The following is a 57,671-nucleotide window of genomic DNA, read 5'->3' as shown; positions in this document are numbered from 1 at the left end:
TTCCTTCTGTTCTATTAGCTGCTCTCTGTACTTTTGTATTTCCAACGAATAGCTATCATTACCCTCTATTTCTTTATCTGCAGATGCCATGCTATAGGAATAAGCTAAAATGAACCCTAACACTAAACTAACCAGCGAGATAAGAATACGTCCACGAAAAGGAACATTAAGACGACTCCTCTTCTTCATCCTCAATGGCCTCCTCACCCTCAGTTTCATTTAAAACCTTTTGAAAGGGTTCAAAATATGACCCTACCTCCATATCGATTACTCCTTTTTGATCTGGGTTTATTTGTGAAATAATCGACGGATAATAATTCATTTTACTTGAAAATGACGGGATTAGAGCTTGTACCTCATTACCATCATTCATAAAAACTTGAATAGAGTATATATCATTCTCTGTAGGGACGTAGTTTATTTGAGAGATAGTTAATAACACTTCACTATTCAACTTTTTAAGTTCTTTTATAAGACGTAATCGAATTTTTTCATCTTCAAAATCTGCGATGATTGGCCCTTCGACAGGAACAATCTCATCTTCTGGAATTATGGTCTTACCATTTTCCAAAATTATTTGAAGTGCATTTTCCTTTTCTACATATCCAACTTGTTTAAATTCTTTAACTTCGATATGAACACTGGATAGCCATTTTCTTTTAACTTGAACTGATTCTACCCAATCACTTTTCTCCAATGAATTTTCTATGTCTTTTTCCTTAAAGCTCCACATGGAATCTCCAATTTTTAGACCACTTTGTTCAATGTAATGATTCACGGAGAAAAGCTTAGCCCCATCTAGCTCTATTTTTTGTACCTGACTATAAGACGATTGAAAATAAAGCAAGACCAATAGAGTAAAGACAAAGAGAAAAAGTAGAATGGAAAATTTTTTGTTTGTTCTACGTCTTCTTTTTTCTTTTAAGGTAGGTATTCGATCTTCGATATCGATGACTTTTTCCATTCTACCGCCTCCCTTCTGTACTAGATGTATTAGCCAAGTTTAAAATGATTCCGATAATCCCCCAGGTCATTACTAAGGATGACCCGCCATAGCTGATAAATGGTAAAGTTACCCCTGTGACAGGTAACAAGCCAGTTACTACTCCCATATTTAAAAACGTTTGTACAACAAGTAAGGAGGTTAAGGCTACTATCATTAATTGGGCCTCTCTTGTCTTCGCACGGGAAGCCATCATATAGCTAGTAGTGAAAAAAACAACAAAGGCAGAGATTACAACTATCCCACCGATAAATCCCGTTTCCTCCAATAAAATGGAGAAGATAAAATCATTCTGTGGCTCTGGCAAATATAAAAACTTTTGGCGACTATTTCCGTAGCCGAAACCGAATAGACCAGCTGGACCAATGGCTAATAGTGATTGAATTGCTTGGAATCCAGAACCTAAAGGGTCTTTCCAAGGGTCCAAGAAAGCTTGGATCCTAACTAACCTATACGGAGCAGAAATGATTAGTGCTGCTAAACCTATTACCCCAGATAATCCAATGGCGAAAAAAAACTTTAAAGGAAGTCCTGCAGCAAATAACAGCATAAATACTGCTACAACTAATACAAAAGCAGATCCAAAATCTGGTTGAACCATTATTAAGCCTATTGGCAGCAAGAGTAGAAGTGCGCTACGCATATATAGTTTACCTTTGTTTTTTGGTTCCTTTGCTAAAGCTAAAGCCAACACGCCTAACACAGCAATTTTAGACAGCTCTGCAGGCTGAAAGTTGGTAAAACCAAGAGATATCCAACTCTGTGAACCATTCCGTACGACACCGATACCAGGAATCAATACCCCTATAAGCAATACCACCGATATGATATATAAAACGTGCCAAAATGTGGGAAGGCGGAGAAATGATTTATTTTGTATAAAAAATGCTCCTGCCACCCCAACTATTAAATACAAGCTCTGTTTCAAAGCGAAAGGCGTTTGCCCTTGATAATGAACCTCGCTCCAATACGATCCGGCTGAATGCACAAACAAAATCCCAATAATTGATAAAAATAATACAGACGATAAGAATAGTAACTTACGTTTATCTTTCGATTATTTCATCCTTTCAATTATTCGTTAAAGATTCAACAACCTTGATGAATTCATCCCCTCGAATTTCAAAGCTCTCATATTGATCCCAGCTTGCACAAGCGGGAGAAAGAAGAATAATGTCTCCTTTTTCTGATACCTCCACAGCTAAACGGGTGGCTTCCTCTAAATTAGAGACTCTTTTCACGAAGGGTATATGGTTCTCTTCTCCAAATTTCTGAAGTCTTTCCGCTGTTTCACCATAGTGTACAAGTGCTCTCACATTAGGTAAATAAGGAATAAGCTGATCAAACGAATGTCCTCGATCGACTCCACCCGCTATCCACACGACAGGCTCAGTAAACCCTTCTAACGCACTTTTGGTAGCCAGCGTATTCGTAGCTTTAGAATCATTGTAGAACTTACGTCCATCTGACTCTAACACAAACTGAGTGCGATGCCTTACACCTTGGAAGGTTTGTAATACAAATTTAATACTCTCTAACGAGCAGTCTGACAAAATAGCTACAGCAGTTGCAGCTAATACATTTTCCAAGTTATGCTTACCTCGTAGTGCAATAAGGGAGCGTTCAAAAAGTTGTTCACCATTCCAATATACAAATTGATCGTCGGCACTTATACCATTAGCTGTCTTTTTGCTAACATAAAAAGGAACCTTTTGTGCTTGGCTTTTATCAGCATAATCTTGAACTAACTGTTGCTCTGCATTATAGACAAACCAATCATTTTCATCCTGCATTTTGGTAATATTAAATTTTGCGTCTGTATATTCTTGATAATCTTTATGATAGTCCAAGTGAGCCTCATATAAATTCATTAAAACTGAAATTTTAGGTTTTAATTGTTCAGTTCCCATCAACTGAAAGGAGGACAACTCCATAACAATTGTATTGTCTGCAGTCGCCTTTTCTGCGACCCCAGAGGCAACAGTTCCTATATTACCCGCAATCAATGGTTGCTTAGAAGCATGATTCAACATTTCGTATATAAGAGTCGTTGTAGTAGTTTTACCATTTGACCCCGTAATTCCAATCATGGGAGCATCACTAATACGATACGCAAGCTCTACTTCTGTCCATACAGGAATACCTCTTTTAATAGCTTCTGCAACTACACTATTCGTATAAGGAATTCCAGGATTTTTTACGATTAGATTAAACCCTTCATCCAGCAAGTCTTCTGGATGACTACCGCAAATGACTGTCAATCCTTTGGTCAAAAGATATTGAGCATTTTCATTTTGCTCAAATGGCTTGGAATCATTAACTGTGACAAATGCTCCTAAGTCATGCAAGAGCTCAGCAGCAACTGTACCGCTTTTGGCTAAGCCTAAAACAAGTATTTTTTTATGATATACAAAAGGTAGCTGTTTCAATTTACATAACCTCCATAATCACTACAAACATTGCTGCCGCAAAGTTAATAGCCCAAAATACGGTGACAACTTTACGTTCACTCCAGCCAGAAAGTTCAAAATGATGGTGAATCGGACTCATTTTAAATATTCTCTTACCAGTAGTTTTGAAGCTAATGACCTGTAATATAACCGATAATGTTTCTATTACAAAGATAATCCCAACGATCAATAGAAGCACTTCTTGTTGAACAAGAATTGAAACCATAGCTAGTGCTCCACCTAAAGCTAGTGATCCAGTGTCTCCCATAAAAACTTGAGCGGGATTTTTATTGAACAATAGAAAACCTAACAAGGCTCCAGCAACACTAAAGGCAAAAATTGCAATATCCGTTTGTTCGTATATTAAAGCAAGCACTCCAAAAGTAGCGAAGGATACTGATGCTGTACCAGATACAAGACCATCTAACCCATCTGATAGGTTTACTGCATTGGAGAAGCCAACTAGCCAAAACACTAAAAAGGCAACATAGAACTGACCTAGAGAAAGCGTAATATCAGTCCATGGAATGGAAATTGAAGTATCAAATGGACCTAGCTTTAACAAGAAAAAGGCAATAATCGCAATAATTATTTGTCCGATTAGTTTTTGTAGAGAAGTTAAACCTAAATTTCTCTTTAAAACTACTTTTATAAAATCATCCAAGAACCCAATTAACCCAAAGCCCACTAATACTAACAACAATACGATTGACTGTGTCGTAAGCTTGTCAAATATAAACGAAATAGCAAGTGTTGTCACAATGATTGAGGTTAAAAATATTAAACCACCCATGGTAGGTGTTCCAGCTTTTTTCTGATGGGATTCTGGCCCCTCTTCTCTTATACTTTGCCCAAATTTCATCCTTCTTAAATAGGGGATAATAATCGGGGCAAGTATAACAGATACTAAAAAACTAGCAATAAGTGTAATTAACGTTGTAGACAATGTCATAAAAAAATCTCCTTAAATACGCACAACTAATCATGAATGTACTATAGTTATTTTTATTTTGTGTAAACATGTATAGTCCCATCTAACGGAATAAGACTGTTTTCTTTCGGTAATTGAGTTAAGATTTCATCTCCATCGCCGTGCCAAACAATTTGAAACGGATACATGTACGATGTAATTTCTTTTCTTTTAGTTCCTACAAGATTTGGGACGCGGACAGTTTGAACATCTCCCCATCTATAATCTTTCTCTAATTGTTTACCTCCACCGGTAACCTCAAGTGAATCTTCAATAATTTGACCTACTATTGGTGCGGCAATTACTCCACCAAACTGAGTACTATGCTTTGGATTATCAATTGCTACATATACTATAAGTTCTGGTTTATCCGCAGGAGCAAAGCCGATGAAAGAAACAATGTACTCTCCATCCATATATCGGCCGTTCTGAACCTTTTGTGCAGTCCCAGTTTTTCCACCTATCCGTAATTGGTCTCTATAGGCGTTTCTACCGGAACCATGAGCAACCACGTGTTCAAGTGCCTCACGTACTTTTTGAGAAGTTGCTTCTGATACTACTTGCGTTTTCATTTCTGGTTCTGCTGTAGATAGAATTTTATTTGTTTCTCCATCCACAATGTTCTTAACAATATAAGGCTTATACAAATAGCCGCCGTTAATAGCCGCTGCTACTGCTTGAACTTGTTGAATCGGTGTGACAGAAATACCTTGGCCAAATGAAGTGGTTGCATGTTCAACTGGCCCATAAGCATCTTTACTAAATAGAATGCCCGAAGATTCTCCAGCCATTCCAGAACCTGTGGATTGACCAAATCCAAACTTCTTTATGTACTCTGAAAGCTTGTCAGGTCCAACTCTCCTGCCTAATTCTATAAATCCCGGGTTACAGGAATTTTCTACAACTTCCAGAAACGTTTGGCTACCATGCCCTTGTCGTTTCCAGCATCGCAGTCTTGCTCCTTCTACAATTGTGTAACCAGCATCATGAAAATGGTCATTATCTAAGTTAACAACATTTTCTTCGAGTGCTGCGCTAAGCGTAATAATTTTAAACGTGGATCCAGGTTCGAATGTCATCCAAACTGGTAAGTTACGATTGTAAATAGTAGAATCAACTTCTTGATAAGAAGAAGGGTCAAAATTTGGAGCCGAAGCTAGTGCTAGTATCTCTCCATTATTAGGATTCATTACGATTGCAATGCCTTGCGTTGCCTCATATTTATCCATTGCTTGTGACAATTCTCTCTCTACTACGGATTGAATTTTCATATCGATTGTTAATTGGACATGGTTACCATTTTGTCCATTTTTCCAACTGTCATCCACATGTGGAAGTGGAATGCCTTTAGCATCAGTAAACATTCGAATGGCTGATTCTTTGCCCTTCAAGACAGAATCGTATTGATATTCGATTCCAGCAAGCCCCTGGGCATCATATCCGGTAAAGCCTAACAATCTCGAAAGCATTTTACCATGCGGGTAATCTCTGACATAGTCAATACCAGCATACAGACCCTTTACATTTTTATCTTGAATCTGCATAGCTAAGTCAGACGTAATGTTCTTCCCTGCTGGAGCAATTTTAACAAGATAAGCTCTCTTGTTAATCTGTTCGTATAGCTTACTCTCTTCCACTTCTAACAATGGTGCAATTTCTTTTGCAACCTTCTCTGGTTCTTTATTTTGGGAAGGCATATAGAAAAGGGTAGGAGATAGTCTGTTACCAACTATTACCTCCCCATTTCGATCAAGAATATTGCCCCTTTCAGAAGCATAAGGCAGCTCTCGGTCCCAGCTTTCCTTAGCTTTAGTAGTCAATTCACTGAACTGAAAAAACTGAAGCTGAATAAGCTTTCCCGCTACCGCCAGAAACAACAGCAGCGTAATAACCCATATCATCCGTAGCCGAATAACTTGTTTAAGTTTAGATATTACGTTTTCTCCTTTATGTCCGTTTTAGATAGCTTATGAGAAAACGTCCTTAACTATTCTAGCACTCTTCTAGTCTTGCGGTAGTTCTTCCAATTCTTCTTCCTCTACGCTGTTTTCAGCAATTTCCTTTGGACTCGACAATTGAACTACAATCGGTGAATCACTAGTCACCACTGAGCCAGCTGTTAAACTTTGCTTCGACACAAAGCCATCTCCTATTATTTCTATTGGCAACCCAGAAAGTGACTTATAAATCATAAGATTTCTTTTTGACCATCCTGCAAAGTTCGGAAGTACTATTTCCCCACTCCCTTTTATAAAAGCAGTTCCTTGAGAAATAACAGAGGTGCCTGCCTTAGGATATTGCTCTAACACCTGATCCAACTGTCCAATTATAACAGTTTTTAATCCTTGAGTTTCTAACGCCATTTGGCTGTCTAACACATTTTTACCAATTAAATCAGGCATTTTTATCGGTTTAGATAATTCAAGGTTTTCTGGTTCTATATTTAAATATTTCAAGCTATTTTCAGTGACAGAATTAAATATTTCAGATACTGGCTGAGAACCAACCTCTGTATCTTTTATCTTCGGTTTCTGAACAGCAACATACACGATTAATTGAGGATCCTCTACAGGAGCCATCCCTAAAAAGGAATAGAGGAATAGCTGTCTTCCCCAAAAGTAGCTTCCATCCCCTTTTGGAATTTGAGCAGTACCAGTCTTCCCTGCAGAAGTATATCCATTCAATTTAAAGCGTTGGGCCGTCCCATGCTCCGATGTAACAGTGCTTGCCAGAATTTCCTTTACCTGATTAGCAGTGCTTGCTGAAATAGGAGATTTCTTTTCTACTGGTTCATTGTCATCGACAATCTCTCCTGTATTAGGATTAACAATTTTATCAATAACATAAGGCTGGTACATAGTTCCTTCATTTGCAATAGCAGTCATTCCTTGGACTAATTGAATAGGTGTGACCGTTACCCCTTGCCCATAAGTCGTAGTAACTCTGTTAATAGGATATCTATCATTTACGATACCACTTGCCTCATTTGGAAGGTCTATACCAGTGGGCTGCCCAAAACCAAAACGACGAATATATTCTATAAAGGTTTCGTCACCTATTTTATTTAGTAAAAAGGCCATGGAAACGTTAGAAGATCTTTGGAATCCTTCTAGGTAAGAAATAGTTCCCCAACCAACTACATTATGATCTCTTATGGTACGATCATACACTTTGTAGGAGCCCGATTTAAATTGATCATTTGGATTCCAAACACCCTCTTCAATAGCAGATGCTAAAGTAAAGATTTTCATCGTAGAACCCGGTTCTATCGTTTGCTCAATGGCTTCATTCAACCAATTGGTCGAAAGTCCTTCTCTCGTATTCGGTTCGAATGTCGGTCGTTGAGCCATTGCTAATATCTCACCTGTTTTAGCATTTGCAACAATGGCTGTCATTTTTTCAGGATTATACTTTTCTTCTGCTTTATTCATAGCATCTTCTAAAAAGTTTTCTATTGTTTTGTCGAGCGTCAAGTGAATGTCATAGCCATCTTGTGCTTCTGTGACCATCTTGCTTGCATTAGGAAGTAAAAAGCCTTTTGTATCGCTATGATATTCCACTTTACCTGGCACTCCAGTAAGCTTTTTATCATAAATGTACTCCAGTCCCATTTTCCCCACTGCAATGGCTTCCCCATCCTTGTTCTCTTCCTTGAGAGCAAATCCTATTAAATGAGATGCAAATGTCCCATTAGGATATAACCTTTTTAAATCTTGGCTAAACTGAATTCCAAGAAGTTCTAAACTCTTAATCTCTAACATTTTTTTATGACTAATATCTCTTCCAGCTTTGCCAAACTCGACTTGATACTTGTCCTTTTCAATACCTTTATTTAATATCTCTAGAATCTCTTGCTCTGACATATCAATATATTCTGCAAGTATTCTAGCAGTATCCTCTGGATCCACAACATGTCGAGGGACTTTACTATTACCTGAAACCTCTGCTCTCGTAATTGCAATCATCTTATAGCTTAAGGTATCTTCTGCAATTACCTCGCCATTACGATCTACAATATTGCCTCGATTTGCTGGTATTTCTTGAACACGTCCATACTTATCGTCTGCTTTTGAAGCTAAAACTTCCCCTTCTGCTGTACCTGTAACCTGAATAAATACAAAGCGGCTTAGCAATACAAAAAAGAGCCCTCCATAAAGTAAAAACATTAGAAAGGCTCCCCATTGAAAACGAAATTTTTTATTCATTGTCCTGGTACTACCTTTACGTTTTGCTCATTTAGTTTCAAGCCGAGTTCCTCTGCCTTTTTCCAAATTCGATCATAGGTAGATAATTCACGTACTTGTATGGACAAGTCAGTATTTTCTTTTGAAGTAGTATCTATTTGTTGTTCAAGTAAAGAAATCTCTTTCGTAGTTGCTCTAACGTCTGTTTGAGTTTGAACAATCATTAACGAAAGCACAGTTACAACGATCAATAATCCTACAAATAAAAACTTTTCACCTTTAGATAGTATTTTACTCTTTATTTTTGCCGGCTTCTTTGGCTGTGGTGGTTGCTCTGGAAAAGAAGGCCTAGCTATGTATGTCTCTGACTGATAGTTACGTAAAGCCATTTAAACACTTCCCTTTTCGATTAGTTTTTCCACAATGCGCAGCTTGGCAGATCTTGAACGGTTATTTACTTCTAGCTCTTCTTTCGAAGGTAAGATTGGCTTCCTAGTTATTAACTTCAGCATAGGTTCCATTCCAGCCGGGATAACTGGTAAGTTTGGCGGCAACTCTGGTAATGAGGACGCCTCCTTAAAAATAGTCTTTGTCAGCCTATCTTCTAAAGAATGGAAAGTAATAACGCTAACTCGTCCCCCCACCTTTATAAGCTGTATTGCATCTTCGAGTGAATCCTCAGCTGCTCCCAGCTCATCGTTTACTGCTATTCGGACAGCTTGAAAAATACGCTTGGCTGGATGCCCGCCTGTCCTTCTTGCTGCAGCCGGAATTCCTGCTTTGATTAACTCAACTAACTGGAAAGTAGTTTCGATAGGTGCAGTTTCCCTTGCCTGCTCTATTTTCCTTGCAATCTGCTTGGAAAATTTCTCTTCTCCATAACGGAAAAAGATTTTCACTAACTTTTCATAAGGCCATTCATTGATAACATGGAAAGCTGTTAATTCACTTGTTTGATCCATCCGCATATCAAGAGGAGCATCGTAGTTATAGCTAAAACCACGTTCAGGGGTATCTAGCTGAGGCGAGGAAACGCCTAAGTCATATAAAATCCCATCAACCTTTTCAATCCCTAAATCATTTAAGGATTTTTTTAAATATCGAAAATTGGAGTGAACAAAAGTGACTTGGTCCAAGTAAGGAGCTAACTTTACTTTTGCATTTTCGATAGCTGTCATATCCTGATCGAAGCAGATTAACCTACCATTTTCATTAAGCTGTTTGATTAAGTATTCGCTGTGACCGGCACCACCTAGTGTGCAGTCAACATAAATTCCATCGGGACGAATAGCTAGCCCATCTACCGTCTCGTGGAGTAGTACTGTTGTATGATGAAACAAGCTCTTCCCTCCATTTCTTATATATCAAAGCCGATCATATTCTCCGCAATGTCGTTAAATGAATCCTCAGAGTCTTCAAAGTATGTTTCCCAGGCTTCCTTCGCCCATATTTCCAGACGGTTGGACACCCCAAGAACAATACACTCCTTGTCCATTTTTGCATATGCTCTAAGATTACTTGGTATATTGATTCGGCCTTGCTTATCAATTTCTACTTCTGTAGCACCAGAAAAGAAAAAACGAGTAAATGCTCGTGCATCTTTTTTAGTTACAGGTAGTTCTTTTAATTTTTCTTCGAGCTTTCGCCATTCATTCATAGGATAACCAAATAAGCAATTATCAAGACCACGAGTTAAAACAAAACAATCCTCCAAATGCTCTCTAAATTTAGAAGGTATGATTATTCTCCCTTTAGGATCGACGTTATGCTGGTATTCGCCCATGAACATGCTACTCACCCCACTTTATGTCAATAACATACCACATCCCCCCACTTTCCTCCACAATTTTTTCGTAAATTAGTGGAGAAAATTTGAAAATGCGTAATTAGTACTTGTTAAAACACATTTAGAGCAAATATGACAAGGGTTTAGGAGAAAAAAGAGCTACCCATTATTCTGAAGCTTAAACCTATATTTCATTAAATTTGTATTAAATTTAACTAACAATCGATGTAATAGATAAACAACATTTAATATTTCTAAAGAAGAGAAAATTAACAAAAAAACAAATACATCTTAAAATCTCTTGTTTTTCGATTTTTAATATGATTTTACAAGTCATAATTTACATCCAATAGATTATAAAAAATGACTTAATTATTTCCCTTTCATCAAATTCAATACAAATAATGCTTCTCTTATTAGAAACGAAAAACTCCTCTCACATTAAGGGAGAGGAGCAAGATACATTATATAGACACTACATGATGCTTACCATTAAATTCATATGGAACCTGAAGTAATTCTACAAGGAGGTCCTGTCCTTTTTCATTTAGTAATTGAATAGGAGAGTAAGTTCTTTCCTGTAGACCACCATTAGGCATAAGCTGAATGATTAATTGGTCATAACGATAAATAGAAGAATCTAGCTTGGTTAAAATAGTATCCTCTACTGCATTCTCAATGAAGGTAAGCTGCTTCGTATGAAAATCCAAGTTTTTTTCTACTAAAGATGTAAGCTTAATATCATTTCGTTTTAGTAATTGATCAAGTTCTTCATACTTACTTGCTAAATCATCTTTAATTGACTGGATGAACAAGGAGACATCCTTATTTTGATTTTCCTCAATCATCCTAGCTTTTGAAAGCTCGACCTCTCCACTCCAAACATCAGGAATCGAGAATTCCAGCTTATCTAGTAGCGATTGCACCTTAGGAGTGACTAAAGATATGCTAAGTCGCGGCGTGATAACCGGCATTTTCATATTAAATAATTGGAAGGCATCTTTTAATGTAGCCCAATAAGCTATCTCGCCTGGGCCACCAATAAAACTTAATACCGGAAAAACCATTTCTTGCATTAATGGTCGTGTAACAACGTTATTACTAAGTTTCTCAGGTTGATCTTTAGCAATCGCAATAAGCTCTTCTTTGGTGAAAGATATTCCCTTAGCTTCATGCACAAAAGAATTGCTCTCTCTTTCTAGAAGAAAACGTTCGCCATCCTCTACATAAAACAAATTAGCAGCTGTTTCTTTCGCTTGAATTGGAGACCCATACCCTAGTTGGTCAAGCTGTTGTTCCTTTTGGAATACTAAACTTGCCAAATCCGAGGACTGTTCAATCATTTGAACAAAATAGTCAGATTCCAACTGGCGAAGAGGCTGATAGGCTGCATCAACCATAAGCAGTCCTTCTTCGTAAAATAATTCGTTCATAATTGCCGAAAAAAACGTAGTGAAGTTGGAATGTTCCTCTACAAAATGAGTGAACTTTGAGTATAATTTTTTCGTATGGGATGTTTCAGGCAAGCTTTTGAAAATCTCTTCTAAATAGGCTAGCATCGTTTCTTTCGTAAATGTTGTCTCTGAAGCAATTTTCTTTAACTTCGATCTTTCGGGGAAAACGAGTTTTTGGAGCTTTCTGCTTTTCTCTATGTAAACATGGTTGATTTCATCGATATCATGATCTTCACCTGCTATCCAAAATACAGGAATTACCGGTATACCTTGTATTTCTCTTTGACGTTTCGCAAGAACGATCACTGAAATGGCTTTATGGATGGAATACATAGGACCGGTCAATATGCCTGCCTGCTGTCCACCAATTACAACCACGCCGTTATCTTTTAATTCCTCTATATGTTTTCTACTTTTCTCAGAAATACCAAACTGGTCCATATAGCTAGTAATAACGCCAGCCAGCTCAACTCTTTTATGTTTTGAGTAATCGGTCTCTTGAAGTCTTTTATTTAAATCCTCTTGGTTCCATTCATAATGAAAAAAAGAGGAAAGACTTGCAGAGTCCTCTAAATATGCTTTATAGAATGGGGAAACAAATGGTTGTGTGTATTGCTCTAATCGCACGATTTTCCACCTCTTTAATATAATCCTTTTAGAGTATATCATTTCATCAGAAAGAGATGAAAATTATTAGCTTATATACTTTAAAACATATCGGATTACTCCGATTATCCATAAAAGAGCGTACATGAAGCAGAGTAGGATGAAAAACAATCTCCACACTTTCCGAAGCAGAGGCTTTATTTCTATCTCTTTTTTCATTCTCCATTCTAGAATGGTCATAATAGTTGCAATAAAAATAGCAAAAATAATAATAATAAATCCTATTTCTTTTCCAAAAATAACATTAAACACATGAGAAACTGAAAAGAATAACAAAAACGTAGTAATATCTGCAGCTATACCAATAGATTTTTTTCTTTTGCGAAACGCATATTTGGCAATCACAAAAGAAATGATAAATAGAATTGCTGGAACTAATACAATGATAGAAACAAGGCTGATCATATCAATCACCTACTTTATTCATTTCTTTTAATAATAAATAAAAAGTATTTAGAATGGGCAATGACTTTTTACGACTCTCTGCTTCCGCTAGGATAGCCCCTACTATAGTATCGACTTCCATTACGCGATTGCTCTGAAAATCCTTAAGCATGGATGAGTAGTTATACTCTGTATTTTGGCAAAGCGACACAACTTCTTCCCATGCCAATAAGTCGTTCCAATCTTCAAAGGCTTCTATAATTTCCTCATACAGGCTTCGCAATATTTTTTTATATGATTCATTTTTAATTAGTTCACCATTCTGTACACGAGCAATGGTAGTTAAGGGATTTATCAAGCAATTAAGTAATGCTTTTTTAAACAAGATTTGTCTAATATTTTCAGTAAGTTGAAATGGGAATTGCTCTGACTTAGATCTCAGTAGCTGTTCAAGACGCTGCCACTTTCCTTTATAAAATCCAATTGAAGTCGTTCCAATTCCTAAGTGTTGTACCGTTTCCCGATTTATTTTGGTCGCTCCGTGCAAAACAGAACCTAATAATATATTCGATTGTTTTAAAGTATCGATAAACTGTAAATGTAGTAGACCATTTTGTATAAACAGTAGAGGAGTTTCTTTTGGTAAGGAATCTAAATTATTTTTTAATGAAGAGAGATCGTGATACTTAACTGCCACAATAATTATATCCATTGGATGTAGTGCTTCTATAGAATTGACTATCTGACATTCAATTCGTTCCGTAATGTCATTTGTTTTTATGTATAGTTCTTTTAAGCTCTTATTCCTTACTAAAAAGGATATGTCATGACCTGCTTTAGATAAATAGGCGCCAAATAGCATACCGACTGCTCCAGCTCCTATAATTCCTATTCGCATACTTCTTCACCTCCTACAAAATATTATATGGGGGAATAATCTACCATCCAGGGAGGTCGTCCACCAAACGTTATATTAGGTCGTATTTTCAGGCTATGTTAAAGGTTAGGGCTGATTTATGATGCAAAGAAATCTAGATCAGAGAGTAGAATTGATTTTTCGCCCCAGCCGGACGCTTTCCTCGGGGTGAGCGATAAGCCATCACCCATCGCTTACGCGCGTGGTTGTGATGTCTTATCTGTCTCACTCATCCCGTAGGAGTCGCCGTCTGGCGCTCCAATCAATAAACGGCGACAGCTTATCGATTGCTAAAATATTTACTCGCATAAACAAAGCTGAAAAACTGTCACCAACCCCAATTTCATCATCTATTTATGTTCTTAATAGCCATTTGAAAGTTCCTTTGTTTATGTTTACAGTCACTATAAAAAAGAATTGTTAGTCAAAATCAACCAATAACTTTAACAAAGCTTATTTTTAAAAAGGCCTACCTCTAAGGTAGACCTAAGTTTAAAAATATTATACAGGAAGGACTGGGTGTTTTCGAGGTGCAATTGCAATTTCTTTGTCTTCATAGTATCTCAAACGATTAGCAAGCTCGTTACGCAGATCGCTCGGCTTCACAATTTCATCGATAATCATTTCAGATGCCAGCTTATAAATATCTATTTCTTCCTTATATTCTGCATGCTTTTCTTGAACGAATTTCAATCGTTCTTTTGGATCCTCGATTGCTTCAATCTTATTGGAATATACAGCGTTTACCGCTGCCTCAGGTCCCATAACAGCAATTTGAGCGGTAGGAAGTGCGATACACACATCAGGTTCAAAAGCTGGTCCAGCCATAGCGTAAAGACCTGCGCCATAAGCTTTTCGTACAATAACAGAAAGCTTTGGTACAGTTGCTGAGCTCATAGCAGCGATAAGCTTAGCTCCATGGCGGATAATTCCTGCCCTTTCCACTTTTGTCCCTATCATGAAGCCCGGAACATCTGCTAAGAATAATAATGGAATGGAGAAAGCATCACAAAGAGAAATGAACTTAGCAGCCTTGTCTGCAGAATCTACGAACAGGACTCCACCTTTTGCCTTCGGTTGGTTCGCTATGATTCCTACCGGTTTCCCTTCAATTCGAGCAAATCCTGTTATTAGCTCAGGAGCAAACAGTTTTTTTATATCAAAGAAAGTACCTTCATCGATTAATGCATCAATTGCTTCATACATATCGAAAGGTGCGTTTTGGTTTTCAGGAATAATTTCCTCTAACGTTCTACCTTCTTTGGTTTGTTTCGATTCAACCGTTTTTGGCTTTTCGGTGTAATTGGCAGGGAAGTAGCTTAAATACTTCTTCGCTTCTTCTATAGCTTCTTCTTCCGAGGAAACAAGCACGTCGCCGACTCCACTAACTGTACAGTGCATGCGCGCGCCCCCCATTTCCTCTAAGGTCACCTTTTCTCCAATTACTTTTTCAGCCATACGTGGAGATCCAAGGTACATCGAGGCATTTCCTTCCACCATAAATACAACATCACAAAATGCCGGTATGTACGCCCCTCCTGCAGCTGATGGTCCAAATAACAAACATATTTGAGGAATAAAACCGGATAATCTCACTTGATTGTGAAAAATTCTACCAGCTCCTCGACGATTAGGGAACATTGCTAATTGGTCTGTAATACGTGCCCCAGCAGAGTCTACTAAATACAATAGTGGCACACGATTTTTTTCAGCAATTTCTTGGATTCGAATTATTTTTTCAACTGTTCTAAATCCCCATGATCCAGCTTTTACTGTAGAGTCATTTGCCATTACGCAAACTGTTTGTCCATTTACTTTTCCAGTTGCAGTAACAACACCATCAGCAGGTAAGTCACCTGCTTCTACATTTGCAAATCGACCGTCTTCTACGTATTCCCCATTATCAAATAACAGGTTTAAACGATCACGAACAAACAGCTTCCCCTGCTCCTTCATTTTCTCATGATACTTTGAATGTCCACCTGCATAAATAGATGATAATTTTTCTTCTAACTTATCGTTATACCCCTTTGTTTCTCCCACTTTGTAAAACCCCCGTTTCAAGTAGCAGCAGCCGAGCCCTGTATGTAGGGCACACTCCGACTGATACAATTGCTTGATAGAATAAAATAAACAATTATTTTAATTAATAGATACATTTATTGAACGATTCGTTAAACCTACTTAATGTTCTAATAGAATTTTAAATACGCAACTTACATTTTTGGTATTGGAGGTGTTTTTATTCGAACGTTACTAATACGTCTCCCTCATTTACGAAGTCTCCAACTTGAGCCTTTATTTCTAGAACTTTACCTGCGACATTAGATTCTACAGGAATTTCCATTTTCATCGATTCAAGTACCATAACCACTTGGCCTTCTTGCACTTCGTCCCCCACTGCAACGTTAACCGTAAATACTGTACCTGCCATAGTTGATTCTAAATTTTTCATTTTGAAATTTCCTCCCTTTGTTTGTCCATCCATTCCCCTAAAACGGATGTTGAATATACTCCACTTTCAAAAGTACTGTCATGTAAAAACTGGTCAAATAGTGAAATATTAGTTCTTACACCTTCTATTTTAGCAGAAGAAAATAATTTTTGTGCTTTCTCTATTGCTAATCTTCTGTTTTCTGCATGTATAATTACTTTGGAAATCATTGGATCATAAAAAGGAGTCACCTTATTTCCTTCTTCATACCCTGCATCTATTCGTACATCCGAATCATTTCCCCATGTAAGAGTAGATATTGTTCCTGGAGAAGGGAAAAACGTTTTTGGATCCTCTGCGTAAATTCTAAATTCAAACGCGTGCCCATTAGTTGTAATTTTGTCTTGCTCCTTAACCGGCAACTCCTCACCTTGCGCAACCTTTAGCTGCCATTCTACTAAATCAAAGCCTGTTACCGCTTCTGTTACTGGATGCTCTACCTGTAAACGGGTATTCATCTCTAAAAAGTAAAATTGATGATTTTGGTCTACGATAAATTCCACCGTGCCAGCATTCACATAATCGACCGCCTTTGCCGCATTAACTGCCGCCTCAAACAGCTTCTTCTTGGCTTCTTCTGGGAAGTTAGGAGATGGAGATTCTTCAAGAACCTTTTGATTTCTTCTTTGTACAGAACAATTACGTTCGAACAAATGCACGATGTTTCCTTTTGTATCCCCAAAGATTTGTACTTCAATGTGGCGAGAGTCTTCAATAAATTTTTCTAGAAAGACGATATCACTACCAAAATAGGATTTGGCTCTAGTTTTAATCGATTCAAAGTGCTTGGTAAGGGTTGCTTCATCGTCACATTTAATCATGCCGATGCCACCTCCGCCCGCGCTTGCCTTAAGCATAATTGGGTAGCCAATCTGTTTAGCTGCGTGAAGTGCCTCGTCCAACGAATTAAGCCCATCCTCAGTTCCCGGTACCACAGGCACGTTTGCATGAATCATTGTTATACGGGATTCAATTTTATCTCCCATCTTTTCAATCGTTTCCGCTTTAGGGCCAATAAACGTAATTCCAGCCGCCTCTGCTTTTCTAGCAAACTCTGCATTTTCTGACAAAAAACCATAGCCTGGATGAATTGCATCTACACCTTCTCGTATAGCAAGCTCAATTATGTCATCAGCCTTTAAATAAGACTGTTGCACCTGACTCGGCCCAATAAGAAAAGCATAATCCGCCTCTCTTACATAAGGAAGCTGTTCGTCCGCTTCACTATAAATTGCCACAGTTTCAATATTTAATCGTTTACATGTCTTAATAATCCGTCGTGCTATTTCTCCCCGATTTGCTATTAACAGCTTTTTCATATGTATCTCCCCTTTGTCAAAATATTCTCCCCACTATTAGTCTATACGAAAGTTGAAAGTGAATTCAACTTTCACATAATAATTGATTAAAATCATCTACATAACCTAGGGCCAAATAACCAACAAAAAATTACAAAATCGTTACAGGTGCCAGGCACCTGTAACGATTCTGATATAAAATTATTTTCCATTAAAAAAAGTCTCTATTTTTTAGAGACTTCCTTGCTAATTTCTTTCTATGTGTTGAACACCTTGTTTGGCCCAGTTCACTAGTACCTCGTAATCTCTTTTTAGTAAATTATATGCATTAGCTATTTCATCATAGGAATTTTTCATTTCATCATAACTTTGCATGGCAAGTTGCAAATGGTTTTGAAGGGAAGTGGAATCGTTTACAGTCTCCTTGAAACTTTCTACCTTCGGGGAATCCTCTTTTGGGAAAAGTTGTGGGCGAAGATTTTTATTCCATCTAAATGCACAAGCTTGTTTGGACCGTCCTAACAACACGCTGGCTTCCTGAAACCCTGAGATTTGGGTGTGGCCTTGTTCGATTTTCTTTAGTACTATCTCTTTTAGTAGATTGTCTTCGTCGAGGGTCCAGCTATCTTTTCTCAATTTAACATTCACATTAATCACCCTTTGCTTTTTTATTAATATATGCAAAGTGGGTATAAATAGACTCTATTTTATTTCTTTTTTGATAAAAAAGAATTCACTGCCTCATGGTGTACATCAGCTTCCCAAAGTATAGAGCATTCTTTCACTTCTTCCATTATTCTCTCAAATAATTTAGATTGCTCCCATTTTCGTATGATCTGTTTTTTGTAGGCCTTCAAAACTGTCGAATGGGGAAGAATCATTTTGGAGATGAAGTCTTGTAGAGCAATCACTTTATCACCCTCAAACACTTCGGTAGCCCAACCCATTTCTAATAGCTCCGATGAATGATAAGGTGTGGCTTCTGTTAACATCTTTAGCGCTTTATCATACCTCATACCCTTTTCAAAAAGGTATGTTCCTCCACCCCAGCCACTGGTAATAGCAAGTTTACCTTGGATAAAACCACATTTTGCTTCCTTTTTGACAAGTCGGAAATCGCATAATGTGGCTATTTCACATCCCCCACCAACTGCGGTCCCATTAATTAAAGCTATTGTTGGTACCTCGAGAGTAGCTACCTTGTAAAGTTCTTTAGCTACCTCGCTTAGCATTGCGTAAGATTCCTCCGCCGTTTTTAGCTCATGAAAAACCGATAAATCTCCTCCTGAACAGAAAGACTTATCTCCTGCTCCTGTGATTACTACAAGCTTAATTTCTTTATTTGAATTAACCTCGGTCACAAGCTGCCTAAATCCAGCCAAAACATCAAAGTTAATAGCATTATGTATGTCAGGTCGATCAATCTCAAATATTAGGATGTTATCCTGTTCTTTTATTGTGTAAGCCAACGTATGTACCTCCTAAAATGAATATAGAGAAAAAGGCTACCGAAGAGCCATGGTCTCTTTGGTAGCCTTTTAAGGAACAAATACTGTATTATTTGCTCACTACTTCTTTCCCTTTGTATTGACCGCATGATTTACAAACTCGGTGAGCCAATTTCATTTCACCACAATTTGAACAAGCAACCATACCAGGTACGGATAATTTAAAATGTGTACGACGTTTTCTTTTTACAGTTTTAGAAGTTCTTCTAGCTGGTACTGCCATTGGTGGCACCTCCTTACAGATCTATTATTCGTCTGTTTGATCAAAATACTTAGCTAAATCAGCAAGTCTTGGATCCAATTTTGGTTGGTCATCTTCTTGCAATTCTTTAAGATCTTCATCAGTAGTAAAGCTCCAACCTGTCCCACCCTCGTGTTTAAATTGGTCTGCACCTTCTTTATACACTTGCAATGGTATTTCTAAAAGAATTAATTCTTCCAGAACAGGATCGACATCAATGACATCCCCTTCTACGATATGATAATTATCATACGCTTTAGCAGAAGCGAGTGCAGTGTCGGACCAGGTGAATACTTCATCCGAATGAATCTCAAATGGAAATTCTACATCTTCCCAAGTGCGTGCACATGGTAAGGTTAAAACTCCAGAAAGCTGAAAATGACAAGTCATTTGCGCTGCACCAAATGTGCAGTGCCCTTTTACATGAACGGGTGAAATCTTTCGAACGTCTTGATTTCGCTTCTTCACATTTTCGAGTTCCACGAATTCATCTATATCTAGACCATTCTCACGATATTTAGAAAGCTGACTAATTGCCCATTTCATACGATTATCACCTCAAGACAACAAAGTTGATTATATAATGCTTAGTTTTAGATGTCAAGATAATTTCTTGTCACTACTTTATTTTAACATTATACTTTCAGTAAGGAAAGTATTTAAGATTGGTCCAGATTTAACAGACAAAACAAGGATAGCAAAGACTACCAGCTAGAAGATCAGAAAATTTAAGGGGGATTAATTATAATGAAAGCCACAGGAATTGTTGTAGAATACAATCCATTTCATAATGGTCATCTACACCATTTACAACAGTCCATTAAACAGACGGATAGCGAACTTTCAATCGCTGTCATGTCCGGCAACTTCTTGCAGCGTGGAGAGCCAGCGCTTGTAGATAAATGGACTAGAGCTAAAATGGCAGTAGATGCTGGTGTCGATTTAGTTATAGAGTTACCATATGCATTTGCAACTGCACAGGCAAGTGATTTTGCTAAGGGAGCTATTTTTTTATTGGATGCATTAAAATGCGACAGCTTTTGTTTTGGAAGTGAGGAAGGGTCAATAGAGTCTTTTAATCATACAGTTAAGTTGTTAACCTCTAAAAAGAATGAATATAACGAGGCTATCTCCCAATTTATAAAAAAAGGGATTAGTTATCCAAAAGCACTGAACGAGGCATATCATGTATTGGCAAATGAAGCAACTGAACCTCTAGTGGATTTGTCTAAACCGAATAACATCTTAGGCTACCATTACATGGAGGCTGCACGTCAAATAAATTCATCCATCAAGCCAACTACAATTCAACGCATTGTGGCTAACTATCACGATGATGCTAAAAAAACAGAATCGATTGCGAGCGCTACTGGAATTAGAAAGGTGCTCTTCGAAGAAAAAGAGCTTTCTAAAATTCATCCATATTTACCCGACACAAGTCTTATGGGTCTAACCAAATGGATTGACCAGGCAGAAAGCTTCGGTAGCTGGGAGCGTTTTTATCCTATTTTGCGCCTAATTATTTTGCGCCAGGATAAACATAGCATTGCAAAGTATGCAGAGGTGACGGAAGGCATTGAAAATGCTATTTGGAACGCTGCTGCAAAGCATGACAGTTTCTTCCCATTTATGGAGCAAATAAAATCCAAACGATTTACCTGGACAAGAATACAAAGAATGTTGACCCATATTTATAATGCATTTACATGGGAAGATTTAAGAGCTATTGAGTACCCTACCTATATCCGACCACTTGCAATGAGTCAAAAAGGACAGACCTACCTCCAATTCATAAAAAAAGACTTGCAGCTCCCTCTAGTTAGTAGGGTGGCTGCAAGCAAGGATAATATACTACTGCAGCTTGATATTAAAGCCGCAAATCTATATTATTTAGGACTTCAAACTAAATTTGGTTCATCCATGGTTGGGAGCGAATTTAGAAAGATACCAATTAGAATTTAATCATTTAGGTTCTAGGTTATCTAAATATTCCATTGCATCGTCAATGGTTTTCACTGGCACAATTTTCATCTTTGTGCCAATTTTTTTTGCCGTTTTTAAAGCTTCCTCATAGTTAGAGGTAAGATCTGGGTTTTTAGCAACAATTTCTTCAGATATATCATCGTCGGGTGCAAACATGAAATCTAGACCTTTTTTATCTGCAGCAATTACTTTTAAGTCAATTCCGCCTATCCTTCCAACAGTACCATCTTGTAGCATTTCACCAGTCCCTGCAATATCGTAGCCTTTTGTTATGTCCTCTGGAAGCAATTGGTTTAATAACTCAAGGGTAAACATTAGACCTGCCGATGGACCTCCAATATCGTCGGATTTAATCTCTACAGACGGGGTGGTTTCTACTACCTTGTTTTCAGTATAGGAAATACCAATACCAGCCTTTTCAAGGACCCCTGGGACCGATTTAAGGGTTACCTCTTTAGTAAGCACCTTTTCTTCCCGCTCGACCTTTAAACGAACGGTATCGCCCTCTTTTTTATCTACTAAGTACTTAGCAATCACGTCTCCCGTCAGATCAGACAAATCATCCATTTCTAAAATTTTGTCTCCTGGTTTTAGAATATTGTGAGCGCCCCCTCCATCCACTACATTAAAAATAAATATTCCGTGATTAATAACGGTGTATGGTTTTTTCGCTCGATCAAAAGCCACCGTAATAGCATTAAACTGAGAATCAGACATAAGCTTTAATTGACGTACATTATATTCCTCCTCATCTTCGTCCTCTTGGCGAATTTGATCGGCAGGATAAATCTTTTGACTATCTGTTACTTTCGCGTACGCATACGTGAGAGGAGTCGCCTTTGATAGAGCAATAGTTAGAAGACTTAATGTACCCTCGTCATCCTCATCTCCATTTTCAACATGTACCAATGGAGAAAGCTCATAAGCTCCGCCTGGTCTTGAAATGTAGGATTCCATTGGATAGAAGCCTAATGCCAAAATAATTACAACAATAAAAAGAAGGACTATTGGTTTTATCTTCTTCATAAGTTATCCCTCTCTTTCATAAATAATTAAATATAAATATAAGTTTATCACTTCCAATTTTGACTGACAAAACATATTAAGAAAATATTGCTAACTCTGGAATATTTAAAAGAATGAATAACTCTGTTCAAGAAAGAAATCTTACAAAAACTACGCTTTGAGGAAAAAATATTTTCCTTTAAGAGATAAGGAATGACGCAAAATGCATATTATTGTTACAGTTGGCAGTTGGGCACTTATTATTCTCTTATTTTTACAGCCTGGAGTTTCACATAAAGGTGCATTAGAAGGGATGCGCATCTTCACTACATCTCTCATGCCTTACCTATTACCTTATTTGGTGATCACTCAAATGTTTATTCGCACTCAGAAAAAATTTTTAACTACCAGTAACAAATTTAAACTTTATTTTAATATTTACCTCCTGACAGCTCTTGGGGGCTTCCCTAGTGGAGCAGCCATTATATCCTCCTTAAAGGAGATAGGCACCTTAAACGCCCGGAATGCAAGCTGGCTATTAGCTATTTGCCACGCACCTAGCCCAATGTTTGTGATTGGATTTGTGGGAATTGAAATATTTAATGCAGAAATAGCGGGGCTTAAATTATTAATCATCATTCATGTAGTCAACCTTATTTTCCTACTAGTATTCATTATTTTCTCCAAGCCTATTCAAATGAATACATACAAAAAAGAAGCTAACACCTCTCCCTTCCAAGAGAGCATAAAAGAAACCTATCAAATCCTTTTACTTATTGGGACGACCGTTATCTTCTTTACTACAATTAGCTATATCGTATTTGAATCTTTAAAAGAAATCATCCCAACTATTTCACCAACTGTCCTAGTTTTTGTATCCTCACTTTTTGAAATGACGGGTGGGATTAGCCTTGCCGGACAAATACTATCAGGATCCTACTACCTTCCTTTTATCATTGCTCTTATTATTGCTTTTAGCGGTTTAAGTATTCATATGCAAATAATTGTTCTTGCTCAAAAAGCAGGCATACCCATTCGGAAATACCTCATGTTCCGTTTGCTCAACATGCTCATCATTCCACTATTTTTCATACTTGGCTAAATGACAGAAGTGTTACTGGTGCCAGGCACCAGTAACACTTCTGTCATTTATTGATCGGAGGCAAAAAAATACCTTGCCCGAGGGCAAGGTTATGGTTGATGCTTATATTTTTCTTTAAGCGCTATTTCCACTTGTGGTGGTACTAGCTCTCCAATGTTGCCTCCGTACTTAGCAACTTCTTTTACTATACTAGAGCTTAAAAATGAATATTGATTTTTGGTCATGATAAAAAATGTTTCGATTTCATCATTCAAAACTCGATTCATAGAGGTGATTTGCATCTCATATTCAAAGTCAGAGACTGCTCTAAGACCTCTAATGATTGCACTTGCTCCTACGTTCTGAGCATAGTCCATAAGTAAACCTGAGAAGGTTTCTACCTTTACATTGGGCAAGTGGGCAGTTACTTCCTGAATAAGCTTTACTCGTTCTTCTACAGAAAATAGAGGATTTTTAGAGGAGTTATTTAAAACAACTACATAAACCTCTGAAAAAATAGAAGCTCCTCGAGTAATAATATCAAGATGTCCATAAGTGATTGGATCGAAACTTCCTGGAACAACTGCCATTTTACTCATGTGATTTCCCCTCTTCTTCTTGGTAACGATAAATGGAAATAACCGTCCCACCATAATTTTCTCTGCGCGAAAGCTGGAACTCTCCATAAGCATCCGGTAGATCCACCATCTTTTCATGCTCACAGACGATTGTTCCTGTTTCAGACATTAGACCCTTTTCCACTATCTCCCCAACCAGATTATAAAAAGGAGTTTTACTATAGGGAGGATCAACGAATAATAGCTCTATACTCAGCGCTCTTTTTTCAAATGCCTTTACTGCACGAGATGCATCTATTTTGTATATCTCGCTTGCATCTTCTAAGCGACATTTTTTTAGATTTTCGTTAATGGTTTGAATCGCTTTATAATCTTTTTCAATAAAAATACATGTTTCTATACCTCTACTTAAAGACTCAATCCCTAGTCCACCACTGCCTGCAAATAAGTCCACAGCCGTTCCGCCATTAAAGTACGGCCCAATCATATTAAAAATAGACTCTTTCACCTTATCTGTAGTAGGTCTTGTATTAGTTCCTGGTACTGCCTTCAATGGTAATCCTTTTCTAGTTCCTGAAATAACTCTCATACTATTTCTCCCAGCATTAATTAGACGTTTCTTCTTGTAAATGAATTCGTCCGTCCTCTTTATCTATGTTCAACAAAAACAAACGAATCATCCACGTCTCTTCTATATAAAATTTTGAACCGATTTTTTCAAAGGGCTCGGACATGGCATCATATCTTTTTTGATTATAAACATAAAATGGTTCTTGAATAGGAAATCTAAATGCCCTAGTTTCATTTTGGACGTATAAACCTTTATCTGTGTCGTCATACGTATAGCCCAACACATCTAATAATGGTTCTGCTGCATACAAAACCTTTCCATCCTTAAATAGGACGTCGATGTCCTTTTGTATGCCATCGTTAATATATACAGGTCGTGAATCTTCAAACAACAATGGGAACTTGTCGTTTTGCAGATCATTCCATTCGAAAAATGAAGTTTTGGAGTCCAGAAGAGATGACAATAGCTTATCCAACTTCTCCGCACTTAACTCCTTCTGATTTTCCAACAAGGACTTCCATTCTGACAATTGACTATTAGTCAAATAATTAGTTATGGTCTCATACATCCATATTGACTTTTCAGCCCCCACAGGAGACTCCATTAAAAAGCTGCTTACTACTTCTGCTAGCAGAAGATTTTCGGTCGGTAAATTATAGCCATCCTGAATATTTTTAACAGCTATATCTCTCTGTATAGAAGGCAAGTCCTCATTTTCCAAAAATAAAATATTGGTTGCGTTCACTTTGTACTTATTATCCTCAACTAAAATAGAAGAATGTCTAGTGTTAGGTAATTGTAATTCATCTAAAAGCTTTTGTAGACCAACCGCTACCGGCTCCTTGGAATAGACCGAATAATGATCATTTTGGTATTGAATCGGTAAAGCTTCTTGTTGCCAATATAACTCTTGTACAGTACCTTCTCCAATAGAAAGTGAGTAGTCAATTAAGTCTAAAGAAGAGTTACCAATCTTAGGTAGTCCACTTACCCACATTCCTCCTCTTTTTAAAGAGTCTGTTATATGTAATGTTGTATAGGTTACATCACCATTTTCTAGCTTTAAGAGAAAATCAGAAAGAACGACTCCTTCTTTTAAACCATTTGGCAAAGGAAAAGTATAGGATACACTTTGACTGGAGACTTCATCTTCAAGAAAGCTACTCAAGTCTTCTGCAAAACGTTTACAGCTATCTCCAGCACCGTTTAAACAGCTCCTATTTTCACTAGCAATTGGCCATAAAATAGAGACTTTCTCCTTTGGTAAGTTAAAAAAGTGATGATTTACTTGTATACTATTTTCAAATAATTGGATATCTACTTCTTGCTCATATGAAAAGTCCTGTACTTCTTCATCTATATTGGAGGAGTACACCTCATATTGAAATAATAATAAAACGCAATTTGTTACTACTAAAAGCATAGATATAAAGCCTACAATAATTTTCATGGAATTGTCCTCCAACATAGTGGTAAGATGAATTGGAAAGGAAGTGTTTTCATTGATCCAACGTTTTATAGAACTTGGCGAAGGTTACGGAGATACATTTGAGCTATGTGAATTAGCACGTGTAAACAAGGAACGTATTTACAGAGCATTTATCTTCTCTTCACCAAAAAATGGGAAGGACTATATTTCTATAGCAATTGCTCTAAAACCCATAAATGATACCAAATTTTTCCCAATTTACATTTGCCGTGAGGGCATTCCCCAGTCACAGCCAGAATCCAAAAGACTAAGTACATTTAAAGAAACTTTAAACGAGTTACAGGTTGAACCAATAAAAATATCTATTAAGCATTCCTCGACGTTTGCAGATACGCATTTATTTTATCAGTATATCATTGGAATCCTAAGATTAAACCATTATATACCACCATTCCAATAAAATGCTATAGACCGATTTTATAATCATACTCTTTAGCTTTATCTGGTTTACTATTTTCAAATTCTGTTTTTACAAACGGACGATAGGACTCTAATATTTCTTTTACAAAAGGAAGTTTATTCATCTTTTGTTTAGCCGCTTCTATCTGATCCTGATCACAATATAAAACGACATATTTCATTTTTTTAGAAATATAATGGACATGCCCGTATTTTCTTAAAGATTTAGCCTGCTTTAAATGGTGCACATAGACAATTAGTCCTTGTCTTTCTGTCATACGCTTCCCCTCATTTCTTCCTTCAAGAATAACATATGGAGGATTTTGATAGCAACAACAACTAGCTGACAGCTAAATATCAATTGGCTATAATTAAAGAAATCGTCGCAACATAAGTGAGTTAAGTTCCTATTATCTTGCTACAATTTGAATAAGTCCAAAAAGGGGGATTAAAATATGGGGAAAAAATCTAATGTAGCTCTTGCAATTGCTGCTGCTGCAGGTGCCGCTTGGGCTAGTACAAAAGCTTTATCAAAGCCGGATAGCCGCCCTTCAAAGGAAGCATTAAAGTATGAACATCCCATTATTCTTGCACATCGAGGAGGACTAGCCCTTGCTCCTGAAGGCTCCATGGCTGCTTTTGATAATGCTGCAAAATTAGGAGTCCATGGCTTTGAAATTGATTTGAGATTAACTAAAGACGAAGAAATCATTGTATTTCATGACGAAACATTAGAAAGAACAACAGATCTTACAGGCAAGGTTGCAGACTACACGTTGTCTGAGCTTAGAGATGCAGATATAGGGTATCATTTTAAAGATATAAAAGATGGCTTTTCTTATAGAGGCAAAGGTGAACGAGTGGTAACACTTGGTGAGTTAATCGATGCTTATCCACAAATGCTCATTAATATGGACATAAAGGACAACCCTGCGACTTATGAAGGTAGTCTAATGCCATCTAAGCTATGGAGATTGATAGAAGAAAAACAAGCCTTTGATCGGGTAGTTGTAACAAGCTTCTTTGATGAACAAATTGATCGTTTCAATCTCTACGCTCAAAACAGAGTTGCTTTAGGTGCCGGAGAAAAAGAAGTGAAAAAAGCATACACAGCTTACACTTCACAATTTAGACATTTATATCATCCAAAGGCGGACATTTTTCAGTTACCGCTAAGAGCCAAAATGGTTTCTCTGGACAGTCCTGGATTTATAAAATTTTTATCTACTTTAAATATCCCGGTACATTATTGGACCATCAATGATCCAGAGGTAATGAAAAAGCTTATTCAAAATGGAGCAAAAGGGATTATTACAGATAGACCTGACCTAGCAATTGATGTATTAAAGTTGAACTAGAATTTTATGAGTAAAAAAAGGATGTGCACAATTAATGTACACATCCTTCCTAATTTATTTGGTGCAGCTATCCATTTGTTTGATTAGCTGACTTTTAATTTTGTGATTTTCTTAAGCTGAGCAAGAGCACGACCCGCCGGTTCCACAGCCACTACCGCAGCTTGAACCGCTAGAAGCGAAAAATGGATTACTTACAGGTACTTTGACTCCTTCTGAGACTGTTTTACCAATAATCAAGCTTACCTCATCGAGGAGGTCCTGTAACTCGTTTTCAGCCACCTTAAGAGCTGCTATTTCATCTACCATATCAAGATTACGTTTAGTTACACGAATGTCTTTCATGACTCTTGAGTAATCTGGATGGTATTTTCCAAAGCGTTGAACCTCTTCATATTGGTCCTTCAGTCGGGTAAAGCTATTGATTTCCCGCACTAGTTCAGGTTTTGTATATACAGCACGATGTGCATTTAAGTAAAGGTAAAATGGTTCAGAGGATAAAATCATTGTACATAATAGGTCTGAGTGATCCATTATATCCACCCATTCATCAGTCATAATCATAAATAAAACCTCCAATCCTGTTTATCATAACAGAAAACTGGAGACAATTGTTAAACTAATAACTTAAGTGTTAGGAGAATTTCTATGGAAAATTTACAAACTCTATTTGAACAAGTTACAAAAGAAGCTTCAGAAACGGAAAAAGGCTTACTGACAGACTTCCTTACCGGATTAAAAAAGAAACAAGAAGGACTTGCCCCTACATACCTAAATGCGACGTTTCAAATGGACACTCGTTTTGAGGACAACCAATGTATTGTAACACTTCCTGTTACCCCACTAATTCATAACAGCTTTGATATGCCTCATGGTGGTGTCATTGCAACTTTGGTCGATAATGCTATGGGATTTTTAGTGAACAAAGACCTTCATCCAGAAGGAAAAGGTGCCGTTACAACTAATATGACGATTAACTACATAAAAGCTTCATCCGAAAAGCAACTGATTGCTACATCTACGTACTTACATAAAGGAAGACAAACGCTAGTAATGGAATGCACGGTTACCCAACCGGATGGGAAAAAGATTGCTCATGCAACCGGATCATTTTTTGTTATTACACCTTCATCAAAATAAGACTGAACTACTTCAAGATCAGAAAAGGGTAAAACAACTTCTTTAATAATTTGTTCTTTTTCATGCCCTTTTCCCGCTATTAGAACGACGTCTCCTTCTTGAGCGGTAGCTAATGCCAAGCGAATTGCATTTCTTCGATTAGCTTCCACCATTACCTTGCTAGGGTCTATCCCTTGAATAATCTCTGCAATAATTGCTTCTGGTTCCTCATTTCGTGGGTTATCAGAAGTGATAATTGCCTTAGTAGCATATTTGGAAGCTACTTCTCCCATCCATTTTCTCTTTTGCTTATCACGATTTCCTCCACACCCAAAGACAACGAATATATTTTTCTTCGCATAAACTGTAATAGAAGACAAACAAGCTTCTAATGCATCAGGTGTATGTGCGTAGTCTATCAATACTTCAATCCCCTTATTATTCTGTACCCTTTGTAGCCTTCCAGCCGGTAAATTTACTGGATAGATCATCTCACATGGGAGGCCAAGCCCTAACATTGCACCAAGTGCAGCAGCTAAATTCATCCCATTATGATATCCACTATTCCTCATGATGACAGACGTCTCTTTTCCATTTACTTCATATTCATACTTAACTTCTTCATTTAAATATTTTTCATTACTAAAAATTACATCGTTACCTTTCTGATTTCCGAATCGTATTGTTGGTATATATGCTTTTTGTGCAACTGAACGACACCATTCATCATTATTATTAACTACTAGCTTTCTCGCTAATGGAATGAGTAGCTCCTTAGATTTTTTATATGGCACCATCCCACCATGAAACTCTAGATGGTCTTTTCCAATATTTAAAAATACAGCTACGTCCATTGGATAACTTCCTAATCGATTATCCAACAAGCCTTGAGAAGAGGCTTCTAATACGATGTATTCCACATCATGGTCATAACAATACCTCACTACCTGTATGAAATCATAAAAAGGTAGAGTGGTATTGTTTCTAAATTGTCTTTCCAATTTTTCACCATTCACATAGACCCCTAGAGTACCAATTACACATACTGACTTCTGTTGTTGCTTTAATAGCTGCCCAATAAAAGAAGCAACGGTAGTTTTGCCATTGGTACCTGTAATGCCTACTGTCTTTATTTTTTGTCCATATTTTTTATAGGTTAAATACGCAATCTTGTCTTTTAGCAAAAACATATCAGATGGAAGAACGATTTGTGGAACACTACAGTCTGGAATATAATGCTGAGTAATGACTAGATTAGCCCCTCTTTGGATTGCTTCTTCTACAAAGGTACGATTGTTGGATTCCCAGACAAATACATCTCCAAACTGTATTTGTTTGGAATGATCTATAAAACGATGAACCGTTATACCATTTAAATCTCCAAATATCTTATATTCCAGACCCTCTAATAGCTCTTTTATTGGATAAATAGTAGCTCACTCCCTACACCATTCTTGTTAAATCGCATACAGTAAAATGAATTCCTTGTATTTTATGAACGGAGTGTTTGAAATGTCACGAAAAGAGTGGTTGAAAATATGATTGTGCAAAAATATGGAGGAATTGCGATGCAGGATACTTCGAATAGACAATTAGTCATCGAAAGAATCCAAAAAGCAATCACTGCCCATAAGAAAGTGTTAGTTGTTGTATCCGCCATGGGAAGAAGAGGTCAGCATTACTCTACCGATACATTGCTTGACCTTATACCAAGCTCGCCACACAGTGTAGAGACAGATTTACTTTCTGCATGTGGAGAGCTCATTAGTGCATCTGTACTAGTAGCAGAATTGAAACAAAACGGTGTTCAATCAACTATTTTGTATGGTAAAAATGCTGGGATTATTACTAACGAAGAATTTGGCAATGCAAATATAGATAATGTAGACACCACACAAATTTTAAAAACATTTGAGGACTACCCATGTATCGTAGTTCCTGGGTTTCAAGGAGTTACAGAAGGCAGTAACAATTTTACTACCCTTGGTAGAGGTGGAAGTGATTTAACTGCTGTCGTATATGGCTATTATTTAAAAGCAGATGTTGTAGAATTTTACAAGAATGTACCAGGAGTGATGTCAGCAGATCCTTCTACTAATAGCGAAGTGGAATTAATATCCCATATGACGTATGATGAGCTCCAACTTAAAATAAATGAACCTGTAGAAGTCATACAAAAAAGAGCAGCAAATTTTGCTGCCCTTCATGGTGTCCCACTTCATATTCGCTCTTTGTACGAAGAAACAAATGGTACTTTTGTTCATCTATAATTATTCTAGATTATCTTTTTTCTCAATAAAGTTTTGCGTATAGTAATTACTGTAGACTCCTACACCGGTATGAGTATATGATCTACCTAATAAAGTTTGTCGATGGTCTGGAGAATTCAACCAACCATTCACAGCTTCTCCAGCATCAAAGTAAAAAGCAGCAGTATTACCACCAGCGCGATTAAAATCCAGTGATGCTTCTTTAAGCTTATCTTTAAACCTTGGTATCTCAAAGTTATCGTTTGTAACAATATTATTCTTTGCCATCTCTTCACTGTGCATATCAGCCAAGTTCTGGAGGTTAACGTCTGATTCTAAAACACGTAACCCATGTCGAAGCCTTAAAATATTTGTTATCTCCACAACTTGGATAGCAGTAGCTCTATCCGCCTTTACTTGAAGATTGGAAGATGGTGTTTTAGATTCAATGACTTCCCCACTATATAAGATATCATACGGTTTATGCAGGAGAAGAGTTTGTGAGTCACTAAATCTGACAGCCTCTAGCTGTTGATCCTTTTGATCAATATAGAGCATCGCAAACAAATCATCAAATTGAACCAGCAGTCTAGTTTTAATATCATTTTCGTTTAAGGAAAATATATATGTGTTGTCGCCAATATTCATCGTTACTTCGGATTGCACTAGTGTGAACCGGTAGATGTCTTCAAGAGACTGACCAATCTTGTAAGGGGAAGTATCAACATGATTTCCTATTGCAAATGCTTGTGTTACTTTGTCTTCTTTAACTCCTATTAACATATAGTCGGAGAAAGTCTTATTATATACCCACCATTCATATCCATAAATGGAAGGGTCAATTCTAGCTGGATTTCCATAAAGGGCCCTCACTTCCTTTACTGACTTACCTATTAAAGTGGAGATTCCCTCCTTCGGCCTTGTGAATATACTAACGGTTTCGACTACTTCTTCTCTTTCAACTGGAATTAGCTGGCCGTTATTATTTGAACCTGTTATTAAATCGTTTTCTCGAACTGGTGAATCAAAATATATGAATATTAATAATATAATAGCCATGCCAACTAAAATATGAAATAAAGTTTTCAACTTTTTTGGCTCCTTCGAAGTTCCTTCATTTTCATTAGTATATCAAGGATATGTACAAATACACAATGTTGTCATTGCAACATTTTTGAATTTGAATTAATATTAATAAGAACAGATTCTTAGTATAACTTCAATGTGAAGGAGGACAATTCGATGTATTTTGAAAATACAGGTATAGAAGACAAAGTCTTAGACTTAAATGTATTAGACGACATAATGAAAAAACATGGTTTAATCCGCGCCGGACAATGGGATTATGAACGTGTGACTTACGATAAGAAATTCGAAATTAAAGAGGGTATCTTCTACCTTCGTATATTCGGTTTTACAAAAGAAGGAGATGTTGGTGCACACGAAGCTAACATCACACTTTTAAAACCGGTTTTAGGAAAACACTATTATCCGCATGGTGTGGAATACGGTGAAGGTGAAGTATTCCCGAACCATCTAGTTAAATCTTGTGTAACTACTCTAACAGCTTTAAAAGCTGAATTAGATGAATTTGCTATCCAAGGTTAACTAATGAAACGTTAGAGAAAAATTTCTCTAACGTTTTTTTATCTGTTAAAACTGGTATTCCTTGTATATACTTAAAGGAACGATCTATAAAGGAGCAAAATAGAATGGTTTTAAAAGCGTTTAAAAAAGAAAACATTAAGTATATAATCCTATTTATTTTTATTCTGTTCATTTCTATTTTCATCCTACCAGTGTCAGTTCCGATTATTTTAGCGTTACTTACTGCGATAGTTATTGAACCAGTTGTAAAGTTTACTCAAAGGGTATTTAAATGGAAACGAAAACCTGCAGTTATTACCAACTTCATTTTTTTTCTAACCATCATTTCGGCCCTCTTATATTTCATTGTAACTAAGCTTATAAGCCAACTCCTATATACTTCAAAAGTAATCCCTTACCATCTCAATAGTTTGACTGGGATATGGATAAATATTCAGAATAACGTCTTTCAGTATACCGAAGGACTACCTCTTGAAGTAGTACAGTCCATACAAGATAAGTTTAATGCTACCTTAACAAGTATGAAGGATGCGCTTCTAGATCTTTTAAGCTACTCAAATATTTCGGCCCTGCTAACTAATATTCCTGAGTTTCTTATAAACTTCATAGTTTTTATAATTGCTCTTTTTCTATTTATGTTAGACCTAGAAAACCTAAGTCAAAAATTCTTTTTCTTTCTGAAGGATGGGACTGCTGAAAAGGTACGCGTCATGACTTCTAGCGTAAAGAAAGTAACCATTGGCTTTATGAAGGCTCAAATATTAGCTAGCTTCATCATTTTAGGCGTTTCTTTAATAGGATTGTTATTTATTGTTCCATTTAAAATAGCCATCATAATGTCTCTAGTTATTTGGATCATAGATGTTATTCCTATTTTAGGTTCCATTGCAGTATTGGCTCCATGGGCAGGATATTTATTCCTTGTAGGTGATACTGTATTCGCCACAAAGCTTACGGTTCTTGCTATAATTTTACTTATAATTAGAAGAGCTGTAGAGCCTAAGTTAATGGGTAGTCAAATGGGTATATCCCCTTTAGCGATTCTTATCGCCATGTTTATAGGTGCTAAATTGTTTGGCTTCCTTGGGTTCCTAATCGGGCCACTTGTCGTCATATTATTTATAACCGCAAGAGAAGCGGGCATGATTCGATTAAATTTTAAATTATAATTCGATTACAAATATACAACACAAAAAAGGTGAAATTGCATGTCGCAATTTCACCTTTTTATGTTGCTGAGACTAATTTTACCCCAAGCCTCGTCATTCTATTTCTTATTGAAATTCCCTTGCTTAGAAATGAGTCTACTACAGGGAACATAAGTTATTATCCACCGAGAATTGCTTTGAACACGGAGGTTGTGTCCCCGCCTTTATAGAATATATAAAGCAATGAATACACAGCCACTCCTGTGATTGCGACAAAGAACCATATAACACTAGTAATAGGTCCAAGCTTACGGTGTTTCTTTATATTGTTCTTATATCCTAAATAAATTGTAACTAATCCAAATACTGCCCCAGTAGTGGCTAAAATAATATGGAATATTAAAAATACCGTATAGTAAATTTTAATATCATCCGGACCACCAAAGGCTGTATTTCCTATAAATAATGTTCGAGACACATAAATTATGAAAAACGTAAGCGCTGAGATTGCGGCTGCAAACATTGTTTTTTTATGAGCTTCTATTTTTCTCTGCTTAACTAAAATCCAACCAACCGCAACAAGCACAGCACTTAAAACAATAAAAAATGTGCTGATTGTAGGTAATACTGGAACACTCATTCTCATTCTCCTCATATATAAAAATTATAGTTTAGCTTGTACCTTTAAGTCGTCTAATGCTTTTTGAGTTATTTGATCTGCATTATCCTGCTCATTTTTATACCATGCAAAGAAGATGGAGAATAAGAATGCAGCATATATAATTTCTTGAATAATTTTCATTACTATTCCGCCCAGCTGTTGATCCTCTAGTGGATCTAAGTTAGAGAACAACTCGGGACCAGATAAGTTAAGACCAGCTAATGTATCTGTAGGTACACATAACTCCATGTTCTTTAACCAAACATCAGAATCTGTATATGTGTCATACATTGGACTATTTGAGAAAATGATTAGTGCACACGCTGGGGTGATTAATACAGCACTCGCAACGATAAAACCAATTTTCTTTAGGCCATGTAGTTTTTTTTCCGACTCCAGCACGTCCACAATGGACCACCACATAAAGACAGCCGTTAAAAATAGCATTAAAGTATAAGCCCCGTGAAGAACCTCGTTCATCTTAATAGCATCAAAAACCAAAGGTATATGATACAACGAGAAAGTCATAGTAAATAATACTAATGATAACAGCGGCTTTGTAAAGAAAGGAATGAGCTTTCTTAATACCGGTAACTCAAGAACCACTTTCCATACCCACCATGGAATCCCTTTCATAAGTAAGGGTGGTACTAGTAATAACAGAAGTGCCATCTGAACCATATGGAATGTAAACATGATATGTGCCATTAAATCCATAGGAGAGCCTTTTACAATATATAAAAGAACTAAACCAGAAATAAAATATATTGCTTCTTTTCTTTTTAGTGGCTCGGAAACTTTAAAGTCATTTCTCCATCTGACAGTAATCAAGAAATATAAAATAGCTATACAAACTAATAATCCTAAAAGAATAGGACTCCATAAAGCTTGGAAGCCGAATATGCTAATAGACATACTTATACGCTCCTTTTTAAGTTGCTACCCCTATTATATAGGGCAGTTCAATTAACATCAAATGAACGAACTATGACAATTATTACTATTATAAAATTTGTGACAGACTGTCACACATTGATTTAGATATAAAGGCGATTATAATGAAATCAAATTTCATGAATCACTCTCTGCCGGTTAATTGCACGGATCAGTTCTATTAATGATTCAGAGACAGGCGTCACCTCCATTGGTGCAGATAATATATCATAACGTGCACCTGTAAAGCATCCCAGAAGTTGAATTTAGTCCGTATTTTTATATTAAAACAGGAATTATGAAGTTATTTTATCTAAAAAAAAAAGAGCTAAGAAAAATCTTAGCTCTTTTAGTATTACCACCAAACAATTGTTATGAAAGTTAGTAGGAATGTAAAACCAACCATTGCTGCAAAATAGATGAAATAAGCAGGAATGTTATGATTTTTTTCACTCATATGCATAAAGTAGTAAAGTTGTAACACTACTTGAACTGCAGCTAACAATAAAATGATTGGGATAATGTAGTATTTTGAAAAACCTGCTACTACTGCTGTAAATGAAATTAACGTCAAGAAAATCATGATAGAGAATGTCGTTACTTGTGTACGCATATTCTCTCTTCTTTTTCGCTTCAAATATTCAAATTCAGTTTGAGATCTAACGTAAACATGATTGTCATGTGAAGACATTAGTTCACCACTCCCATCAAGTATACTACTGTAAAGATGAATACCCACACAACGTCAATAAAGTGCCAGTATAAAGATGCAGTATAATATTTTGGTGCATTGTATAAGTTGAATCCACGTTTAGCATTACGTAGAAGTAATAAGATGATCCATCCTAAACCAATAACTACGTGAAGACCGTGAGTACCAACTAACGTAAAGAATGCCGTTGAGAAAGCACTTTGTCCATAGTGGAATCCTAAATGTACATAGTGATTGAACTCATAAATTTCTAATCCTAGGAAAACTAGACCTAACAATACAGTAATAGCCATCCAAGTTTGTGTACCGCGGAAATTATGGTTTTTCATATGGTACATAGCATAAACACTTGTTAACGATGAAGTTAACAAAATCATTGTCATGATAAAAACTAGAGGTAATTCAAATAACGTATTTGTACTGAATTCCATACCCTCTGGCCCTTTATTTTTAAGGGCTAAATAAGTTGCAAACAAACTAGAAAATAGTACAGTTTCACCGGCTAAGAACAACCAGAAACCTAAGAATTTATTCTTACCTTCCATTGTTGCTTGTTCTGGATGATCTGGCCAAGTTTGTGGGGTGTACTTTTTATTCACGTCCATCTTATTTACCCCCTTTGTCATTCATTAAATCTTCTTTATGAATGTGATATCCGTGGTCGTCTTTCAATGAACGAACAGCCATAGAAGCAACTGTAATTGCAAGTCCTAGTACTAATACTGGAACAGCCCAATCTTTTTCACCATTGTAAAGTGCACCGAACGCTGCGATAAATAAACCTAATGTCATTACGAAAGGAATGAAAGAATTGTTAGGCATATGGATATCCGAAATTGGCTCTGCATATGTCATGCCTTCTTTGTTTCCTTCTTGTTTTTCAATCCAGAAAGTATCTAAACCACGAACTAGTGGAGTTTGTTTAAAGTTGTAGAATGGAATTGGTTGTGGAATAGCCCACTCCAATGTACGTCCATCTTCCCAAGGGTCATTTCCAACTTTTTCGTTTTTAACAATTGTGATAACGATATTAATTACAAGGATAATTACACCGATTGCCATGAATACGGCACCACCGGAACTGATTGCGTTGAATAAATCCCAACCTTGATCTGCTCCGAACGTGAATACACGACGTGGCATACCCATTAATCCTAAGAAATGCTGAACAAAGAATGTTAGATGGAAACCGATAAAGAAGAACCAGAAAGTCCACTTACCTAATTTTTCACTTAACATTTGGTTGAACATTAAAGGCCAATATAAATGTAATGCAGCTAAGATAGCAAGTACTACCCCACCAACGATTACATAATGGAAATGGGCAACGATAAAGTAAGAATCATGTACTTGGTAGTCAAGTGGAGCCGCGGCTTGCATGACACCAGTTACACCACCTGCTACGAATGAAGGGATAAATCCTAATGCGTAAAGCATTGGAACTGTAACTTTAATACTTCCTCCCCAAATTGTAAGCAGCCAGTTAAATATTTTCATACCAGTTGGTACAGCAATTGCCATTGTTGCAACTGCAAAAATTGCGTTAGCTGTTGGCCCTAATCCAACTGTAAACATGTGATGGGCCCAAACCATGAATCCTAAGAATCCGATCAATACTGTCGCAAATACCATGGATGAATATCCAAATAGACGTTTACGAGCAAATAATGAGAAAATTTCTGAGAAAATACCGAAAGCAGGTAAAATCAGAATATATACCTCAGGATGTCCAAATATCCAGAATAAATGCTCCCAGATAATTGTATTTCCTCCCATTTCATGATTGAAGAATTGTCCTCCAAACATACGGTCGATGATAAGGAAGAAAAGACCGATTGTAAGTGGTGGGAATGCAAATAAAATTAATGCACTTGCCACAAATGTAGTCCAAGTGAACAATGGCATACGCATATATGTCATACCAGGCGCACGCATATTAATAATTGTTACAAGGAAGTTAATCCCGGCAATATACGTACCAGCACCGGATATTTGTAGTCCGAGTGCATAGAAGTCAATACCGTGACCAGGCGATGCTAAGGACAGTGATGCATAAGAAGTCCAACCAGCATCAGGAGCTCCACCCATAAACCAAGAAAGGTTTAGGAAGATACCACCAAATAAGAATAACCAAAATCCAAGTGCGTTTAAGAACGGGAATGCTACGTCACGTGCACCGATTTGTAGCGGCACGACGGCATTCATATAACCAAATAATATCGGCATGGCTGCAAGGAAAATCATCGTAGTACCATGCATTGTTATAATTTCATTGAAAAGACCTGCACTTACAAAGTCGTTATCCGGTTTAGCCAATTGGATACGAATAAGCATTGCCTCGATACCACCGATTACGAAGAACAAACCACCGGCAGCGAGATACAGGACAGCAATCTTTTTATGGTCTACTGTTGTCAAATAGTCCCATAAAGTTGCGCCAAAGCCTTTTTTCTTAGCTATAGAACTCACAACTTTTTACCTCCCTCATTTTTATCTATGGAATTATTTTTCAATAGATAGTCCCATTAAGTATTCTGCAAGAGCATCTAATTGCTCGTCTGTAAATGGTTTACCACCATTTAATTGTTCATCAGCAGGCATGATGTTACCTGGTTTATACTCTTGAGGATCACTGATCCATTTTTTTATATTTTCTTTATTGTGTTCCATGAAGCCTGCCACGCGGTTACGATCTCCAAATGTAGCTAAGCTTGGTCCCATTTGACCAGCCATACCTTCGCCACCAGTTGCGTGACATCCAATACAAGTAGCTGTTTGGAATAATTCTTCCCCTTGTTGAGCAAGATCCCCTTCTGCAGTATGTACAGTGGTTTTCATTGCTTCTGCCCACTCATTGAAATCTTCACGATTCATTGATTTTACTTTAAAGTCCATTAATGCATGGGATGGTCCACATAATTCAGCACATTTTCCGTAGAAAACTCCATCTTCTAATCCTGCAGATTCTTTATCGAATACAAGGTAGAATTTGTTTACGTTTTCAACGTTTGTATCTAATTTACCACCGATTGATGGAATCCAGAATGAGTGTTTTACATCAGCAGCCTTCAAATTGAAGAATACTTGCTCATCTGTAGGAACAACTAGTTCTTGTGCAGTTACTATTCCTAAGTCCGGATACTCAAATTCCCACCAGTATAACTTTGCAGTTACGTTTACTGTTAGGTTTGTTTTGTTTCCTTCTTCATCCACTTGATCCATAGCTGCAACATCTGCATGCTTATACGTGTAATAAACAGTTGGAATTGCAAGAATAACTAAAAGTATAATTGGAATAACTGTCCAAATAATTTCAAGTGTGTGACTTCCTTCAACCTGTTTAGGAATCACATCTTCTCCAACCTTTTTGCGACTATATCTCGTTAGAGCAATTACATAAATTATCACTACTACTATAATAACTAATGCCATAATAGCTGATGCTAGTAGTAATAGATTAAATTGATCTCTTCCGACTTCTCCCGCAGGTGATAGCGTTGATAAATATTCTTCGCCACAACCCGACAGAAAAATCGTAAGAGCTGCTAACAGTGAAAAAAGTCGCCATTTTTTAAGCCCTTTCATCATAGCTAAATCAAACCCCTCTTTCATTATTGTTTTCAAGTACATTTGGACTGTGGTTCTTTTATATGAATTCTTGTTGACTAAGAAAGAATCCCAAAAATTAAACAAACATAGAGAAGATAATCATTGATACAAATAGAATTGTCATATAGTTCAATGAATAAACGAACATTTTAGTCGCCCATTTAATATCGTCTTCTACTTTAAATCCTTTAACAGCTAAAACTAGCCATCCAATGTTTAACGCTGTTGCAAGTACAACAAAAGCTGTTCCTAGTTCCATCAAAAATAGTGGAAGTGGGAATAGTAAAATCACCCACAGTAGCATAGAAACCTTTGTACGCTTGAAACCTTTGACTACAGGTAGCATTGGAATATTAGCTGCACGGTATTCTTCCACACGTTTCATAGCCAAAGCGTAGAAATGAGGTGGTTGCCAAGCAAACATAATGAAGAACAAGCCTAATGCTCCTAAACTTAAACCTGGCTCTACAGCCGCCCAGCCGATTACCGGTGGGATTGCACCAGAGATACTACCCACAATAGTATTACTGACATGCTTTCTTTTCGACCACATAGAGTACAAAACGACATAACTGATTATACCAGCTAATCCCCATATACCTGCGGAAGTAGATGCCATAAATAAGAAAGCCTCACCTACAACTAAAAACGTGAAAGAAGTAATGAGCACGGCTGTCGGGTTAAATCTACCTGTGACAGTTGGTCTACCCTTCTTACTCTGCATCACTGGGTCGATATCACGATCGATAAAATTGTTCATCGCAGCGGAACCTGCAATTATTAACGCGGAACCAAAAAGCGTGAAAAACAATAAATCTAGCTCGTGAAGAAAGTTTGTATTCGTAAACTGGAAAGCTAACCATAAACCTGTAAAAGTAGTAACTAAATTAGAATTGACAATTCCAATTTTAATCAATGAAAGGAAGTCTTTCAAAAAAGAAGAAGTTACCGGATCTCTGTCGGTTTTGGTCGTAGCGGTTATAGTATGACCATTTGACATGCTGCACCCTCCTTTCAAAGTTGTAAGCATATTCCGCTACCTTATACTATAGCGAAAACTATAACATATTTCTACACAGAAAAGAATTTTCGCATAATAGTACCTAGTAATTTATGTTTCTAAACTGAACATATCAATAGTAAATCATTTGCCCCCCTCATGTGTGAATACTAATTAACGATTTTATGAACAATTTGTGAATAGAGTTTGTCTTATTTAAGTGTTTCGTTGTTTTACATTGTATTTTTGCTCAGGTTTCGATATTATCTAGTAGCAGATACCGCTTTTATTAAGCGAGCAATATATACATAAAGTAGGTGACGTATTGCATATAAACAAATATTTAAAATGGCTAGCTGTAGCTTCAACAATTGGTATGCTCCTAATTCTTTTAGGTGGAGCACTTGTTACAAAGACTGACAGCGGCATGGGTTGTGGTAGACATTGGCCTGGCTGTAATGGACAGCTTATACCAGATGTAATTACCGCTGAAGTTTTAATTGAGTTTTCACATCGCCTAGTTACAGGGGCAGTTGGAATATTAATTGTAGCATTATCCGTATGGGCTTGGCGCGCATTGGGTCATGTTCGTGAGACTAAGTTCTTATCCTTTATGGCTTTCTTTTTCCTTGTGTTGCAAGCATTAATCGGAGCCGCTCAAGTTAAATGGGGACAGGGCGACTTTATCCTCGCACTTCATTTTGGAATTTCCCTAATTTCCTTTGCAGCAGTATTACTTTTGACACTTCTAATTTTCGAGGTAGACAGAAAATTTGATACTGATAAGATTAAAATCGGTAGGACACTGAGATTTCATACCATTGGCGTGGCCTTATATTCCTACATTGTTATATACACGGGGGCATTAGTTCGTCACACCGAGTCAAGTTTAATCTGTAATGACTGGCCACTATGTAACAATGATGGCTTTGCCTTACCAACCAATATGTATGAATGGGTTCAAATGGGGCACAGAGCAGCTGCCGGCCTAATCTTTATCTGGATTTTAATCATTGCTATTCATGTCATCAAGAACTATAAGGATCAACGTGCGATTTACTGGGGCTGGATTATTTCCCTCATACTTGTATCCTGCCAGGTAGTTACAGGTATGGTTGTAGTATTAACTAAATTAAACCTTTATATCGCCTTACTTCATTCTTTATTTATTTCTCTTTTATTTGGTTTGTTATGTTATCTCATATTATTGTTATCGAGAAGTAAAACAAGCAACTAAATACAGAAGTAAAATAGACTTAGCAGTAAGATTCTTCTTTTCTTTTAAAAAAAACGTAAGCAGACTAGTATCCTTCTAGCATGCTTACGTTTTTTTTTCATTGGTCAACTCAATAAAGACATATATGGACTAAAGAATCCAATAGCTTACCAGCTTGCTTAATATCCTATAGAAGATTCGCTCGCATCTGGTAATCAACTTTATCTCCTTTTTAAAAGAAAAGACTGTAGGCAAACTCCATAATTCACGATGTTTGCCTACAGTCTTAGATATCATAAATTTTAACTCTGATACCTTTGAGCTATTTTACTTATTATTTTTCCATTTCAATTAATAAATCACCGGTTGCAATTGCTTCTCCTGCTCCTACATGGATAGCTTTTACAATACCATCAAATGGTGCTTGGACGGTCGTCTCCATTTTCATTGCTTCTGTAATAATTAGATGCTGACCACGTCTTACTTCATCACCCGTGGCAACCTCTACTTTTAATACAGTTCCTGGCATAGTAGCGCCAATGTGGCTTTCATTAGACGGTTCAGCTTTAAGCTTAGAGAAACTACTTACTTCCATGTTCATATCCTGGATAGTTATTTCCCGTGGCTGGCCGTTGAGCTCGAAATAGATAATTCTATTTCCTTCTTTGTCTGGTTTACTAATCGAAACTAGTTTAATGATCAAGGTTTTACCAACCTCTATTTCTACCTCAATCTCCTCACCCAGTCTCATTCCATACAAGAAAGTAGGTGTATCAAGAACCGAAACGTCACCGAAGTTTTTCTCAGTTGCACAGTACTCATCAAACACTTTTGGATATAAAGTATAGGCTAATATTTCCTGACTATTTACCGGACGCTCTAATTTGTTGAATAGAAGCTCTTTAACCGCATTAAAGTCTACTGGCTCTAATAGTTCACCTGGTCTCACTGTAATAGGTTCACGATCTTTTAAAACCACTTTTTGAAGCTCTTCCGGGAAACCACCATGAGGTTGTCCGATATATCCTTCAAAAAATTCGATAACAGAGTCTGGAAAGTCAATTTTCTTCCCTCTCGTAACAACGGATAGCTCATCTAGATTATTTTGAACCATAAATAAAGCCATGTCTCCAACAATTTTAGACGAAGGGGTAACCTTTACGATGTCTCCAAATAAAAGATTCACTCGTGAATACATCGATTTTACTTCTTCCCATCTATCCCCTAGTCCTACAGCCTTCGCTTGTTGCTGAAGATTGCTATACTGACCTCCAGGCATCTCATGGACATATATTTCCGAATGCGGGCTAATCATGCCACTTTCAAAGTCTTGATAATATTTACGAACATCTTCCCAGTAACTAGAAAGTTTTTCAAATGCTTCGACATTACCAATAACATTGCGACCAGATCCCTGCATAGCATAGCTTAAGCTACTAGCACTAGGTTGTGATGTTAATCCAGCCATAGTTCCCAATGCTGTATCAACAATATCTACTCCAGCATCAATTGCTTTGGCATAAGTATAAATACCATTTCCACTTGTATCATGTGTATGTAGATGGATTGGAATATCTACGCTTTCTTTTAGTTCTGACACTAAACGATAGGCTGCTTCCGGTTTTAATAATCCCGCCATATCCTTTATCGCTAAAATATGAGCCCCTAAAGCCTCTAATTCTTTAGCCATGTCTTTATAGTATTGAACGGTATACTTGTCTCTAGAGTCATTTAAAATGTCTCCAGTGTAACAAATAGCTGCCTCTGCAATCTTACCGGATTGACGCGTAGCATCAATCGCTACTTCCATTCCTTTTATCCAGTTAAGGCTATCAAATATTCGGAATACGTCTACTCCTGCTTCAGCAGATTTTGCTATAAATTCACGGATCACATTATCAGGATAGTTTTTATAGCCTACTGCATTTGCTCCTCGGAATAGCATTTGAAATAAAGTGTTTGGTATCATTTCACGCATTTTGATCAAGCGGTCCCAAGGATTTTCCTTAAGGAAGCGATAAGCTACATCAAACGTTGCTCCTCCCCACATTTCATAGGAGAAAAGATTATGCATACCGTGTGCGGATTCTTTGGCAATATTAAACATATCGAAAGAGCGTACTCGAGTTGCAAGTAAAGACTGATGGGCATCTCGGAATGTCGTATCTGTCAATAGAACATCCTTCTGCTCCTTTACCCACTGAATCAGACCATCAACGCCTCGCTGCTCTAAAATATCTTTTGTCCCCGCTGGTGGATTAGAAGATAAATCGAAACTTGGCTTTCTAACAGAGCTGAACTCTGGTTTAATCTTTTTCTCTATACCTGGAAACCCATTAATCGTTACATTACCAATGTAATTTAATAGTTTAGTCCCTCTATCCTTTCTTTTTGGGAACAGGAACAATTCAGGTGTAGAATCTATGAAACTTGTATTAAATTTGCCTGACAGGAACGAAGGGTGTTTAACTACATTTTCTAGGAATGGTATATTTGTTTTAATACCACGAATCCTGAATTCTTGTAAATTCCGATCCATTTTAGCTGCTGCTTCTTTAAATGACATTCCCCACGTGGAAACTTTGACTAGCAAAGAATCATAATAAGGAGAAATAATCGCACCTTGGAAGCCATTACCTGCATCTAGACGGACCCCAAATCCTCCTCCTGAACGATAAACGGCTAATTTACCTGTATCTGGCATGAAGTTATTCAAAGGATCCTCAGTAGTTACACGTGATTGAATTGCAAAGCCAAATAACGGAATGTCAGCTTGGTCAGGTATACCCATCTCAGGAGCATTTAAAGGAATCCCATCTGCTATTTTTATTTGAGCATGAACAATATCTATTCCCGTAATCATTTCTGTAATCGTATGCTCTACCTGGATTCGTGGATTTACTTCGATAAAATAATATTCATCATCCGTCACTAAAAATTCTACAGTCCCTGCATTTATATAACCTACATTATTCATCAATTTTACAGCTGCCTGACATATTTCATCTCTTAACTTAGGACTTAATGAATTGGAAGGAGCAATCTCTACAACCTTTTGATGCCTACGTTGAATAGAACAATCTCGCTCGTATAGATGGATTAGGTTTCCTTCTTTATCTCCTAAAATTTGCACCTCAATATGCTTTGGCTCATATACACACTTTTCTACGTAAACCTCATCAGAGCCAAAAGCCGCTTTTGCTTCGGATTTCGCTCTATCGTAAGCGCTATCAAGATCTTCCTCAGTTTGTACTACTCGCATTCCACGACCACCACCACCAAGAGAAGCTTTAATCATTAGAGGGTAGCCATGCTTTTTACCAAAATCACGAATGGATTCCAAGTCTTCTAGTGGTCCATCACTTCCCGGTATAACAGGAATTCCAGCTTTTACAGCTTGTTCACGTGCCTTTACCTTATCTCCAAACATATCTAAATGCTTAGATGTTGGACCAATAAAAATAATGCCTTCTTCTTCACATCTTTTAGCGAACTCTACGTTTTCTGATAGAAAACCGTAGCCTGGATGTATAGCATCGGCCTTACTTTCTTTTGCAATGCGAATAATATCTTCAATGTCTAGATAAGCATCGATCGGTTTTTTATCTTTACCCACCAAGTAAGACTCATCTGATTTAAAGCGGTGGAAGGAACCGCTATCTTCTTTTGAATAAATAGCTACGGTACGCAAATTTAACTCGGTACAAGCACGAAATATACGAATAGCAATCTCGCCTCTATTTGCTACTACTATTTTTTTAATATTATTCATCCCATTGCACACTCCTTATGATTTAGTCTTTTCAAGTTTAACAAACATTGACACATTCATCAGTATACCAATGGCAGCAGATAAGATAATGATGGAGGTCCCCCCGTAACTTATAAAAGGAAGTGGTACACCAGTAAGCGGGATTATTCCAAGCATACCGCCAAGGTTGACAAATGTTTGAAACCCTATGATGCTTGCGATTCCAGCGGCTATCATTCTAGCCTGAGGATCTCTAGTTTTTATACTAATCATTATCGCCTTAAACACTAGGAAGAACAAACCGCATAACACAATCAGAACACCTACCAAGCCTAACTCCTCAGCAATAATGGCCATGATAAAATCTGTATGTGGCTCTGGTAAATATCCATACTTTTGGTTAGAATTTCCCAAGCCCAGCCCCGTCAGCCCGCCTGATCCAATAGCAATATATCCATTTACTATTTGGTAGCCAAAGCCCTGTTCATAATCAAAAGGATTGAAAAATGCTTCAAGTCTACCTAACCTACGTTCTGTCAGAAGCGAATCTTTTAAGAAATATATAAAAGTTAAGGCAATAACTATTAGTATACCAATTAATCCCATTAGTTTGGAGTATGACTTAAATTTGATACCGCTTGCAGCAATAACAGATATGGCTACAAAACTTATAATCATTGTATTTCCAACATCAGTTTCAAGCATAATGAGAACAAATACGAAAAATAAAACTAACAAAGGAGGTCCTACAGACTCATTCAACTTATCCAAGGTTCCATTTTGATATTTTTTCGTAAAGATACTAGCAAAGTATAAGACTATTACAATTTTAGCAATTTCTGATGGCTGTACATTACCAAAACCTAAACTCAGCCAACTTTGGGATCCACTTTCTCCCCCTACTCCAATAAAATGAACGAGAATGAGTAGGATAAACATTACTCCAAGCATCAACTGCATCATAAATCGACTCTTATAATGCTTGTATGGAAACAACGCGGCTAAAAAAAACACAGGCAAAGATAATAACAAATTAAGCTTTTGTTTGTTGAAGAAATAATCTGGGGTCCATCCATATCTTTCAACGGACCAAACCATGCTCGCACTATATATCATTACTAGACCGAATAAACAAAGAGCAATGTAAACAAAGAAAACAGGATAGTCAAAGTTTTTAATAAAACGTTTTATATAAGTATTCATATGAAAGACCTCAATTTCTTTATAGAAAAAAACTCAAACAGTCTGCTTGTTTGAGTTTTAACATTATTTTTCTGTGTGGATCTCGTGTAAAACAGACAACTCTTTTTCAAGTGAAGCAATAATCTCTTTACCTTCACTTTTTTCTAAAAGTCCAAGTTTTACCGCGAAATCTATTTCACGAGATAATCCAAACATTTGCGTGTCTAAAACCTCTTCATAAAGAGGGCATTGAGGCATTGTTAAGTTATCCATTTGCACTTTTATCAATTGGGCAATTTTTTCAGCATCTTTTTTTAAGAGCACTAAAGCTTTATCTTGATAAGAAAGTTCTATATTAGTATCCATGAGGACGCCCCCATTATTATTATTTCTTGTTCTTTACCTCCCTAAAGTGTATCTTTTGATTGGAAAAATTGCAAGTGTTCTCTCGCTTAGGTTTAATCGAAAAGGAAATATTCTTTTTAAATTTCACCTTTTATCTGTATACTAATATAGATTAGACAGTTAAGAGGAGGCAATTTGCATGGAATTTATAATACCTATTACAGGAGCAGTTAAATTTAATATAACGTTGGATCCCACTGTGTGGATTTTTGACGATCGTAGAATTGACCTAGATGAGTTTTTTGAAGGAAAATACGAGTATAAAGATTTAGACGAGGAATACACAAAGGTCACTTCAGCTCATTGGTCTCGTGAGATTATAGAGGGATCTACAAATCCCCCTACATTAAAATCAGAAAAGAAGTATGAAAAGACTAAAATGCTTTCTAACACTTATGGCATTGAGTTAAAACCATTTATTCAAAATGCTGAACCATTAAAAGAGGCAAAGCACCTAATAATTGAAACAAGCGAAGGAAATCATACTATCTCCTTAGATGAAATGGATGATATTCTAGTTAAATTTAGTCACAAGGGCAAGCCACTTCGTGAAGATGGTCCCGTCCATATTATAAAAAAAGATGGAACTAACCTGAATGATCCGATTAGATACGTAACTGCATTTCGATTAGAGTAGGAGTGTTGTATATGAAAGTGCAATGTGTGATATGCGATCGAATTGATGAAATTTCTTCTGATTTACCACTAGCAAAAAAGCTAAGAAATCGACCTATTCACACTTATATGTGCGAAGAATGTCATGATCGAATCGAGTATAAAACGAAGGAACGCCTAGCTACTGGTAAGTATATCTCCTACAAAAGTTCTCGATTAATTGAAAATGAGTTTTAATTAGTCAAGACTAGGACCATACTTATCTTCCAAATCAAAAAGACCTAAAATTTTTACTTACAGAAAATTTTTAGGTCTTTTTTTCTGCTTTTACTTATAAGAGAATAAATAAAAACGAAGCTAGTACATAATTAGTTTCATTTTACGCAAAAAGAGAATTGCTTTGCGGAATTCTCTTTTTGCTTTTTATTTTGAAAGTGGCTATGTTAAAGGTAAAGGTTGATTTTAAATACACATAAAAATGAGCTAGGATATTTCCTCCTGGCTCATTTTACTTTGATATTGAGTTTTTACTAAAGCACCGGTTAGCTTAATAAATATTTCCTCATTTCACTTACAAACCACTTTATCATTTTATTATCTTTAAATTATCTAGGGGTAAAAATACTATTTTTGCGGTACCTAATATTTTTTCCTCTGAAACAAATCCAACACGAGGGTCCCTGCTATCTGTGCTATCACGGCGATTATCTCCTAGTACAAAAAAAGTACCATCTGGTACAGTTGTTTCACCTAAGTTTTCCTCTAATGTAAAGTCTCCAGTAAGTGTATCATTGTCTAACAAAGCTTTTTTATATTCCTCTAAGTAGGGTTCTTCGTACCTCTCACCGTTAATAAAAAGTTCATCGTTTTCATAAGCGATGCGGTCACCAGGAATACCAATGATACGTTTGATGTAGTTAGTATCTTCTTTGGCTTCAAATACAATCACATCAAATCTTTGATAATCAATCAATTCTGGTCCGATTTTGTTCACTACTACTTTGTCACCATTTTCAAACGTGGGCATCATAGAGGCACCGTCAACCACAATAGGTTCAAATAGGAAAAATCGAATACCAAATGCAAATAAAAGTGCAATTCCTATTGTCTTTATCCATTCAAATAATTCATTTTTTTCTTTTGTTTTTCTCAACGTCATAACCCCTTTCTCTTTATAAACACTTACATTTAATAATACCTACTACTTAAACTAAACTACCTCGTTAGTTTAAGTATAACATTTCACAAACTAAATCGCTTCACGAAAAAACAACCCTAGCCTTTAACAGAGCCTTGAAAATATATAATGAGATGCCATCCTCGTACTGCATATTTTCTAAAATTTGTGACCATGGATGCGAGCCCAAGAGCTTCGTCTAACTTCGTCTTTCCTAGAACGCCTAACTGGGGTAGCCGTTGTTCTCCGTTACTGTGAACGCTTTCCTGGGGCCTATAGTCTCTTTCTAGGAGTCGCCACCTTCACTCCGAACAACTAATATTACTTCTATAAGCAGATAATCTCTACATGGTTTCGGAAGAAGATATAAAAAGAAAGCAGACCAATTTTTACTCATCGTAAAATTTGATCTGCTTTTAATTTTGAGGTGGGTTTTGTCCCAGCCTCGGTTTTTTAGATTTAAAGTAGTCTACCTAAGTAGTCGAACCTCTTTTTTCTAGTTTTAATCGAATTTTATATATGATTAATATCAATGCAGCAACTAACAATGCTTCCACTACTGGAAGGAAAAATGCTAAGAAGGTCAACATTAAGCAACCTAACAAAAGGAAAATATAGATAACTACATTTTGCTTAAACACTAACTTCTTTGCAAATCCAAGCTTGTACACTAGCACCGACAATAAAAATATGACGATAAATAAAACATAGCCTGATACAGTAAAGTTTGGCATTGTTTCATATATAAACCTAGCGATAGAAGACATTCTACCCATTACTAGATCTTGTTCCTCCAAGGCTTGTCACCCTTTCAGTTCCTATTCCTGATCTGCACTTTTCTTTTTCTTCGTTACGCGTTCACGTTCGCTCTTCTCAAGAATTTTTTTACGTAAGCGAATAGACTCTGGTGTTACTTCCAGGTATTCATCATCGCCAAGGAATTCTAATGCTTCTTCTAAAGTTAAGATACGTGGGCGTTTAATAACATTTGTTTGGTCTTTATTTGCTGAACGAATGTTTGTTTTTTGTTTCATTTTAGTTATATTTACTGTGATATCAGCATCACGAGTATTTTCACCAACAATCATACCTTCATAAATTTCAGTACCTGGCTCTACGAATAGAGTTCCACGGTCTTCAATTTGCATCATACCATAAGTTGTTGCTTTTCCTGTTTCCATAGAAACAAGTACACCTTGGTGACGTCCGCCAACGCGACCTGCCACTACTGGTTGGTAGCTATCAAATGTATGGTTAATGATTCCGAACCCTTTAGTCAAGGACATGAATTCAGTTGAATATCCGATTAATCCACGTGCAGGAACCATGAAAATCAAACGTACTTGGCCATTCCCACTATTAATCATATCTACCATTTCGCCTTTACGTGTACCCATAGACTCAATGATTGAACCTACGCAGTCTTCTGGTACATCAATTTGTACGCGTTCAACCGGCTCACATTTTTTGCCATCAATTTCACGAATAATAACTTCTGGTTTAGATACTTGAATCTCATAACCTTCACGACGCATGTTCTCTATTAATATAGATAAGTGAAGCTCTCCACGACCAGAAACAACCCAAGCATCAGGTGAATCTGTATCTTCAACTCGTAAAGAAACATCTGTTTGTAATTGTGAACGAAGACGCTCTTCAATTTTACGAGATGTAACCCATTTCCCTTCACGACCAGCAAACGGAGAATTGTTTGTTAAGAATGTCATTTGTAGCGTTGGCTCATCGATACGTAATGGAGTTAAAGCGTCAGGATGGTCTGTAGGACAAACTGTTTCCCCTACGTTAATTTCTTCCATACCAGAAACCGCTATTAAATCTCCAGCTTTTGCAGATTCAATCTCTACACGTTTTAAACCTAAGAAACCAAACAATTTAGAAACACGGTAATTTTTAACTTTGCCATCTAATTTCATTAATGAAACTTGTTGACCTACTTCTATTGTACCGCGGAATACGCGACCAATACCGATACGGCCTACATAGTCATTATAGTCAAGTAATGCAACCTGGAACTGTAATGGCTCATCTGAATTATCAATTGGCGCTGGAATAGATTCAATGATTTTCTCAAATAAACACTTCATATCTTCTTCTTGGTTAGCTGGGTCAGCGTCTAAAGAAGCAGTCCCATTAACACCTGAAGCATATACTACTGGGAAGTCTAATTGATCGTCATCTGCACCTAACTCTATGAAAAGTTCTAATACTTCATCTACTACTTCTAGTGGACGAGCAGAATCTTTATCTACTTTGTTAACTACAACTATTGGTATTAATTTTTGTTCTAATGCTTTCTTCAATACAAAACGTGTTTGAGGCATACAACCTTCATATGCATCTACAACTAGTAAAACACCATCTACCATTTTTAAGATACGCTCTACTTCTCCACCAAAATCAGCATGGCCAGGTGTATCCAAAATATTGATGCGTGTGTCTTCATAATTTACAGCTGTGTTTTTTGCTAATATAGTAATTCCACGCTCGCGCTCTATATCGTTTGAGTCCATTGCTCTTTCGTCAACGTGTTCATTTGAACGGAACGTTCCTGATTGTTTTAATAATTGATCGACTAAAGTCGTTTTTCCATGGTCAACGTGTGCTATAATAGCTATGTTTCTTAAATCTTGACGTAATTTTGTCATATTTCCACTCCATATTCTTTTTTCATGTCCATAACTGTGCTATTATAACACAAGTAGAACTAAAGTTATAATATTTTTAATTATTTTCTTGGGGGTAATTGTTTTGAGTAACATTAAATGGGTTTTTGTATTGTTTTCTCTAGGCGCAATGTTGTCTATGGGTTTAATAGGAGTTGCTATTGCATTACGTAATATTCCGTTAGCATTATTGTTTTTAGCAATGTTATTTGTAGTAATGGGATTTGGCTTTAAAACGAAAAAGAAAATGCGTGAACAAGGGTTATTAGAATAGGAAAATCTAAATAAGCCTTAGTTTTTTATAATTATAGCTGGGTAGTTTATCAATTCTTTCTACTTCATTAGAGGCTGGTCCTGACTAACGTCACTGACCAGTCTCTTTTTAATATTTTTAATTCTTATTAACGATTACTTGTATAATTTTCGACAATATAATTTTATAAGATTCTATTATATTTTTTAAATATATGAAACGAACTCATTTATTTTAAAATAATATATTTTGATAATAGTTGTTCATGAAGATTAGGCTTAGAGACTATAAATGAATTTTGTTTTAACAGATTTATAGGTTCGTTAGATAAGTTAGTAACAACTGCTCCCACTTCGTTTGCTATTACCATGCCTCCAGCGATATCCCATGGTGAAAGTCTCATGGACAAATATGCATCTAATCTTCCAGTGGCTACATAGGCAATCTCAATTGCAGCAGACCCAAAGGATCTAGTTCCTCTAGACGTTTGCACGAGCTCTATCATTCCGTCGTGATGCACCATTCGATTTGGTACAACCCAACTAGCATTCACCCCTATAATAGATTTCTCTACTGTCGTACTCTCAAGCCGAGGGATCCTCACGTCGTTTAGGTATGCCCCTTGTCCCGAAGCAGCACTTAGTAAATCATCATCCATAACATTATAAATATAACCAAGAATTCCTTCGCCGTCCTTGTAAATACCTAACGATATAGCAAAGTTTTTCTTGAAGTGAATAAAGTTAGTAGTCCCATCAATTGGATCTAGCATCCAAACGTAGCCATCCAAATTTTCTATCTTATCTCCAAACCCTTCCTCTCCAAATATACGATGGTTTAGAAAATCTTTTTTAATATGTCTAATAAAAAACTTTTCTGTTTCCTTATCAATATTAGTAACTAAGTCATTCGCTTCCGACTTAGATTCAATAATTAACTCCTCTGAGAATGAGCTTCTTATTTGAATCGCAGCTTGTTTAATTAATGATTTTGCATACTTATCAAGCATATGTAAGTCCATGTTACCACCCCTTCTATGTTCCTGTTAACTGACCGTCATACATGCTTTGCATATACTTAGTCTTAGTATAAAGAAAAAAACACCGGCTGTCTTTCAAGATTAGCTGGTGTTTTTCATGGTGCTATTAGTGACGACAACTTAAGTAAACGCATTTAGTTCATCCAGTGACTGATGAAGCTCTGTTAATCGCATCTTCGCTTCGCTAATTACTTCTTGGTCTCCATCCTGCATTGCATCGTATAAAGTAGCTAATTGATAATCCATTTCCAATTTCAATGTTTGAATTTTTTCCTTTTCCATATCATATTTACGAATTATATGCACAACCTGTTTCATAGTTAACACCTCTCCATAATCATTTTATCTTAATATTCAGAACTTTATACTTACATTATGCTACAAATCGATTTGTGTTAATAAATACTGCTTACAAGATTTTTACCCAAAAATCCGCTAAAATAAACATAGAAATTGAAAGGAGTTAATATATGAGTAAAACTTTTTGGCAAGAAAAAGATTTTGAAGTGTTTCAAATTGAAGGATTAGAAAATAGAATGACTGCTCTTATAGAGAATGTTCGACCTAAGTTTGAAGAACTTGGTAAACAATATAGCCTTTATTTTTCTGGTGTTCTTGGAGATGAGTTTTTTAGCCATGTAGCTAAGCACGCTCGTCGATCAGTTAACCCTCCAAAGGATAGTTGGGTAGCTTTTGCTCCTTACAAACGTGGTTACAAGGCTTTGCCTCATTTTCAAATTGGCTTATGGGGTACGCATTTATTTATCATAGTAGCAGTTATTTATGAAGCACCCGATAAAGTTGCAATTGCAGAGCGTTTACTGCAACAAATGAGTCTATTTAAAAAGCTACCAGATGATTTTATCGTTTCTGGGGACCATATGAAGCCAGAAGCCTCTTCCTTGAGGGAAGTTAATCAAGAGGGAGTAGAAGAGCTTCTAACGCGTCTGAGAGACGTTAAAAAGGGTGAATTTTTAGTTGGGCGTCATATACCTAAAGAAGAAGCTGTTAAATTAACAGAAAAAGAATTATTCGACTTAGTAGAAAATACGTTTGAACAGCTTCTACCCATTTACAAAACTATGACCAATATAAAATAAGACAAGCTTTCCCTCCTTTTTAAGGAGGGATTACTTTATCCCTTTATAATTGCTTCGTTCGTTTGTTCTTTCATTTTTTTTATGATTGGGAAACTTGCATATCCACTTTCTTTTTCAAAATCCCGAAAGTATGTCTTTTCTTCCGCTATAGACGGAACTATTTCTTTAAAGCGACGATATTTATCCATCAGTTCTTCTCGCTTTATGCCTTTTTCATAAGCATTTTCAATTGCTTCAAAAAACTTTACTACGTCTACTATTTCTTTTGTAGACCAATCTAACGAAAAAGGGTATGTGTATTCCATTTTCAACTCTCCTATAATTTCCATTTTTTTCGTATATCTAGTGCCTCAGCTGCCATTCTGTCGATGAGCTCTTTCGTTGTAGGAATGTCATGAATCATACCTATTACTTGCCCTGCCCAAGCAAAGCCTTGGTCTTCGAAACCGTTATAAATAAATTGCTTGTTGGCTTCTCCACTAATATGATGCTTCAAATGCTCATATGTAGGGTTTTCCTTTTCCATAGCCAAAATAGTTTCGGTCCAACTATTACGTATAGCCCTTGCTGGCGACCCTAGCTCTTTTTTAATAACAACTGTATCTGTTTCCTCTTTTGATAATATGGCATTTTTATATGCTTCCGATGCATGGATACATTCCTTTGTTGCGATAAAACGAGTCCCCATTTCTATCCCTTCTGCTCCAAGAGCATGAGCAGCCATCCAGCCTCGCCCATCTCCAATGCCACCAGAAGCAATGACAGGTAATGAAACAGCATCTACAACTTGAGGGATAAGTACCATAGTTCCAATATCATCTCTCCCTAAGTGACCGCCACCCTCTTGCCCTACAACCATCACAGCGTCGGCCCCTAGCTGTTCTGCTTTTAAAGCCTGTCGCTTAGATGCGACTAAAACAAGCTTTTTGATATTCGTCTTATCCAGAGCATCTAAAATTGGCGCAGGATTGCCTCCAGTCATTGAAACTACTGGAACGTTTTCTTCGATAGCGACTTGAAGCATATGTTCATAAGGTCTACCTGTTTGCCCAATAGCAAAGTTTACGCCAAAAGGTTTATTTGTATGTTCTCTCACTTTAGCAATCTCTTGGCGAAGCTCCTCCGGTGTTGAGAGACTCATAGCAGTTATCTGTCCTAAGCCACCCGCTTCTGACACCGCAATGCATAGATCCGAATACGCAAGATATGCTAGTCCACCTTGTACTATAGGATATTTTGTTCCTAATAGATCTGTAACCCTTGTTTGAAATGACAAACGAATCCCCTCCTTTATAGTAGTGTAAAGAAAATTTAATTAGGATTCAATCGATCTCTTTTAGCATGGGAAAGGATAAAATTTTAAATGAGCCGTTTTAAATCCTTAAAGTAGGTTATGTATGTATAAGAAGACTAACAAGACATATCCGGCAGGAAAAACATACAATCTTGTATAAGGTTACCGTTTATAGCTTAAACCCTTGTTAACTGTTCTTCATTATAAAATGCTTTTAAAAACAAACTGCTTTTAGAATGCTTGTAGAACCGAACCTCACGATTTCTTTTCTATTTGTCCAACAAAATTAATGCATCTTAATAATTTTGAATTATTTTTATAGTAATAAATTTCCTTAAATGCTATAATTCTTTTGTTTTTAAAATTGCATCAACGTCTCTATTAATAATTACTAGAATCGTTTACATGCACAAAAATTTAATTAGAGGTGGTATAAGCGTTGTCACAATTAGAAACTCCTATCTTCGATGCTTTATTGAAGCATCGAAATCGTCATCCAATTCAGTTCCACATTCCTGGTCATAAGAAAGGGAAAGGGATGGACCCTGCATTTCGAGAGTTTGTTGGAGATAATGTACTTTCAATTGATTTAATCAATATAGCTCCATTAGATGACCTACATTCTCCAAAAGGAGCCATCAAAAAAGCTCAACATCTAGCTGCAGAAGCTTTTGGAGCAGATGAAACCTTTTTCTCTGTTCAAGGTACGAGTGGAGCTATTATGACAATGATCCTTACTATTTGTGGACCTGGGGATAAGATCCTTGTTCCACGAAATGTTCATAAATCTATTATGTCTGCCATTGTATTTGCAGGTGCTATACCCGTATTTATACATCCCGAGGTAGATAAAGAACTTGGCGTTTCCCATGGTATTTCTGTGGAATCCGTAGAAAAAGCAATAGAAGCACATCCAGATGCAAAAGGTTTACTTGTTATCAACCCAACTTATTTTGGTCTAGCAGCCGATTTAAAGAGAATTGTAGATATTTCTCATGCGCACGGTATCCCTGTAGTAGTGGATGAAGCCCATGGTGTACATATCCACTTTCATAATGATCTTCCTATTTCGGCAATGTCTGCCGGTGCTGATATGGCCGCAACTTCTGTACACAAACTTGGAGGATCTATGACTCAAAGCTCCGTCTTGAATGTAAGAGAAGGACTAGTTTCTGCAAAAAGGGTACAATCAATCCTTTCCATGCTTACAACGACTTCTACATCCTATCCTCTATTAGCTTCTCTAGATACCGCTAGAAGACAGCTAGCTATACATGGAGAGGATTTAATAGGCGAAGCAATCGAAATTGCTGAGGAAACTCGTAAACGTATAAATGAAATTGAACATATCCATTGTGTAGGAAGAGAAATATTACAATCCTCCGCTACTTACGATATGGATCCAACTAAGCTACTAATTAGCGTAAAAAATTTAGGAATCACTGGATTTGAAGCTGAAATTTGGCTTAGAGAAAAAGCGAATATTGAAGTAGAGCTTTCTGATTTATATAATATCCTTTGCCTGATTACGCTAGGAGATACAAAAAAAGAAGTAGACATGCTTGTTAATGCATTATCGAGAATGGTAGTGGCATATGAATCTGCAGCAACAATCGTAGAATCAGCTGTAACCTTGCCAGACATCCCTGGTTTAGCTATGTCACCTCGAGATGCATTTTACGCAGAAACTGAATCTATCCCACTATTAGAAGCCAGTGGCCGTATTTCTGCTGAATTCGTAATGGTCTACCCTCCCGGTATTCCTATTTTTATTCCCGGGGAAATAATTACTCAAGGAAATATTGACTATATCTTGATGAACCTAGAGGCAGGCTTACCAGTACAAGGACCAGAAGACGACACATTAGAAATGATTCATGTTATTAAAGAGCATCAGGCTATCATTTAGTATATTAAACTTTCAGCTCCAATCAAAAACAGACTTTTGACGGCTAACGTCGTCAAAGTCTGTTTTTTAATAGAATCAAAACATCAAAAAATTAAAAAGGCAAACACTGGACATATAAAGGCCCCTAAAATAGCACTAAGAGTCATTGCCACTGACCCCATCGTCATCGTCTCTTCCCCATACTCGGATAGC

59 protein-coding genes and 1 pseudogene (2 of these 60 cut by a window edge) are annotated in these 57,671 nt (G+C 36.8%); 14 read left to right on the top strand and 46 right to left on the bottom strand.

What is annotated here, in order from left to right:
* The 20 genes and pseudogenes from Q0371_RS13595 to Q0371_RS13500 form a co-directional block, all read right to left on the bottom strand.
* Nucleotides 1–189 carry the 5' end (the start) of a DUF881 domain-containing protein gene (locus Q0371_RS13595; RefSeq protein WP_169358986.1) on the bottom strand. Its footprint begins 531 nt before the window's first position, so the window shows 189 of its 720 coding nt (coding positions 1–189); it begins with the start codon at nt 187–189; its stop codon lies beyond the left edge, outside the window.
* On the bottom strand, nt 167–964 hold the full coding sequence (locus Q0371_RS13590) for an FtsQ-type POTRA domain-containing protein (protein WP_298471956.1): 798 nt from the start codon (nt 962–964) through the stop codon (nt 167–169). Before Q0371_RS13590 ends, Q0371_RS13595 begins: the two co-directional genes overlap by 23 nt.
* 1 nt (nt 965) lies before the next feature.
* A pseudogene (locus Q0371_RS13585) lies at nt 966–2,024 on the bottom strand (putative peptidoglycan glycosyltransferase FtsW); the annotation flags it as partial.
* 49 nt (nt 2,025–2,073) lie between these two features.
* Nucleotides 2,074–3,432, bottom strand: a complete 1,359-nt coding sequence (murD, locus tag Q0371_RS13580) for a UDP-N-acetylmuramoyl-L-alanine--D-glutamate ligase (protein WP_169358984.1) — start codon at nt 3,430–3,432, stop codon at nt 2,074–2,076.
* A gap of 1 nt (nt 3,433) precedes the next feature.
* Nucleotides 3,434–4,405 (bottom strand): phospho-N-acetylmuramoyl-pentapeptide-transferase, encoded by a 972-nt coding sequence (gene mraY / locus Q0371_RS13575; protein WP_169358983.1) that lies wholly within the window; start codon nt 4,403–4,405, stop codon nt 3,434–3,436.
* Between the two features lie 53 nt (nt 4,406–4,458).
* A complete protein-coding gene (locus tag Q0371_RS13570) occupies nt 4,459–6,324 on the bottom strand; it encodes a penicillin-binding transpeptidase domain-containing protein (protein WP_298471953.1) in 1,866 nt (621 codons plus the stop codon).
* A gap of 102 nt (nt 6,325–6,426) precedes the next feature.
* Complete coding sequence (locus Q0371_RS13565; RefSeq protein ID WP_298471952.1) at nt 6,427–8,589, bottom strand: penicillin-binding transpeptidase domain-containing protein; 2,163 nt, start codon at nt 8,587–8,589, stop codon at nt 6,427–6,429.
* 35 nt (nt 8,590–8,624) lie between these two features.
* The gene (ftsL, locus tag Q0371_RS13560) at nt 8,625–8,996 is read right to left on the bottom strand and encodes a cell division protein FtsL (RefSeq protein ID WP_169358980.1); all 372 of its coding nucleotides are present in this window, start codon (nt 8,994–8,996) and stop codon (nt 8,625–8,627) included.
* Nucleotides 8,997–9,947, bottom strand: a complete 951-nt coding sequence (rsmH, locus tag Q0371_RS13555) for a 16S rRNA (cytosine(1402)-N(4))-methyltransferase RsmH (protein WP_298471949.1) — start codon at nt 9,945–9,947, stop codon at nt 8,997–8,999.
* A 17-nt stretch (nt 9,948–9,964) separates the two neighbouring features.
* Entirely contained in the window at nt 9,965–10,396 is a 432-nt protein-coding gene (gene mraZ, locus Q0371_RS13550) for a division/cell wall cluster transcriptional repressor MraZ (RefSeq protein WP_169358978.1), read from the bottom strand.
* A gap of 461 nt (nt 10,397–10,857) precedes the next feature.
* A complete protein-coding gene (gene bshC, locus Q0371_RS13545) occupies nt 10,858–12,474 on the bottom strand; it encodes a bacillithiol biosynthesis cysteine-adding enzyme BshC (RefSeq protein WP_298471948.1) in 1,617 nt (538 codons plus the stop codon).
* A gap of 66 nt (nt 12,475–12,540) precedes the next feature.
* Nucleotides 12,541–12,918, bottom strand: coding sequence for a DUF3397 domain-containing protein (locus Q0371_RS13540; protein WP_251552967.1), 378 nt, complete (start codon nt 12,916–12,918; stop codon nt 12,541–12,543).
* A 1-nt stretch (nt 12,919) separates the two neighbouring features.
* Nucleotides 12,920–13,795 carry a 2-dehydropantoate 2-reductase gene (locus tag Q0371_RS13535; RefSeq protein WP_298471946.1) on the bottom strand — a complete coding sequence of 292 codons (876 nt, stop codon included), beginning with the start codon at nt 13,793–13,795 and terminating at the stop codon, nt 12,920–12,922.
* 519 nt (nt 13,796–14,314) lie between these two features.
* Complete coding sequence (locus Q0371_RS13530; protein ID WP_298471944.1) at nt 14,315–15,856, bottom strand: acyl-CoA carboxylase subunit beta; 1,542 nt, start codon at nt 15,854–15,856, stop codon at nt 14,315–14,317.
* 199 nt (nt 15,857–16,055) lie between these two features.
* Nucleotides 16,056–16,268 (bottom strand): acetyl-CoA carboxylase biotin carboxyl carrier protein subunit, encoded by a 213-nt coding sequence (locus tag Q0371_RS13525; protein ID WP_169358972.1) that lies wholly within the window; start codon nt 16,266–16,268, stop codon nt 16,056–16,058.
* Entirely contained in the window at nt 16,265–17,626 is a 1,362-nt protein-coding gene (locus Q0371_RS13520) for a biotin carboxylase N-terminal domain-containing protein (protein WP_298471941.1), read from the bottom strand. The genes Q0371_RS13525 and Q0371_RS13520 overlap by 4 nt, the downstream gene beginning before the upstream one ends.
* Before the next feature lie 225 nt (nt 17,627–17,851).
* Nucleotides 17,852–18,253, bottom strand: coding sequence for a hypothetical protein (locus Q0371_RS13515; protein WP_169358970.1), 402 nt, complete (start codon nt 18,251–18,253; stop codon nt 17,852–17,854).
* Nucleotides 18,254–18,312: 59 nt separating this feature from the next.
* Nucleotides 18,313–19,074: an enoyl-CoA hydratase/isomerase family protein gene (locus Q0371_RS13510; RefSeq protein ID WP_169358969.1), complete on the bottom strand. Its 762-nt coding sequence runs from the start codon at nt 19,072–19,074 to the stop codon at nt 18,313–18,315.
* 88 nt (nt 19,075–19,162) lie between these two features.
* Nucleotides 19,163–19,336, bottom strand: coding sequence for a 50S ribosomal protein L32 (rpmF, locus tag Q0371_RS13505; RefSeq protein WP_144537945.1), 174 nt, complete (start codon nt 19,334–19,336; stop codon nt 19,163–19,165).
* Between the two features lie 24 nt (nt 19,337–19,360).
* Nucleotides 19,361–19,900 (bottom strand): YceD family protein, encoded by a 540-nt coding sequence (locus tag Q0371_RS13500; protein WP_298471936.1) that lies wholly within the window; start codon nt 19,898–19,900, stop codon nt 19,361–19,363.
* Nucleotides 19,901–20,101: 201 nt separating this feature from the next.
* Here Q0371_RS13500 and Q0371_RS13495 point away from each other — a divergent pair, with 201 nt between their 5' ends.
* A complete protein-coding gene (locus Q0371_RS13495) occupies nt 20,102–21,316 on the top strand; it encodes a nucleotidyltransferase (RefSeq protein ID WP_298471934.1) in 1,215 nt (404 codons plus the stop codon).
* Here Q0371_RS13495 and Q0371_RS13490 read toward each other — a convergent pair whose 3' ends face one another.
* On the bottom strand, nt 21,317–22,363 hold the full coding sequence (locus tag Q0371_RS13490; protein WP_298471932.1) for a SepM family pheromone-processing serine protease: 1,047 nt from the start codon (nt 22,361–22,363) through the stop codon (nt 21,317–21,319). It abuts the gene before it with no gap.
* 202 nt (nt 22,364–22,565) lie between these two features.
* Here Q0371_RS13490 and Q0371_RS13485 point away from each other — a divergent pair, with 202 nt between their 5' ends.
* Nucleotides 22,566–23,444, top strand: coding sequence for a hypothetical protein (locus tag Q0371_RS13485; RefSeq protein WP_298471930.1), 879 nt, complete (start codon nt 22,566–22,568; stop codon nt 23,442–23,444).
* A gap of 89 nt (nt 23,445–23,533) precedes the next feature.
* Here Q0371_RS13485 and coaD read toward each other — a convergent pair whose 3' ends face one another.
* The 3 genes from coaD to Q0371_RS13470 are packed head-to-tail and all read right to left on the bottom strand — an operon-like array spanning nt 23,534 to nt 26,022.
* Nucleotides 23,534–24,022, bottom strand: a complete 489-nt coding sequence (gene coaD, locus Q0371_RS13480; RefSeq protein WP_169358964.1) for a pantetheine-phosphate adenylyltransferase — start codon at nt 24,020–24,022, stop codon at nt 23,534–23,536.
* Nucleotides 24,015–24,590 (bottom strand): 16S rRNA (guanine(966)-N(2))-methyltransferase RsmD, encoded by a 576-nt coding sequence (gene rsmD / locus Q0371_RS13475; RefSeq protein WP_169358963.1) that lies wholly within the window; start codon nt 24,588–24,590, stop codon nt 24,015–24,017. Before rsmD ends, coaD begins: the two co-directional genes overlap by 8 nt.
* A 16-nt stretch (nt 24,591–24,606) precedes the next feature.
* Nucleotides 24,607–26,022, bottom strand: a complete 1,416-nt coding sequence (locus Q0371_RS13470; RefSeq protein WP_298471928.1) for a hypothetical protein — start codon at nt 26,020–26,022, stop codon at nt 24,607–24,609.
* A 52-nt stretch (nt 26,023–26,074) separates the two neighbouring features.
* Here Q0371_RS13470 and Q0371_RS13465 point away from each other — a divergent pair, with 52 nt between their 5' ends.
* Complete coding sequence (locus Q0371_RS13465; RefSeq protein ID WP_298471926.1) at nt 26,075–26,461, top strand: methylthioribose kinase; 387 nt, start codon at nt 26,075–26,077, stop codon at nt 26,459–26,461.
* A gap of 4 nt (nt 26,462–26,465) precedes the next feature.
* Here Q0371_RS13465 and Q0371_RS13460 read toward each other — a convergent pair whose 3' ends face one another.
* Nucleotides 26,466–26,738 carry a DUF2129 domain-containing protein gene (locus tag Q0371_RS13460; RefSeq protein ID WP_169358960.1) on the bottom strand — a complete coding sequence of 91 codons (273 nt, stop codon included), beginning with the start codon at nt 26,736–26,738 and terminating at the stop codon, nt 26,466–26,468.
* A 177-nt stretch (nt 26,739–26,915) separates the two neighbouring features.
* Here Q0371_RS13460 and Q0371_RS13455 point away from each other — a divergent pair, with 177 nt between their 5' ends.
* Complete coding sequence (locus Q0371_RS13455; protein WP_169358959.1) at nt 26,916–27,818, top strand: glycerophosphodiester phosphodiesterase; 903 nt, start codon at nt 26,916–26,918, stop codon at nt 27,816–27,818.
* Nucleotides 27,819–27,929: 111 nt separating this feature from the next.
* Here Q0371_RS13455 and Q0371_RS13450 read toward each other — a convergent pair whose 3' ends face one another.
* Nucleotides 27,930–28,379, bottom strand: a complete 450-nt coding sequence (locus Q0371_RS13450; RefSeq protein ID WP_169358958.1) for a YlbF family regulator — start codon at nt 28,377–28,379, stop codon at nt 27,930–27,932.
* An 84-nt stretch (nt 28,380–28,463) separates the two neighbouring features.
* On the opposite strand from Q0371_RS13450, the gene Q0371_RS13445 reads away from it, so the two are divergent.
* Complete coding sequence (locus Q0371_RS13445) at nt 28,464–28,955, top strand: PaaI family thioesterase (protein WP_169358957.1); 492 nt, start codon at nt 28,464–28,466, stop codon at nt 28,953–28,955.
* Here the strand turns inward: Q0371_RS13445 and Q0371_RS13440 are convergent.
* Nucleotides 28,910–30,301, bottom strand: coding sequence for a UDP-N-acetylmuramoyl-L-alanyl-D-glutamate--2,6-diaminopimelate ligase (locus Q0371_RS13440; protein ID WP_298471969.1), 1,392 nt, complete (start codon nt 30,299–30,301; stop codon nt 28,910–28,912). The two genes, Q0371_RS13445 and Q0371_RS13440, sit on opposite strands and share 46 nt — an antisense overlap.
* 171 nt (nt 30,302–30,472) lie before the next feature.
* On the opposite strand from Q0371_RS13440, the gene Q0371_RS13435 reads away from it, so the two are divergent.
* Complete coding sequence (locus tag Q0371_RS13435) at nt 30,473–31,204, top strand: aspartate kinase (RefSeq protein ID WP_298471923.1); 732 nt, start codon at nt 30,473–30,475, stop codon at nt 31,202–31,204.
* Here Q0371_RS13435 and Q0371_RS13430 read toward each other — a convergent pair whose 3' ends face one another.
* On the bottom strand, nt 31,205–32,272 hold the full coding sequence (locus Q0371_RS13430) for a CAP-associated domain-containing protein (protein WP_298471921.1): 1,068 nt from the start codon (nt 32,270–32,272) through the stop codon (nt 31,205–31,207).
* Between the two features lie 153 nt (nt 32,273–32,425).
* On the opposite strand from Q0371_RS13430, the gene Q0371_RS13425 reads away from it, so the two are divergent.
* Together Q0371_RS13425 and ytvI are read left to right on the top strand one after the other, a co-directional pair.
* A complete protein-coding gene (locus Q0371_RS13425) occupies nt 32,426–32,791 on the top strand; it encodes a YugN family protein (RefSeq protein ID WP_169358954.1) in 366 nt (121 codons plus the stop codon).
* A 104-nt stretch (nt 32,792–32,895) separates the two neighbouring features.
* Entirely contained in the window at nt 32,896–33,960 is a 1,065-nt protein-coding gene (gene ytvI / locus Q0371_RS13420) for a sporulation integral membrane protein YtvI (protein WP_298471919.1), read from the top strand.
* Nucleotides 33,961–34,117: 157 nt separating this feature from the next.
* Here ytvI and Q0371_RS13415 read toward each other — a convergent pair whose 3' ends face one another.
* The 7 genes from Q0371_RS13415 to cyoE form a co-directional block, all read right to left on the bottom strand.
* Nucleotides 34,118–34,579 carry a DUF420 domain-containing protein gene (locus tag Q0371_RS13415; RefSeq protein WP_169358952.1) on the bottom strand — a complete coding sequence of 154 codons (462 nt, stop codon included), beginning with the start codon at nt 34,577–34,579 and terminating at the stop codon, nt 34,118–34,120.
* Nucleotides 34,580–34,603: 24 nt separating this feature from the next.
* Entirely contained in the window at nt 34,604–35,515 is a 912-nt protein-coding gene (gene ctaG / locus Q0371_RS13410; RefSeq protein ID WP_298471917.1) for a cytochrome c oxidase assembly factor CtaG, read from the bottom strand.
* Nucleotides 35,516–35,888: 373 nt separating this feature from the next.
* Nucleotides 35,889–36,224, bottom strand: a complete 336-nt coding sequence (ctaF, locus tag Q0371_RS13405; protein ID WP_298471915.1) for a cytochrome c oxidase subunit IVB — start codon at nt 36,222–36,224, stop codon at nt 35,889–35,891.
* Nucleotides 36,224–36,850, bottom strand: a complete 627-nt coding sequence (locus tag Q0371_RS13400) for a cytochrome c oxidase subunit 3 (RefSeq protein WP_298471913.1) — start codon at nt 36,848–36,850, stop codon at nt 36,224–36,226. Before Q0371_RS13400 ends, ctaF begins: the two co-directional genes overlap by 1 nt.
* Nucleotide 36,851: 1 nt before the next feature.
* Nucleotides 36,852–38,714 (bottom strand): cytochrome c oxidase subunit I, encoded by a 1,863-nt coding sequence (locus tag Q0371_RS13395; RefSeq protein ID WP_298471911.1) that lies wholly within the window; start codon nt 38,712–38,714, stop codon nt 36,852–36,854.
* Nucleotides 38,715–38,747: 33 nt separating this feature from the next.
* Nucleotides 38,748–39,833, bottom strand: coding sequence for a cytochrome c oxidase subunit II (gene coxB / locus Q0371_RS13390; protein ID WP_169358947.1), 1,086 nt, complete (start codon nt 39,831–39,833; stop codon nt 38,748–38,750).
* Between the two features lie 97 nt (nt 39,834–39,930).
* Nucleotides 39,931–40,854 (bottom strand): heme o synthase, encoded by a 924-nt coding sequence (gene cyoE / locus Q0371_RS13385; protein ID WP_298471909.1) that lies wholly within the window; start codon nt 40,852–40,854, stop codon nt 39,931–39,933.
* Between the two features lie 325 nt (nt 40,855–41,179).
* On the opposite strand from cyoE, the gene Q0371_RS13380 reads away from it, so the two are divergent.
* Complete coding sequence (locus Q0371_RS13380; RefSeq protein ID WP_298471907.1) at nt 41,180–42,091, top strand: heme A synthase; 912 nt, start codon at nt 41,180–41,182, stop codon at nt 42,089–42,091.
* A 313-nt stretch (nt 42,092–42,404) separates the two neighbouring features.
* On the opposite strand, the gene pyc is transcribed toward Q0371_RS13380, so the two are convergent.
* From pyc to Q0371_RS13365, 3 genes are all read right to left on the bottom strand, one after another.
* A complete protein-coding gene (gene pyc / locus Q0371_RS13375) occupies nt 42,405–45,842 on the bottom strand; it encodes a pyruvate carboxylase (RefSeq protein WP_298471905.1) in 3,438 nt (1,145 codons plus the stop codon).
* Nucleotides 45,843–45,857: 15 nt separating this feature from the next.
* Nucleotides 45,858–47,024: an FtsW/RodA/SpoVE family cell cycle protein gene (locus tag Q0371_RS13370; protein WP_298471904.1), complete on the bottom strand. Its 1,167-nt coding sequence runs from the start codon at nt 47,022–47,024 to the stop codon at nt 45,858–45,860.
* Nucleotides 47,025–47,087: 63 nt separating this feature from the next.
* Nucleotides 47,088–47,369, bottom strand: a complete 282-nt coding sequence (locus Q0371_RS13365) for a YlaN family protein (RefSeq protein ID WP_169358943.1) — start codon at nt 47,367–47,369, stop codon at nt 47,088–47,090.
* Nucleotides 47,370–47,547: 178 nt separating this feature from the next.
* On the opposite strand from Q0371_RS13365, the gene Q0371_RS13360 reads away from it, so the two are divergent.
* Both Q0371_RS13360 and Q0371_RS13355 read left to right on the top strand, forming a co-directional pair.
* Entirely contained in the window at nt 47,548–48,045 is a 498-nt protein-coding gene (locus Q0371_RS13360) for a peptidyl-prolyl cis-trans isomerase (protein WP_169358942.1), read from the top strand.
* Nucleotides 48,046–48,056: 11 nt separating this feature from the next.
* Entirely contained in the window at nt 48,057–48,260 is a 204-nt protein-coding gene (locus Q0371_RS13355; protein WP_169358941.1) for a YlaI family protein, read from the top strand.
* A gap of 349 nt (nt 48,261–48,609) precedes the next feature.
* Here the strand turns inward: Q0371_RS13355 and lepB are convergent, their stop codons facing one another.
* The 3 genes from lepB to typA form a co-directional block, all read right to left on the bottom strand.
* Nucleotides 48,610–49,182 carry a signal peptidase I gene (gene lepB, locus Q0371_RS13350; protein WP_298471901.1) on the bottom strand — a complete coding sequence of 191 codons (573 nt, stop codon included), beginning with the start codon at nt 49,180–49,182 and terminating at the stop codon, nt 48,610–48,612.
* A 491-nt stretch (nt 49,183–49,673) separates the two neighbouring features.
* On the bottom strand, nt 49,674–49,976 hold the full coding sequence (locus tag Q0371_RS13345; RefSeq protein WP_251552969.1) for a YlaH-like family protein: 303 nt from the start codon (nt 49,974–49,976) through the stop codon (nt 49,674–49,676).
* Nucleotides 49,977–50,018: 42 nt separating this feature from the next.
* A complete protein-coding gene (gene typA, locus Q0371_RS13340; RefSeq protein ID WP_298471899.1) occupies nt 50,019–51,866 on the bottom strand; it encodes a translational GTPase TypA in 1,848 nt (615 codons plus the stop codon).
* Between the two features lie 103 nt (nt 51,867–51,969).
* On the opposite strand from typA, the gene Q0371_RS13335 reads away from it, so the two are divergent.
* Complete coding sequence (locus Q0371_RS13335) at nt 51,970–52,158, top strand: YlaF family protein (RefSeq protein WP_169358938.1); 189 nt, start codon at nt 51,970–51,972, stop codon at nt 52,156–52,158.
* A 208-nt stretch (nt 52,159–52,366) separates the two neighbouring features.
* Here the strand turns inward: Q0371_RS13335 and Q0371_RS13330 are convergent, their stop codons facing one another.
* Both Q0371_RS13330 and Q0371_RS13325 read right to left on the bottom strand, forming a co-directional pair.
* Nucleotides 52,367–53,158, bottom strand: a complete 792-nt coding sequence (locus tag Q0371_RS13330; protein ID WP_298471897.1) for an inositol monophosphatase family protein — start codon at nt 53,156–53,158, stop codon at nt 52,367–52,369.
* Nucleotides 53,159–53,296: 138 nt separating this feature from the next.
* Complete coding sequence (locus Q0371_RS13325; protein ID WP_169358936.1) at nt 53,297–53,494, bottom strand: hypothetical protein; 198 nt, start codon at nt 53,492–53,494, stop codon at nt 53,297–53,299.
* 152 nt (nt 53,495–53,646) lie between these two features.
* Between Q0371_RS13325 and Q0371_RS13320 the strand changes: the two genes are divergently transcribed.
* The gene (locus tag Q0371_RS13320) at nt 53,647–54,276 is read left to right on the top strand and encodes a YktB family protein (protein ID WP_298471895.1); all 630 of its coding nucleotides are present in this window, start codon (nt 53,647–53,649) and stop codon (nt 54,274–54,276) included.
* A 35-nt stretch (nt 54,277–54,311) separates the two neighbouring features.
* Here Q0371_RS13320 and Q0371_RS13315 read toward each other — a convergent pair whose 3' ends face one another.
* Together Q0371_RS13315 and Q0371_RS13310 are read right to left on the bottom strand one after the other, a co-directional pair.
* Nucleotides 54,312–54,581, bottom strand: a complete 270-nt coding sequence (locus Q0371_RS13315) for a UPF0223 family protein (protein ID WP_298471894.1) — start codon at nt 54,579–54,581, stop codon at nt 54,312–54,314.
* 11 nt (nt 54,582–54,592) lie between these two features.
* Complete coding sequence (locus tag Q0371_RS13310; RefSeq protein ID WP_298471892.1) at nt 54,593–55,552, bottom strand: nitronate monooxygenase family protein; 960 nt, start codon at nt 55,550–55,552, stop codon at nt 54,593–54,595.
* 457 nt (nt 55,553–56,009) lie between these two features.
* Here Q0371_RS13310 and Q0371_RS13305 point away from each other — a divergent pair, with 457 nt between their 5' ends.
* A complete protein-coding gene (locus Q0371_RS13305; protein WP_169358932.1) occupies nt 56,010–57,479 on the top strand; it encodes an aminotransferase class I/II-fold pyridoxal phosphate-dependent enzyme in 1,470 nt (489 codons plus the stop codon).
* 83 nt (nt 57,480–57,562) lie between these two features.
* On the opposite strand, the gene Q0371_RS13300 is transcribed toward Q0371_RS13305, so the two are convergent.
* Nucleotides 57,563–57,671 carry the final stretch of an LrgB family protein gene (locus Q0371_RS13300; RefSeq protein WP_298471890.1) on the bottom strand. The gene runs 569 nt beyond the window's last position, so only the last 109 of its 678 coding nucleotides appear in the window; its start codon lies off the right edge, out of view; the stop codon is at nt 57,563–57,565.

The sequence above is a fragment of the uncultured Psychrobacillus sp. genome (assembly GCF_938022135.1).
Classification (GTDB): Bacteria; Bacillota; Bacilli; order Bacillales_A; family Planococcaceae; genus Psychrobacillus.
The sequence above is the reverse complement of the archived record's forward strand: the minus strand, read 5'-3'. Positions and strand labels throughout refer to the sequence as shown.

Excerpts from the sequence above, each read along its gene's own strand:
- Q0371_RS13590 (WP_298471956.1), bottom strand. The coding sequence starts at position 964 with ATGGAAAAAGTCATCGATATCGAAGATCGAATACCTACCTTAAAAGAA.
- mraY (WP_169358983.1), bottom strand. The coding sequence starts at position 4,405 with ATGACATTGTCTACAACGTTAATTACACTTATTGCTAGTTTTTTAGTA.
- Q0371_RS13570 (WP_298471953.1), bottom strand. The coding sequence starts at position 6,324 with ATGATATGGGTTATTACGCTGCTGTTGTTTCTGGCGGTAGCGGGAAAG.
- Q0371_RS13565 (WP_298471952.1), bottom strand. The coding sequence starts at position 8,589 with ATGTTTTTACTTTATGGAGGGCTCTTTTTTGTATTGCTAAGCCGCTTT.
- ftsL (WP_169358980.1), bottom strand. The coding sequence starts at position 8,996 with ATGGCTTTACGTAACTATCAGTCAGAGACATACATAGCTAGGCCTTCT.
- mraZ (WP_169358978.1), bottom strand. The coding sequence starts at position 10,396 with ATGTTCATGGGCGAATACCAGCATAACGTCGATCCTAAAGGGAGAATA.
- Q0371_RS13540 (WP_251552967.1), bottom strand. The coding sequence starts at position 12,918 with ATGATCAGCCTTGTTTCTATCATTGTATTAGTTCCAGCAATTCTATTT.
- Q0371_RS13535 (WP_298471946.1), bottom strand. The coding sequence starts at position 13,795 with ATGCGAATAGGAATTATAGGAGCTGGAGCAGTCGGTATGCTATTTGGC.
- Q0371_RS13525 (WP_169358972.1), bottom strand. The coding sequence starts at position 16,268 with ATGAAAAATTTAGAATCAACTATGGCAGGTACAGTATTTACGGTTAAC.
- Q0371_RS13520 (WP_298471941.1), bottom strand. The coding sequence starts at position 17,626 with ATGAAAAAGCTGTTAATAGCAAATCGGGGAGAAATAGCACGACGGATT.
- rpmF (WP_144537945.1), bottom strand. The coding sequence starts at position 19,336 with ATGGCAGTACCAGCTAGAAGAACTTCTAAAACTGTAAAAAGAAAACGT.
- Q0371_RS13500 (WP_298471936.1), bottom strand. The coding sequence starts at position 19,900 with ATGAAATGGGCAATTAGTCAGCTTTCTAAATATCGTGAGAATGGTCTA.
- Q0371_RS13495 (WP_298471934.1), top strand. The coding sequence starts at position 20,102 with ATGAAAGCCACAGGAATTGTTGTAGAATACAATCCATTTCATAATGGT.
- Q0371_RS13490 (WP_298471932.1), bottom strand. The coding sequence starts at position 22,363 with ATGAAGAAGATAAAACCAATAGTCCTTCTTTTTATTGTTGTAATTATT.
- Q0371_RS13485 (WP_298471930.1), top strand. The coding sequence starts at position 22,566 with ATGCATATTATTGTTACAGTTGGCAGTTGGGCACTTATTATTCTCTTA.
- coaD (WP_169358964.1), bottom strand. The coding sequence starts at position 24,022 with ATGAGTAAAATGGCAGTTGTTCCAGGAAGTTTCGATCCAATCACTTAT.
- rsmD (WP_169358963.1), bottom strand. The coding sequence starts at position 24,590 with ATGAGAGTTATTTCAGGAACTAGAAAAGGATTACCATTGAAGGCAGTA.
- Q0371_RS13470 (WP_298471928.1), bottom strand. The coding sequence starts at position 26,022 with ATGAAAATTATTGTAGGCTTTATATCTATGCTTTTAGTAGTAACAAAT.
- Q0371_RS13460 (WP_169358960.1), bottom strand. The coding sequence starts at position 26,738 with ATGACAGAAAGACAAGGACTAATTGTCTATGTGCACCATTTAAAGCAG.
- Q0371_RS13455 (WP_169358959.1), top strand. The coding sequence starts at position 26,916 with ATGGGGAAAAAATCTAATGTAGCTCTTGCAATTGCTGCTGCTGCAGGT.
- Q0371_RS13450 (WP_169358958.1), bottom strand. The coding sequence starts at position 28,379 with ATGATTATGACTGATGAATGGGTGGATATAATGGATCACTCAGACCTA.
- Q0371_RS13445 (WP_169358957.1), top strand. The coding sequence starts at position 28,464 with ATGGAAAATTTACAAACTCTATTTGAACAAGTTACAAAAGAAGCTTCA.
- Q0371_RS13435 (WP_298471923.1), top strand. The coding sequence starts at position 30,473 with ATGATTGTGCAAAAATATGGAGGAATTGCGATGCAGGATACTTCGAAT.
- Q0371_RS13425 (WP_169358954.1), top strand. The coding sequence starts at position 32,426 with ATGTATTTTGAAAATACAGGTATAGAAGACAAAGTCTTAGACTTAAAT.
- ytvI (WP_298471919.1), top strand. The coding sequence starts at position 32,896 with ATGGTTTTAAAAGCGTTTAAAAAAGAAAACATTAAGTATATAATCCTA.
- Q0371_RS13415 (WP_169358952.1), bottom strand. The coding sequence starts at position 34,579 with ATGAGTGTTCCAGTATTACCTACAATCAGCACATTTTTTATTGTTTTA.
- ctaG (WP_298471917.1), bottom strand. The coding sequence starts at position 35,515 with ATGTCTATTAGCATATTCGGCTTCCAAGCTTTATGGAGTCCTATTCTT.
- ctaF (WP_298471915.1), bottom strand. The coding sequence starts at position 36,224 with ATGTCTTCACATGACAATCATGTTTACGTTAGATCTCAAACTGAATTT.
- Q0371_RS13400 (WP_298471913.1), bottom strand. The coding sequence starts at position 36,850 with ATGGACGTGAATAAAAAGTACACCCCACAAACTTGGCCAGATCATCCA.
- coxB (WP_169358947.1), bottom strand. The coding sequence starts at position 39,833 with ATGATGAAAGGGCTTAAAAAATGGCGACTTTTTTCACTGTTAGCAGCT.
- cyoE (WP_298471909.1), bottom strand. The coding sequence starts at position 40,854 with ATGTCAAATGGTCATACTATAACCGCTACGACCAAAACCGACAGAGAT.
- pyc (WP_298471905.1), bottom strand. The coding sequence starts at position 45,842 with ATGAATAATATTAAAAAAATAGTAGTAGCAAATAGAGGCGAGATTGCT.
- Q0371_RS13370 (WP_298471904.1), bottom strand. The coding sequence starts at position 47,024 with ATGAATACTTATATAAAACGTTTTATTAAAAACTTTGACTATCCTGTT.
- Q0371_RS13365 (WP_169358943.1), bottom strand. The coding sequence starts at position 47,369 with ATGGATACTAATATAGAACTTTCTTATCAAGATAAAGCTTTAGTGCTC.
- Q0371_RS13360 (WP_169358942.1), top strand. The coding sequence starts at position 47,548 with ATGGAATTTATAATACCTATTACAGGAGCAGTTAAATTTAATATAACG.
- Q0371_RS13355 (WP_169358941.1), top strand. The coding sequence starts at position 48,057 with ATGAAAGTGCAATGTGTGATATGCGATCGAATTGATGAAATTTCTTCT.
- lepB (WP_298471901.1), bottom strand. The coding sequence starts at position 49,182 with ATGACGTTGAGAAAAACAAAAGAAAAAAATGAATTATTTGAATGGATA.
- Q0371_RS13345 (WP_251552969.1), bottom strand. The coding sequence starts at position 49,976 with ATGGGTAGAATGTCTTCTATCGCTAGGTTTATATATGAAACAATGCCA.
- typA (WP_298471899.1), bottom strand. The coding sequence starts at position 51,866 with ATGACAAAATTACGTCAAGATTTAAGAAACATAGCTATTATAGCACAC.
- Q0371_RS13330 (WP_298471897.1), bottom strand. The coding sequence starts at position 53,158 with ATGGACTTACATATGCTTGATAAGTATGCAAAATCATTAATTAAACAA.
- Q0371_RS13325 (WP_169358936.1), bottom strand. The coding sequence starts at position 53,494 with ATGAAACAGGTTGTGCATATAATTCGTAAATATGATATGGAAAAGGAA.
- Q0371_RS13320 (WP_298471895.1), top strand. The coding sequence starts at position 53,647 with ATGAGTAAAACTTTTTGGCAAGAAAAAGATTTTGAAGTGTTTCAAATT.
- Q0371_RS13315 (WP_298471894.1), bottom strand. The coding sequence starts at position 54,581 with ATGGAATACACATACCCTTTTTCGTTAGATTGGTCTACAAAAGAAATA.